At 42.4% G+C, this 57671-nt stretch carries 60 protein-coding genes and 1 pseudogene (2 of these 61 only partly in view); 12 read left to right on the top strand and 49 right to left on the bottom strand.

Going from position 1 to position 57671, the window contains the following annotated elements; translation table 11 throughout:
- The 9 genes from spoIIAA to spoIIM all read right to left on the bottom strand — a co-directional run.
- Positions 1-75 carry the beginning of an anti-sigma F factor antagonist gene (gene spoIIAA, locus ACIQ0C_RS02715; protein ID WP_034308142.1) on the bottom strand. It extends 276 nt beyond the left edge of the window, so the window shows 75 of its 351 coding nt (coding positions 1-75); its start codon is at positions 73-75; its stop codon lies off the left edge, out of view.
- A 131-nt stretch (positions 76-206) separates the two neighbouring features.
- Positions 207-1373, bottom strand: a complete 1167-nt coding sequence (locus tag ACIQ0C_RS02710; protein ID WP_402839814.1) for a D-alanyl-D-alanine carboxypeptidase family protein — start codon at positions 1371-1373, stop codon at positions 207-209.
- 206 nt (positions 1374-1579) lie between these two features.
- Complete coding sequence (locus ACIQ0C_RS02705) at positions 1580-2884, bottom strand: pyrimidine-nucleoside phosphorylase (RefSeq protein WP_403056633.1); 1305 nt, start codon at positions 2882-2884, stop codon at positions 1580-1582.
- 66 nt (positions 2885-2950) lie between these two features.
- A complete protein-coding gene (locus ACIQ0C_RS02700) occupies positions 2951-3763 on the bottom strand; it encodes a purine-nucleoside phosphorylase (RefSeq protein WP_402839808.1) in 813 nt (270 codons plus the stop codon).
- A complete protein-coding gene (deoB, locus tag ACIQ0C_RS02695; protein WP_402839805.1) occupies positions 3764-4966 on the bottom strand; it encodes a phosphopentomutase in 1203 nt (400 codons plus the stop codon).
- 298 nt (positions 4967-5264) lie between these two features.
- Complete coding sequence (gene xerD, locus ACIQ0C_RS02690; RefSeq protein WP_403056630.1) at positions 5265-6158, bottom strand: site-specific tyrosine recombinase XerD; 894 nt, start codon at positions 6156-6158, stop codon at positions 5265-5267.
- Positions 6159-6163: 5 nt separating this feature from the next.
- The gene (locus ACIQ0C_RS02685; RefSeq protein ID WP_402839799.1) at positions 6164-6391 is read right to left on the bottom strand and encodes a YqzK family protein; all 228 of its coding nucleotides are present in this window, start codon (positions 6389-6391) and stop codon (positions 6164-6166) included.
- A gap of 166 nt (positions 6392-6557) precedes the next feature.
- Complete coding sequence (gene fur / locus ACIQ0C_RS02680; RefSeq protein WP_034311309.1) at positions 6558-7007, bottom strand: ferric iron uptake transcriptional regulator; 450 nt, start codon at positions 7005-7007, stop codon at positions 6558-6560.
- A gap of 120 nt (positions 7008-7127) precedes the next feature.
- Positions 7128-7775 carry a stage II sporulation protein M gene (spoIIM, locus tag ACIQ0C_RS02675; protein WP_403056627.1) on the bottom strand — a complete coding sequence of 216 codons (648 nt, stop codon included), beginning with the start codon at positions 7773-7775 and terminating at the stop codon, positions 7128-7130.
- 139 nt (positions 7776-7914) lie between these two features.
- On the opposite strand from spoIIM, the gene ACIQ0C_RS02670 reads away from it, so the two are divergent.
- The gene (locus tag ACIQ0C_RS02670; RefSeq protein WP_403056625.1) at positions 7915-8478 is read left to right on the top strand and encodes a GNAT family N-acetyltransferase; all 564 of its coding nucleotides are present in this window, start codon (positions 7915-7917) and stop codon (positions 8476-8478) included.
- Between the two features lie 18 nt (positions 8479-8496).
- On the opposite strand, the gene ACIQ0C_RS02665 is transcribed toward ACIQ0C_RS02670, so the two are convergent.
- Positions 8497-9696 (bottom strand): endonuclease Q family protein, encoded by a 1200-nt coding sequence (locus ACIQ0C_RS02665; protein ID WP_403056619.1) that lies wholly within the window; start codon positions 9694-9696, stop codon positions 8497-8499.
- A complete protein-coding gene (locus ACIQ0C_RS02660; RefSeq protein ID WP_402839788.1) occupies positions 9697-10248 on the bottom strand; it encodes an NUDIX hydrolase in 552 nt (183 codons plus the stop codon).
- A gap of 75 nt (positions 10249-10323) precedes the next feature.
- On the opposite strand from ACIQ0C_RS02660, the gene mciZ reads away from it, so the two are divergent.
- From mciZ to ACIQ0C_RS02645, 3 genes are all read left to right on the top strand, one after another.
- A complete protein-coding gene (gene mciZ, locus ACIQ0C_RS02655) occupies positions 10324-10485 on the top strand; it encodes a Z-ring formation inhibitor MciZ (RefSeq protein WP_403056616.1) in 162 nt (53 codons plus the stop codon).
- Between the two features lie 56 nt (positions 10486-10541).
- Complete coding sequence (locus ACIQ0C_RS02650) at positions 10542-11450, top strand: aldo/keto reductase (RefSeq protein ID WP_402839784.1); 909 nt, start codon at positions 10542-10544, stop codon at positions 11448-11450.
- Positions 11451-11692: 242 nt separating this feature from the next.
- Positions 11693-12118 (top strand): Ohr family peroxiredoxin, encoded by a 426-nt coding sequence (locus ACIQ0C_RS02645; protein ID WP_053535641.1) that lies wholly within the window; start codon positions 11693-11695, stop codon positions 12116-12118.
- Positions 12119-12161: 43 nt separating this feature from the next.
- Here the strand turns inward: ACIQ0C_RS02645 and ACIQ0C_RS02640 are convergent, their stop codons facing one another.
- Positions 12162-12599: a MarR family winged helix-turn-helix transcriptional regulator gene (locus tag ACIQ0C_RS02640; protein WP_402835473.1), complete on the bottom strand. Its 438-nt coding sequence runs from the start codon at positions 12597-12599 to the stop codon at positions 12162-12164.
- A 164-nt stretch (positions 12600-12763) separates the two neighbouring features.
- A complete protein-coding gene (locus ACIQ0C_RS02635) occupies positions 12764-13024 on the bottom strand; it encodes a YqkE family protein (RefSeq protein ID WP_402834955.1) in 261 nt (86 codons plus the stop codon).
- Between the two features lie 130 nt (positions 13025-13154).
- Here ACIQ0C_RS02635 and ACIQ0C_RS02630 point away from each other — a divergent pair, with 130 nt between their 5' ends.
- Positions 13155-14054 (top strand): alpha/beta hydrolase, encoded by a 900-nt coding sequence (locus tag ACIQ0C_RS02630; RefSeq protein WP_403056613.1) that lies wholly within the window; start codon positions 13155-13157, stop codon positions 14052-14054.
- A 43-nt stretch (positions 14055-14097) separates the two neighbouring features.
- Here ACIQ0C_RS02630 and ACIQ0C_RS02625 read toward each other — a convergent pair whose 3' ends face one another.
- From ACIQ0C_RS02625 to ACIQ0C_RS02615, 3 genes are all read right to left on the bottom strand, one after another.
- Positions 14098-14421: an iron-sulfur cluster biosynthesis family protein gene (locus ACIQ0C_RS02625; protein WP_402834957.1), complete on the bottom strand. Its 324-nt coding sequence runs from the start codon at positions 14419-14421 to the stop codon at positions 14098-14100.
- Between the two features lie 224 nt (positions 14422-14645).
- Positions 14646-14978: a YolD-like family protein gene (locus tag ACIQ0C_RS02620; RefSeq protein ID WP_054400243.1), complete on the bottom strand. Its 333-nt coding sequence runs from the start codon at positions 14976-14978 to the stop codon at positions 14646-14648.
- Between the two features lie 26 nt (positions 14979-15004).
- Positions 15005-16264 (bottom strand): Y-family DNA polymerase, encoded by a 1260-nt coding sequence (locus tag ACIQ0C_RS02615; RefSeq protein ID WP_403056609.1) that lies wholly within the window; start codon positions 16262-16264, stop codon positions 15005-15007.
- 414 nt (positions 16265-16678) lie between these two features.
- Here ACIQ0C_RS02615 and ACIQ0C_RS02610 point away from each other — a divergent pair, with 414 nt between their 5' ends.
- Positions 16679-17338 carry a C40 family peptidase gene (locus ACIQ0C_RS02610; protein ID WP_034308187.1) on the top strand — a complete coding sequence of 220 codons (660 nt, stop codon included), beginning with the start codon at positions 16679-16681 and terminating at the stop codon, positions 17336-17338.
- A 60-nt stretch (positions 17339-17398) separates the two neighbouring features.
- Here the strand turns inward: ACIQ0C_RS02610 and ACIQ0C_RS02605 are convergent, their stop codons facing one another.
- The 3 genes from ACIQ0C_RS02605 to ACIQ0C_RS02595 all read right to left on the bottom strand — a co-directional run bounded on the left by ACIQ0C_RS02605 (position 17399) and on the right by ACIQ0C_RS02595 (position 19865).
- On the bottom strand, positions 17399-17926 hold the full coding sequence (locus ACIQ0C_RS02605; RefSeq protein WP_403056606.1) for a hypothetical protein: 528 nt from the start codon (positions 17924-17926) through the stop codon (positions 17399-17401).
- A 155-nt stretch (positions 17927-18081) separates the two neighbouring features.
- Positions 18082-18873 (bottom strand): SDR family NAD(P)-dependent oxidoreductase, encoded by a 792-nt coding sequence (locus ACIQ0C_RS02600; protein WP_403056603.1) that lies wholly within the window; start codon positions 18871-18873, stop codon positions 18082-18084.
- A gap of 23 nt (positions 18874-18896) precedes the next feature.
- The gene (locus ACIQ0C_RS02595; protein WP_403056600.1) at positions 18897-19865 is read right to left on the bottom strand and encodes an MBL fold metallo-hydrolase; all 969 of its coding nucleotides are present in this window, start codon (positions 19863-19865) and stop codon (positions 18897-18899) included.
- A gap of 513 nt (positions 19866-20378) precedes the next feature.
- Between ACIQ0C_RS02595 and proC the strand changes: the two genes are divergently transcribed.
- Positions 20379-21224 (top strand): pyrroline-5-carboxylate reductase, encoded by an 846-nt coding sequence (gene proC / locus ACIQ0C_RS02590; RefSeq protein WP_402834963.1) that lies wholly within the window; start codon positions 20379-20381, stop codon positions 21222-21224.
- Between the two features lie 108 nt (positions 21225-21332).
- Here proC and ACIQ0C_RS02585 read toward each other — a convergent pair.
- A pseudogene (locus ACIQ0C_RS02585) lies at positions 21333-21765 on the bottom strand (VOC family protein).
- 265 nt (positions 21766-22030) lie between these two features.
- On the opposite strand from ACIQ0C_RS02585, the gene ACIQ0C_RS02580 reads away from it, so the two are divergent.
- Entirely contained in the window at positions 22031-22582 is a 552-nt protein-coding gene (locus tag ACIQ0C_RS02580; RefSeq protein WP_402834965.1) for a MerR family transcriptional regulator, read from the top strand.
- A gap of 152 nt (positions 22583-22734) precedes the next feature.
- On the opposite strand, the gene ACIQ0C_RS02575 is transcribed toward ACIQ0C_RS02580, so the two are convergent.
- From ACIQ0C_RS02575 to rnz, 5 genes are all read right to left on the bottom strand, one after another.
- Entirely contained in the window at positions 22735-23529 is a 795-nt protein-coding gene (locus tag ACIQ0C_RS02575) for an ABC transporter ATP-binding protein (protein WP_403056597.1), read from the bottom strand.
- Positions 23504-24535 (bottom strand): ABC transporter permease, encoded by a 1032-nt coding sequence (locus ACIQ0C_RS02570; RefSeq protein WP_054400237.1) that lies wholly within the window; start codon positions 24533-24535, stop codon positions 23504-23506. The genes ACIQ0C_RS02575 and ACIQ0C_RS02570 overlap by 26 nt, the downstream gene beginning before the upstream one ends.
- 32 nt (positions 24536-24567) lie before the next feature.
- Entirely contained in the window at positions 24568-25563 is a 996-nt protein-coding gene (locus ACIQ0C_RS02565; protein ID WP_403056593.1) for an ABC transporter substrate-binding protein, read from the bottom strand.
- Positions 25564-25770: 207 nt separating this feature from the next.
- Entirely contained in the window at positions 25771-26589 is an 819-nt protein-coding gene (locus ACIQ0C_RS02560) for a squalene/phytoene synthase family protein (protein WP_403056590.1), read from the bottom strand.
- Positions 26590-26652: 63 nt separating this feature from the next.
- Entirely contained in the window at positions 26653-27594 is a 942-nt protein-coding gene (gene rnz, locus ACIQ0C_RS02555) for a ribonuclease Z (RefSeq protein WP_403056587.1), read from the bottom strand.
- Positions 27595-27822: 228 nt separating this feature from the next.
- On the opposite strand from rnz, the gene zwf reads away from it, so the two are divergent.
- Positions 27823-29319 (top strand): glucose-6-phosphate dehydrogenase, encoded by a 1497-nt coding sequence (zwf, locus tag ACIQ0C_RS02550; RefSeq protein WP_403056584.1) that lies wholly within the window; start codon positions 27823-27825, stop codon positions 29317-29319.
- Positions 29320-29362: 43 nt separating this feature from the next.
- Here zwf and ACIQ0C_RS02545 read toward each other — a convergent pair whose 3' ends face one another.
- Positions 29363-29524, bottom strand: coding sequence for a hypothetical protein (locus tag ACIQ0C_RS02545; protein WP_403056581.1), 162 nt, complete (start codon positions 29522-29524; stop codon positions 29363-29365).
- 292 nt (positions 29525-29816) lie between these two features.
- On the opposite strand from ACIQ0C_RS02545, the gene ACIQ0C_RS02540 reads away from it, so the two are divergent.
- Positions 29817-29990, top strand: a complete 174-nt coding sequence (locus ACIQ0C_RS02540; protein ID WP_403056578.1) for an asparagine synthase — start codon at positions 29817-29819, stop codon at positions 29988-29990.
- Positions 29991-30037: 47 nt separating this feature from the next.
- On the opposite strand, the gene gndA is transcribed toward ACIQ0C_RS02540, so the two are convergent.
- From gndA to mce, 5 genes are all read right to left on the bottom strand, one after another.
- Entirely contained in the window at positions 30038-31450 is a 1413-nt protein-coding gene (gndA, locus tag ACIQ0C_RS02535) for an NADP-dependent phosphogluconate dehydrogenase (protein ID WP_403056575.1), read from the bottom strand.
- A gap of 42 nt (positions 31451-31492) precedes the next feature.
- A complete protein-coding gene (locus ACIQ0C_RS02530; RefSeq protein WP_403056572.1) occupies positions 31493-32767 on the bottom strand; it encodes a DNA polymerase IV in 1275 nt (424 codons plus the stop codon).
- 205 nt (positions 32768-32972) lie between these two features.
- Positions 32973-34094 carry a tripeptidase T gene (locus ACIQ0C_RS02525; protein ID WP_387597827.1) on the bottom strand — a complete coding sequence of 374 codons (1122 nt, stop codon included), beginning with the start codon at positions 34092-34094 and terminating at the stop codon, positions 32973-32975.
- Positions 34095-34294: 200 nt separating this feature from the next.
- Complete coding sequence (locus ACIQ0C_RS02520) at positions 34295-35845, bottom strand: acyl-CoA carboxylase subunit beta (protein ID WP_402834976.1); 1551 nt, start codon at positions 35843-35845, stop codon at positions 34295-34297.
- A complete protein-coding gene (gene mce / locus ACIQ0C_RS02515; RefSeq protein ID WP_403056569.1) occupies positions 35842-36267 on the bottom strand; it encodes a methylmalonyl-CoA epimerase in 426 nt (141 codons plus the stop codon). Before mce ends, ACIQ0C_RS02520 begins: the two co-directional genes overlap by 4 nt.
- A gap of 167 nt (positions 36268-36434) precedes the next feature.
- Between mce and prli42 the strand changes: the two genes are divergently transcribed.
- Positions 36435-36530 (top strand): stressosome-associated protein Prli42, encoded by a 96-nt coding sequence (prli42, locus tag ACIQ0C_RS02510; RefSeq protein ID WP_155726463.1) that lies wholly within the window; start codon positions 36435-36437, stop codon positions 36528-36530.
- A 42-nt stretch (positions 36531-36572) separates the two neighbouring features.
- Here prli42 and ACIQ0C_RS02505 read toward each other — a convergent pair whose 3' ends face one another.
- The 15 genes from ACIQ0C_RS02505 to ACIQ0C_RS02435 all read right to left on the bottom strand — a co-directional run bounded on the left by ACIQ0C_RS02505 (position 36573) and on the right by ACIQ0C_RS02435 (position 55814).
- Entirely contained in the window at positions 36573-37088 is a 516-nt protein-coding gene (locus tag ACIQ0C_RS02505; protein WP_403056566.1) for a L,D-transpeptidase, read from the bottom strand.
- A 30-nt stretch (positions 37089-37118) separates the two neighbouring features.
- Positions 37119-38108, bottom strand: coding sequence for an aromatic acid exporter family protein (locus ACIQ0C_RS02500; protein WP_402834978.1), 990 nt, complete (start codon positions 38106-38108; stop codon positions 37119-37121).
- A gap of 191 nt (positions 38109-38299) precedes the next feature.
- Positions 38300-39022 (bottom strand): amino acid ABC transporter ATP-binding protein, encoded by a 723-nt coding sequence (locus ACIQ0C_RS02495; RefSeq protein ID WP_402834979.1) that lies wholly within the window; start codon positions 39020-39022, stop codon positions 38300-38302.
- Positions 39015-39674, bottom strand: a complete 660-nt coding sequence (locus tag ACIQ0C_RS02490) for an amino acid ABC transporter permease (RefSeq protein ID WP_402834980.1) — start codon at positions 39672-39674, stop codon at positions 39015-39017. Before ACIQ0C_RS02490 ends, ACIQ0C_RS02495 begins: the two co-directional genes overlap by 8 nt.
- A gap of 133 nt (positions 39675-39807) precedes the next feature.
- Entirely contained in the window at positions 39808-40611 is an 804-nt protein-coding gene (locus ACIQ0C_RS02485) for a transporter substrate-binding domain-containing protein (protein ID WP_483878358.1), read from the bottom strand.
- Between the two features lie 606 nt (positions 40612-41217).
- Positions 41218-41655, bottom strand: coding sequence for a BrxA/BrxB family bacilliredoxin (locus tag ACIQ0C_RS02480; RefSeq protein ID WP_034308239.1), 438 nt, complete (start codon positions 41653-41655; stop codon positions 41218-41220).
- 210 nt (positions 41656-41865) lie between these two features.
- Positions 41866-42993, bottom strand: coding sequence for a methylmalonyl Co-A mutase-associated GTPase MeaB (gene meaB / locus ACIQ0C_RS02475; protein WP_403056563.1), 1128 nt, complete (start codon positions 42991-42993; stop codon positions 41866-41868).
- Complete coding sequence (scpA, locus tag ACIQ0C_RS02470) at positions 42993-45140, bottom strand: methylmalonyl-CoA mutase (protein WP_403057103.1); 2148 nt, start codon at positions 45138-45140, stop codon at positions 42993-42995. Before scpA ends, meaB begins: the two co-directional genes overlap by 1 nt.
- A 46-nt stretch (positions 45141-45186) precedes the next feature.
- Positions 45187-47097, bottom strand: a complete 1911-nt coding sequence (locus ACIQ0C_RS02465; RefSeq protein WP_403056560.1) for a methylmalonyl-CoA mutase family protein — start codon at positions 47095-47097, stop codon at positions 45187-45189.
- 321 nt (positions 47098-47418) lie between these two features.
- Entirely contained in the window at positions 47419-48693 is a 1275-nt protein-coding gene (locus tag ACIQ0C_RS02460) for a dihydrolipoamide acetyltransferase family protein (RefSeq protein ID WP_403056557.1), read from the bottom strand.
- A 26-nt stretch (positions 48694-48719) separates the two neighbouring features.
- Positions 48720-49703, bottom strand: a complete 984-nt coding sequence (locus tag ACIQ0C_RS02455) for an alpha-ketoacid dehydrogenase subunit beta (RefSeq protein ID WP_403056554.1) — start codon at positions 49701-49703, stop codon at positions 48720-48722.
- Positions 49704-49715: 12 nt separating this feature from the next.
- Positions 49716-50711 carry a thiamine pyrophosphate-dependent dehydrogenase E1 component subunit alpha gene (locus tag ACIQ0C_RS02450; protein ID WP_403057100.1) on the bottom strand — a complete coding sequence of 332 codons (996 nt, stop codon included), beginning with the start codon at positions 50709-50711 and terminating at the stop codon, positions 49716-49718.
- A gap of 24 nt (positions 50712-50735) precedes the next feature.
- Entirely contained in the window at positions 50736-52157 is a 1422-nt protein-coding gene (gene lpdA / locus ACIQ0C_RS02445) for a dihydrolipoyl dehydrogenase (RefSeq protein ID WP_403056551.1), read from the bottom strand.
- A gap of 132 nt (positions 52158-52289) precedes the next feature.
- Positions 52290-53387: a branched-chain amino acid dehydrogenase gene (bcd, locus tag ACIQ0C_RS02440; protein ID WP_402834987.1), complete on the bottom strand. Its 1098-nt coding sequence runs from the start codon at positions 53385-53387 to the stop codon at positions 52290-52292.
- Positions 53388-53756: 369 nt separating this feature from the next.
- Positions 53757-55814 carry a sigma 54-interacting transcriptional regulator gene (locus ACIQ0C_RS02435; protein WP_403056548.1) on the bottom strand — a complete coding sequence of 686 codons (2058 nt, stop codon included), beginning with the start codon at positions 55812-55814 and terminating at the stop codon, positions 53757-53759.
- A 205-nt stretch (positions 55815-56019) separates the two neighbouring features.
- Between ACIQ0C_RS02435 and ACIQ0C_RS02430 the strand changes: the two genes are divergently transcribed.
- A complete protein-coding gene (locus ACIQ0C_RS02430; RefSeq protein ID WP_101222519.1) occupies positions 56020-56256 on the top strand; it encodes a DUF2627 domain-containing protein in 237 nt (78 codons plus the stop codon).
- Between the two features lie 43 nt (positions 56257-56299).
- On the opposite strand, the gene ACIQ0C_RS02425 is transcribed toward ACIQ0C_RS02430, so the two are convergent.
- The 3 genes from ACIQ0C_RS02425 to spo0A form a co-directional block, all read right to left on the bottom strand.
- Positions 56300-57034 carry a glycerophosphodiester phosphodiesterase gene (locus tag ACIQ0C_RS02425; RefSeq protein ID WP_402834989.1) on the bottom strand — a complete coding sequence of 245 codons (735 nt, stop codon included), beginning with the start codon at positions 57032-57034 and terminating at the stop codon, positions 56300-56302.
- 84 nt (positions 57035-57118) lie between these two features.
- Positions 57119-57310 (bottom strand): hypothetical protein, encoded by a 192-nt coding sequence (locus tag ACIQ0C_RS02420; RefSeq protein ID WP_403056545.1) that lies wholly within the window; start codon positions 57308-57310, stop codon positions 57119-57121.
- 122 nt (positions 57311-57432) lie between these two features.
- On the bottom strand, positions 57433-57671 hold the 3' portion of the coding sequence (gene spo0A, locus ACIQ0C_RS02415; RefSeq protein WP_034308269.1) for a sporulation transcription factor Spo0A. It continues 553 nt past the right edge of the window; the window shows 239 of its 792 coding nt (coding positions 554-792); the start codon falls outside the window, past its right edge; it ends in the stop codon at positions 57433-57435.

Here is a 57671-nt window from a genome sequence, read left to right as displayed (position 1 = left end):
ATGATGATCTAAATCACCTTTGAGACGAATGCACAATACGCGGTTTTTCGCCTCCATATTAATCGTAAGACTCATTATATACAGCCTCCTTCACTGTCTTATAAAGAGTCAAGTTCTCTTTTTCACCTGCCGATTCCTCCTTACTAGCAAAACTAGTGGAGTTTCGCCTAAATTAGTACGATTAACAGGCAATGCGACAATTTATTCTATTTCGCCTGGGTAAACATGCCGAAAGCCCGTTTATACAATTGCCACCAGCTGGCATTATCAACAGTTTCCTTCGCAACAATCGGAGATTCGACATACACCTTACCGTTTTTCTTCAATTCAAGCGTACCAATCTCATCACCTTTTTTAATCGGGGCATCCAAATCTTTATCAAGCGTGATTTTTTTTGTAAAATCCTTTGCCGTTCCGTTTTTGGCTGTCAAAACTGAAATAGGTTCACTTGTGACGCCCACCACGGATTTCTTTTGTCCTTTACTTACCTTGGCTTCACCTAACACCTCACCGCGTTTATAAATAGGGTATGTGATGTATTGTGAAAATGCATAATCTAACATCTTGGTGACCTGAGCGTTTCGTTCCTTTGGAGAAACGGCTCCGAAAACGACGGCAATGACACGCATATTCCCTTTTTTAGCAGTCGCTGTCAAACAATATTTCGCTTCATTTGTGAATCCTGTCTTCAGTCCATCGACCCCAGGATAAAATTTCACTAATCTATTTGTGTTGACTAGCCAGAATTTCTTTTCGGTATTTTCACGGAGATAATCTTCATATGTACCCGTGAACCTTGTAATCGTATCGTATTTCAATAATTCCTTCGCCATGATCGACATATCATGTGCCGAACTGTAATGATCTTTAACAGGAAGTCCCGTTGCGTTTTGGAACTTTGTATTTTTCAACCCGAGGTCTTTCGCCTTTTTGTTCATTTTCCTGACAAACTCTTCTTCCGATCCAGCTAAACGTTCAGCCATCGCCACCGATGCATCATTCGCCGAACCAATCGAGATGCCCTTAAGCATTTGTTCTGTGGTCATTTCTTCACCTGGCTCGAGGAAGATCTGGGAACCGCCCATCGACGCTGCATACTCACTAGTCCTGATTTTCTCCTTCATGCTAAGTTCGCCTTTATCGATCGCTTCCATTATCAGCAGCATCGTCATGATTTTCGTCATGCTTGCCGGTGAAAGACGATCGTCTGCATTTTTATCATAGAGAACAGTACCTGTATCCCGTTCAATCAAAATAGCGGATTTAGCATTTGCCGCCAATTCGACTCCTTTTTCTTCAGCTGCTTTTGTATGCGGGATGTTAAAACCCAATGCTACCAAAACGGTTAAAAATACAGAAAGAATCCGCTTCATCTCCATACCCTCCAATCTTTATATTTTTTATTTTTTCCATTAAACCCATTTTTATACAAATAAAGATGAATTTTGAACATATACTGGATATAGGGTAACAAAGTGAACCAAATTAAAAGGGGATGCGCATGGGCATCCCCTTTTAAAAATCCAATGGGATAAACGTAAAAAGGCCGCTCAAAAGTGCGGCCTTTTTTGGATAATGTTTATTCCATGATCTCTTTATAGATCAATGTAGGTTTTTCTACTTTCTCTTTTGAAATCGTAATGCTTTCATACAATTTTTCTTTTACCTTTGAAACATCTTCGAAATTGCTGTAAATCGTCACAAGTGATTCACCTTTTGCCACGGTTTCCCCGATTTTTTTACGAAGTACCAGTCCGACTGCCAAATCAATCTCTGATTCTTTTGTCGCCCGCCCGGCTCCTAAAAGCATGGCTGCCGTTCCTACTTCATCAGCGATGATTTCCGATACATATCCGTCCTCTTTCGCTTCCAGCTCGAATGTATGAGCAGCCTGCGGTAGTTTTTCCGGCTGATCTACAACCGAACCATCGCCTCCTTGCGCTTCCAGGAAAATCTTGAATGAGTTAAGTGCAGAACCATCCTTGATCGCATTTTCCAGCAAGGTTCTTGCTTCTTCCAGCGAGTTTGCCTTTTTGGCAAGGTATACCATATGGCTTCCTAGTGTTAAAGAAAGTTCTGTTAAATCTTCCGGTCCCTCTCCTTTAAGCGTATCGATGGCTTCCTTCACTTCTAAAGCATTTCCGATTGCGTAACCCAACGGTTGGCTCATATCGGAAATGACAGCCATCGTGTTTCGTCCCACATTGTTACCAATGCTAACCATTGCATGCGCCAACTCTTCGGAATCTTCGAGAGTTTTCATGAAAGCGCCCGCTCCCGTTTTAACATCAAGTACGATTGCATCAGCACCCGCGGCGATTTTCTTACTCATGATCGAGCCAGCAATCAAACCGATACTGTTAACGGTACCCGTAACATCGCGCAATGCATATAACTTTTTGTCGGCCGGAGTCAGGTTACCACTTTGCCCAATGACAGCTATCTTATTTTTATTTACAAGTCGGATGAACTCGTCATTTTCTATTTCGACATGAAATCCTTTTACAGACTCCAACTTATCGATCGTTCCGCCTGTATGGCCAAGACCGCGTCCTGACATCTTTGCCACTGGAACACCTACAGCAGCAACCAATGGCCCAAGCACTAGAGTTGTGGTATCACCAACACCGCCTGTTGAATGTTTATCGACCTTGATTCCTTCAACCATCGATAAATCAATTTGATCTCCTGATTCGACCATTGCCATGGTTAGATCAGCACGTTCCTGCTCATTCATGCCTTTGAAATAAACAGCCATTGACCAAGCGCTCATTTGGTAATCCGGAATGGATCCATCGGTAAACCCTTTGATGATGAACTGTATTTCTTCTGTAGTAAGAGCCTTTCCATCACGCTTTTTCTCGATTAAATCTACCATTCTCATATTAGAATCCCCGCTTTTTGAAGACACCGCTTCTCTTTAGGTGTACTTGTATTTTTTTGGTTCGTTTTATATGTCTTTAACGATTTGCTTAACAAATTCAAGAAAACTGCTTTTCACTTTTTCAGTCGTTTCAATTACCTCTTCATGTGACAAAGGCTGATCAAGAATGCCTGCGGCCATATTGGTAAGGCATGAGATTCCGAGCACCTTCATTCCGCTATGCCTTGCTACGATCACTTCCGGAACTGTCGACATACCAACTGCATCCCCGCCAAGGATCCTTGCCATTTTCACTTCTGCCGGTGTCTCATAGGTCGGTCCTGTATTTCCGATATAGACACCTTCTTTAATATCCAATCCTAGTGAAGCCGCTATTTTTTTGGCTTGCGTCCTAAGGTCTTTATTATAAGCTTCCGACATATCAGGGAATCTAGGGCCAAAACGCTCTTCATTAGGACCAATCAATGGGTTTGCCCCCATTAAATTAATATGATCCGTAATGAGCATCAAGTCACCTGGTTCATAGCTTTCATTAACGCTTCCGGCAGCATTCGTTACGATTAACGTCTCAACACCAAGAAGTTTCATTACACGGACAGGAAAAGTGACCTTCTCCATGGAATAACCCTCATAAAAATGGAAACGTCCTTGCATCGCTACAACTTTTTTGCCACTTAAATGTCCAATGACAAGCTGTCCAGCGTGTCCTTCAACAGTCGATACCGGGAATTCCGGGATTTCGTGGTAAGGAATCGTTATCGGATTTTCAATTTCATCCGCCAATACTCCAAGTCCGGAACCAAGAATCAGTCCTATCTCCGGAGAGCCTTCCATTTTACTTTTTATGAATGACGCAGCAGTCTCTATTTTATTAAACATTTATTTATTCTCCCCTAAATTTAGATCGCCCAATATATTTTTTCCGAAGGCAGGCATTTTCACATCAAAATTAGCAGCGACCGTCGCCCCAATATCAGCAAAAGTATCTCTTATCGGGAGTTCGGCACCTTCTGTAAATCGTTTGGAATAGACTAATAATGGTACATATTCACGTGTGTGATCGGTTCCTTCATGGACCGGATCATTCCCGTGGTCTGCGGTGATGATCAATAAATCATCCTCTTTCAGTTTTTCAAGGACTTCCGGCATCCGAGCATCGAATTCTTCCAATGCCTTTCCGTATCCCTCTGGATCGCGGCGGTGACCGTATAAAGCATCAAAGTCGACTAGATTAAGGAAACTTAACCCTTTGAAATCCTGTTCTACCGTTTGGATTAATTTATCCATTCCATCCATATTGGATACGGTCCTTAATGATTCAGTCACACCTTCCCCATCAAAGATATCCGAGATCTTCCCGATTGCAAGCACATCATAACCAGAATCTTTCAATTCATCCATTACTGTCCGGTCAAACGGCTTTAATGCATAATCATGACGGTTAGGCGTTCTTTTGAAGTTGCCCGGTTCACCTGTGAACGGTCTGGCAATGACGCGTCCAACCTTGAACTCATCAGCCATTGTCACTTCACGGGCAATTTCACAAATCTTGTATAATTCGTCTATCGGGACGATATCTTCATGTGCAGCAATCTGTAATACGGAATCCGCCGATGTATATACAATCAGCGCACCCGTTTTCATATGTTCCTCGCCAAGCCTCTCAATGATTTCCGTGCCGCTTGCCGGGACGTTCCCAATAATTCCCCGACCCATCTTCGCCTCGAGTTCATTGACTAATAATTCCGGGAAACCATCTGGAAATACACGGAATGGAGTCGATATATTCAAACCCATGATTTCCCAATGTCCAGTCATCGTATCTTTTCCTGTAGAGGCTTCCTTCATTTTCGTATAGTATGCGAGAGGTTGCTGAGCTTTATCAATTCCCTTGATTTCACGAATATTGCCTAAACCCAATTTTGCGAGGGTCGGCATGTTCAATCCATTCATTTTTTCTGCGATATGGCCGAGTGTATCCGCACCTTTATCGCCGAATAAATCTGCATCAGGTGCTTCGCCAATCCCAACTGAATCCATAACTATTACAAATATTCGTTTAAATGCTGAATTCCCTTTCATGAGTCATTCCTCCTAAAATAGTAAATCACTTTTTATACTTTCTATAATACCCTTATTCTGCTCAGTTACTCTTCTTTTAAATGAAATCGCAAGAACGTCAGAAGTCTGACCTCTCTACATTGTAAACGATTACCATGATAGAGACAAATAATATATTTCGGAATGAAACAAAGTGCCAAAAGATGTGCGTTAGAATCATCAGCAGCACTTATATCAGTCTAATCGACAAAGAAAAAAGGCTGCTCCTTCAACTGCCTCGCAGTTAAATTCACAACCTTTCTACCATTCTACTATTCCTTTAAGCTCGCGGATGGAATTTTGAATAGACATCCTTGATCCGTACGTTCGTAATATGTGTATAAATTTGAGTTGTCGATATATCCGCATGACCGAGCATTTCTTGGACGGCACGTAAATCAGCCCCATTCATCAATAGATGTGTCGCGAAAGAATGTCTGAGTGTATGCGGTGTAATTTCTTTTTCAATTTGTGCCGATTTTACAAGTTTTTTTAAAATCTTCCAAAAGCCCTGCCTTGTCAGCCTGTTTCCATGATGATTCAAAAAAAGCGAATCTGTCCTGTTCTTGGGACTGGCCATTTTCCCCCTGGAACTTTCCATATAATGTTCAATCGCACCCAATGCAGTTTGTCCAATCGGAATGATCCTCTCTTTATTTCCTTTCCCTACACAACGGACAAAACCCATCGATGCATGGACATCACTCACATCCATGGATATCAACTCACTGACACGCATACCCGTCGCATACATCAGTTCCAGCATTGCCTTATCGCGTAATCCGTATTCATCCATTTTCTTCGGGGCTTCCAATAGTGCTTCAACCTCTTCCATGCTTAATACCTTTGGAAGGCTTCGTTCCGGTTTTGGCGTTTCTATATGTATGGACGGATCTTGATCGGTTACTTTTTCCCTTAGAAGAAATTGATGAAAAGACCGAATGGAAGCTATATGACGCGCTACCGTCTTCGATGATTTCCCTTGATCCTTCAAATGCACGAGAAAATGCAGGATGTTCACCCGCCGTGAATCATTCCAATCCCCAATGGTTTCAACATTTTTCAGATAGCTCCAATATGATCTTAAGTCACGCTCATACGAGACGAGCGTATTATTGGCAAGTCCTTTTTCAATGGTTAAAAAATGAATGAAATCCCTAATTTGATTCTCCATATTCATTACTCCCCGTTTAAATAAAACAACATTAGGCGTTCAAGCCATGCATCATCACCCGTATCAACAGCCTTCGATACTTTTACAGCCATGCCTTTCGGTTCATCATAACGATGATAATTTTGATATTCCTGATTCAACCATACCATTCCTATATAAAAAAGAACAGTGAAGCTAACAAAGAGAATCATCACTTTAGCCGTGTGCAAAATAAGCGATAATGATGTTTTCATCCTTTCCCCTCCCATTCGACCCTTTGTATCAATCTATGCCCAACAGGACAAGATTTATACGTGTTTCGGAAAGGAGAAAGCAAAAACAGCTCTTACTTGAGAAAACAGGCTTTTAAAATGCAGAAAACCTTCTCCATTAAATGGAAAAGGCCCGACTTCATTCACCCTAATTTTCTTCTTTGTCATGACATCGATGACAAATGCCATGAAAGGTTAATCTATGGTCTTTTATCTTGAAGTTCCAGTCGCGTTCCACAATGTCTTCTACGTCTTCAAGTAAGTCTTCCTGGATCTCATCTACCGCACCACATTCCACACAAACAAGATGATGATGGAAATGCGCAGCTCCTTCTTGTCTTAAATCATAACGGGAAACCCCGTCTCCAAAGTTAATTTTATCTACTATCTTCAATTCAGTCAGCAACTCTAGCGTACGGTAAACTGTTGCCAATCCAATTTCCGGCGACTTTTCTTTGACAAGGAGGTAAACGTCTTCTGCGCTTAAATGATCCTCTTCATGCTCAAGTAAAACGCGGACGGTCGCTTCTCGCTGAGGCGTTAATTTGTAGCTGGACGAGTGTAACTGCTTTTTTATCCTATCAATTCTGTTTTCTATTTCCATACCTAATATTCCCTCCCGCGCCGCTATCTTATCCATTATATCAAAAGAGGGAAAACTGTCAAAATAGATTTCTTGTTAAAGATAAAAAAAATTTGCGGGAACGGTATATTTCCATCAATGACCCAATAAACTTACGACTTTTTTCATTAAAGAAGGGGATAGGTACGCTTCAAATGCAGCAGCCGTAATCAAAAATACCCCCGACAAAACCAATGAGAAAATATACCGTGAAATTATCGGCTTCAGCGGTTCACGAACCTGCTTAAGGAAAATCCGGCTGATCATTTTCATTGATAACGAGACTGCAAGGACGGTTATTACGATGAATATCGGGACGATGAAAATATTTTGGGGCAGAATAGCGACAAACGATAATAAGAACCCGCTCCATCCCATTTGATTGACTAAAAAGCCTACCGTGAATCCAACAACCATCCCTTTTATAAATAACAAAACCAGGATGACAGGCAAACCGATGACCGATATTCCGAGAATCCAGATGACCCCTATATATTTTATATTATGCATAATACTTTGGCTGAACATATCATGCGAAGATGCAAATTCACCTTTGGATACTTGTCCGAAAAATTGCGATAAATAATAGAACAAGTCTTCCTTTTGGGTAAAGCTCAAGCTATTCACCAATATTGCCCCAAAAATGACACCCATCAAAAAAAGCACAGTGATAAAGACATATAATGAGGAATGTTCGTTAATATGTTTCATTACGGCATTTTGTACGACAGATTTTTTTTTCATCTTTCATCCTCCCAACTCCGCTTACTAGAATCTATGTTTTCACTCTTTCATTTATGCTAAGAAAACTTTCCCCATCAGCCGAACACCTTGAACCCAATTCATGTTATAATTTTCCATACCAATGAGATGGAGGCAGGATATGAAACCTAAATTAATGGATTTTCCCGAAAAAATTGAAACCCCACGATTATATCTAAGACCTTGTCAGCCTGGCGATGGCCTGGATCTTTACGAAGCCATTGTCCATTCTAAACCTGAATTGCAACAGTGGCTGCCGTTTGCCCATCAAGATGTTTCTTTGGAAACCTCTGAACAGAACGTTCTTAAGGCCTTTGCGGACTTCATTTTAAAAGAGGATATCAGACTCCATATTTATAGGAAAGAAGACGATCAATTCATCGGCTCCACTGGTCTGCACCGAATTAACTGGGATATACCTAAATTTGAAATTGGCTATTGGATTGATACGAGATTCAGTAAACTAGGCTACATAACGGAGACCGTGGAAAAGTTAACCAAATTCGCCTTTTACCATTACGGCGCAAAACGGGTCGAAATTCGCTGTGATCCTAATAATATTGCCAGCAAACGGATTCCCGAGAAGCTGGGATTTACCCTTGAAGGAATTTTGCGTAATGACTGCCTCAGTGCAGACGGAAAGAAAGTGCGGGACACCTCCATTTATGCAAAAACTACAAATTAAAAAAAGTCCCGACAGATCTTATCTGTCAGGACTTTTTTCAGTTAATTCCTTTTTGATCTTTCCGTACTTTCCTCCGCCCCCCACTTCAAAAGAAAGCGTCCCTTTTCTGGCAGAATCGATGTAGACCGCCAATTTTTCAGGAACGATTTCCATTAGCTGTTCAAGCGTAACTTCATGAAGGATATTCATCTCTGTTCCAAATGCCACCAGCAGTTTTTCCATGGATTTAGGTCCGAGTCCCGGTATGAAATCTAGTGGTACTTGATGGATATACGGCGGCCTTTCCTTTCCGTTTCTTCCGTCCATCTCGGAAATGGAGAGTTCTTCAATCCTGGACGATACTCCTTTAATAATGGATTTATTACCACACTCAGGACATTGTTCACTATCCCTCAATACCTGATGTAAACACCCTGAACATACGGTTTGATGATACTTTCCCAATAAGGGGTTCAATCCATAATTAACGGTCACCTTGCGATTCCCTGTTTCTTTAAGGGCTTTTGCCAACTCATTGAAACTTGGTTCTTCAAGCAGGACTTTTTGATATTCACGAGCGATTTTCCCAAGCGAATGCGCATCGGAATTTGTTACGAATACATAGGAGTCCAACTCCTCGATATCCTTGACCATTTCTGTATCTGAACTTAAACCAAGTTCGATGGCATCAATTAGCTTCGGATCGAATACTTCTGTCAGACTGGATCGCACCCCTTTTCCATATAAGCTTTTAAATGGGGTGAAAACATGTGCCGGGATAAACAGGCCGCCCAGGGACTTCACGATTTTTTGCAGCGTTCTTCCATCGTAATAAATCCTTTGGGAGCTCAAGGTGATATTTTTAACATGTCCGCTCATCCATGAGGAGAATTCCTTCATCGCTTTTAAAGTGGGAAAATAGGCGAGGGCATGGATCGGTCCATTACAATTCTGATCATAAATTTCAATCTCCGAGCCCGGAATGATGGTTGTATTCTTGTATTGAAGTCCGCCTTCAATCTTTTCCGTGATTTCGCCATCCAGAATCCCCGCTTCGATCTCTTCGATAATTTCAGGAGAATGGCAATCGATTATCCCGATTAGATCAAGGCCCTTCCTTTCACTTGCCACTTGCAGCACATTGCTGAAGGTTAACGTTTTAGCACCTGTTATTTTCACGGCCCTTCCGCTTCTCGTTCTGCCTATATGGATATGCAGGTCAGCGTAATACTCTTTCATTTATGATGTCATCGCCTTTTTCAACTGCAGATACTGAACTGCATATGCCGTTTTGGCATCCTGGATCTTCCCTTCATCCATATAAGTTTGGGCTTCCTCCAACGTGAGTTCAAGCATCTCGACAAATTCATCTTCATCCAGTGGTGCCGCATTTTCTTTCTTTTTCAAATTGTGGGCCACATACATGTGGACCAATTCATCGGCGAAACCTGGGGATGTATAGAAGGATATGATGTGCTCCATTTTTTCACAATCATAACCTGTCTCCTCTTCCAGTTCCCGTTTAGCCGACAGAACCGGTTCTTCGCCTTTTTCCAGCTTCCCTGCAGGAATTTCCACCAAGCTTCTCTCCAGCGCTTTACGGTACTGTTCAACCATGATGATCTTATTTTCTGACGTGAGAGCTATGATGGCAACCGCTCCCGGATGCTTGATTATTTCACGTTTACCCGTTTTCCCATCAGGAAGCTCTACATCATCCACTTGCAGGCTGATTACTTTTCCTGTGAAGATTTTTTCCGAAGACAGCGTTTTTTCTTCAAATTTTTTCATCCTGACCACTCCTCTGTTCTAATTGCAGCATGTTTCCTCATACATTTTACCATAATAAAGATGGAGGGCGATTTAATGAAAGTTTACGTATTGGAAAAAAGCGTTACTTTATCCGGAAAGAGCTGGGAAATCCTTCAAAAACTAAAACAATTACAAAATCAATATGTTTATGTCAATGATTGGATTGCCGACATACACGATCAGGTGCCGACCACTCCTTTAAAACGGATCAAGTGAATTCTTTGAGTGAAATGGATTTCTCCTTTACAATGAATGTAAAGGGAGTGGATAACATGAAAAAACGCAGACTAGGAAATTCTGACTTGCTAGTTTCTGAAATCGGGCTTGGATGCATGTCATTGGGGACTATTGAAAATCAGGCATCCGAAATCATACAGGCCGCTTTAGATGAAGGAATCAATTATTTTGATACTGCCGATTTATATGATTTCGGTATGAATGAAGAAATCGTCGGAAAGAATTTAAAATCGGTCCGCGATAAGGTATACATAGCCACCAAGGTTGGAAACCGCTGGAATGAAAATAAAGATTCCTGGAGCTGGGATCCATCTGGCGCTCATATTAAAACGGCAGTAAAAGATAGCTTAAAGCGATTGGGGACTGATTATATTGATCTTTATCAGTTACATGGCGGCACCACTTCAGACAATATCGAAGAAACGGTAGAAGCATTTGAAGATTTGAAAAAAGAAGGCTATATCCGATATTATGGAATTTCCTCGATTCGTCCGAATGTCATCAAGGAATTCACTGAAAAGTCTGAGCTTGATTCCGTGATGATGCAATTTAATCTACTTGACCGCCGCCCAGAAGAGTGGCTGTCCCTTTTGGCCAGCAAACAGATCAGCATGATCGCCCGTGGCCCCCTTGCCAAAGGGCTGCTCAGTGAAAAAATGCTTGAAAAAGCAAATGAGGATGGATACCTTGACTATAGCTATCACGAACTTAAAGATTTGCTTCCGCAAATAAAGGACAAACTTTCCGATAGGAAGTTGAATGAAACGGCAATTCAATATGTATTGTCCCATCAAAGCGTCGCTACCGTTGTTCCAGGAGCAAGCTCGGTACAGCAGCTCCGTGATAACTGCCAGGCGGCTAACAGCCCTTCACTGTCCAAAACCGAGTTGGATATCCTGAAGCGGTTGACCAAAGTGAATAAATATGAAAGTCACCGTAATTAATAAATATGTCAGGACGAACCTTTAGGCTGCACTGTCTCCGTTTAACCAACGGGATAGTCAGCCTTTTTCCGTTCCACCTTTTTTTCACCATACTTCTTCTTTACCGATTTCAAGTTCCGATCATTCTAATTCCTTTCAAAACCAATTTAACGGTTTTAAACATTTCATTGGACATCCTAAAATTAATATTGTACAATTAAATTGTGCACAATTAAAAATAAAAAGATAAGGGAGAAAAAATGATGACAAAAACATTATTTACAACGTCTGTAACAGTTGATGGCGGCAGAGAAGGAACGGCAATTTCTGCTGACGGCAACTTCACGGTTGATATTGCGATGCCTGGAACGCCTAGGGCTAAACAGATGCCTGAAGCATCTAATCCGGAACAGCTTTTTGCAGCTGGTTATGCTGCATGTTTTGATAGTGCTTTGCAATCAGTTGGTAAAATTGAACGCGTTTCTTTCGATTCCAAAGTCACCGCAAGCGTCAGTCTATTGATGGGTGAGATGCATCAGTATAGCTTGGCTGTAACTTTGGCTGTGAAGGGCTCCGGGGTCGACAAGGAGACATTCGAAACCCTTGTTCATAAAGCGCATCAAATGTGTCCTTATTCAAAAGCAATCAATGGCAATGTGGATGTCGCCTTTGAAATAGATGTAGACTAATCCAACAAAAAGACGCTTGGGGTTCCCAAGCGTCTTTTCTTCACTAAAATTGCTGTAATGTTTTCAATAGTTGGAGCAGCGAAGCTTTTAAATCCTCAACCACCCTCTTATCCTCACCCGACATAGCCGAAATGCGATCGGGAATGAAACAGGCCTCTTCCTGTAAACCAAGTCCCTTTTCCGTCAACTTAATCATGACAGACCGTTCATCTTCAGTTGAACGTTCACGGACAATCAAGCCATTCTGCTCCATTCGTTTCAACATGGGGGTAAGCGTTCCTGAGTCGAGGGCAAGGAGCTCCCCAAGTTTTTTTACTGTAAGTGTATCCTGTTCCCATAATAGAAGCAAAACAAGATATTGAGGATATGTCACTTCAAGTTTATCAAGCAGCGGTTTATATTTCTTCGTCATTTCCCGCGAACTTGCATAAAGCAGGAAACATAATTGGTCTTCCAGTACTTTTTCTATTTTACTTTGCATCATATCACCAGCTAATAGTAGTCCATCCGATATGCAATCATATCGAACTTATCTTTAATATAATCGTTATACTTTATAAAATAAAGGAATATCAGCAAGGAATAAATCTTCCTGAACGGAAAAAGGGAGCCAGCCCTTTTAAAACTTTAACTGCTCCCTGTTCTTCATTTATAGTTCTTCCAGTTCAGATTGCTTTCACCCAATAGTTCTTCGAATGATTTATTCTTCTCCCGCCGCTTTCTTTCTTCACGTTTTTTTTCTTCTTCCGCTGCCCTTTTCTCTTGTTCAGCCTCATTAAGTTCTTTTTGCTTTTGACGAAGCTGGGACATGATATCTTGATTGATCATATCACCGAGTTTCAATGAAGATGAATCTTTATCTTGGTTTTTGCTTTGATTTTGTTTTCGCGGCTGTTTCTTTTTCATCCTTAAAACCTCCTGGCCATTTATGAAATTATTATATCATGACTGCCGTTTTCCTCATCATGGTTTTCAAACAGTGTTTTCCCTTTTCCCTCATGGTAAAATAAAGAAAATCAACCGAGGAGGACCTTTCATGAAGAAATGGTGGTTTACACTGGCTGGAATCCTATCGTATATCATCGGCGTCGGCATTTATTTTTCCAATCGGATCATGTACATGAAAAAGAAGGAAGATGATTTTATCCAGAATCGTGAAATCATGGCTAAACGCCTGATCACGGAGGATTTTGATAATCTGCCTAAATCGGAAATTTGGGTATCGTCACCATCAGGATATTCCTTGAAATGCTTGTTTATCGAACCGCATGACACCAAAAAGTGGGTGGTCATTTCTCATGGTGTGACGGAGAACAAAGTCAATTCGATCAAGTACATGAACATTTTTCTTAAGCGGGGCTTCAATGCGATCATTTATGACCACCGCCGGCATGGGGATTCCGGTGGCAAGACGAGCAGTTATGGACATTATGAAAAATTCGACCTGAAGGCCGTAATCGATGAATTGAAAAGACGTAAAGGTCCCGACCTTCATATTGGCATTCATGGAGAATCCATGGGGGCCGTAACCCTGCTTTTATATGCCGGAATGCTTGAAGATGGCGCTGATTTTTATATTGCCGACTGTCCATTTTCAAACTTCGAGGATCAGATCAAACACCAGCTCAAGCATGAAGTCCCATTTCCTTCTTGGACCGTGTTTCCGCTTGGGCGTACGTTCATCAAACTCCGTGACGGATATTGGACCAATGAAGTGTCCCCAATCGATTATATGAAAAATATCCGAAAACCCGTGCTTTTCATCCATAGTGAAAATGACAGTTTCATTCCCGCTTCCATGACAGCGGAATTATATGCAGCAAAAGAGGGCCCAAAGCAGCTGTACATCGCTAAAAAAGGGGCCCACGCTCAAGCTTATAATGAAAATCCAAAAGAATATGAAGATCAAATCGATCAGTTTCTAAAACTTGTCTGAGAAGAAAAGAGAGGGTATCCAAGATCCCCTCTTTTGCTTTTAGTTAGATTTTATTAAAAAAGCTCATCCTCGGATTTAAGATTTGATTCGGACTTTTTAATTGAAAGCTGTTCGCTTCCGGAACAAAGTCTATTTTCATGACTTCATCAAGAAAAATCATTTTTGATTTCTCAACATATAGCGGGATTCCGTTCGTTTCCACTTTTTCAGTACCTTCTTCAGGTTCGTTGACCCACCATAGCGCCGTCACACCACTTACCACGCAGCCACAGCCATCAGTATCATATTTCAACTGTAAATATCCTTCTTGTCCCTGTACCTTACCGGCTACTTTCTCAGCCGCTGTTTCCGTCCATTCAATATACATGATTGCTGCCTCCCGGTGTCTTTGCATTCCTCCATTATAAACGATAAAAACGTTTCTGTTAACGAAACTGCCTGCTTCCTTTTGCAAGATCAGCCCTCACGAAAATCACTTTCCTCATGGACCGTTCTAACCAATGCCGATTCTCTTATGCCACGTCGTTCCTTTCATCACGATGCCGTTTTGAAAATGAAAGGCTGTCCCTTGGGGAACAGCCCTTCCGCTCATCATTCCATTATCCTTACATCCGCTATATCGGAAAGCCTGATATAGTGAGCCTGCTCAAACCGATCAACGATATGAAGCTTTTGGGTAAGCTCATTATAATAATGGATCCTGCCGATTAACAGCTGATACCGGTTTCCTTCATAATGAGCAATCGTGACATCCTTTCTTTCCTCCATGGCTTCCCCCATCACCGCATTCATTTCTTCCAGTTGCTGTTCATCCAGGATGCGCTTCGTTTCATAGCCATCCTCCACCACCCAATCCCGCAGCATCTTCACATGTTCCGGCAACATCATCGATGTCCATTTGATACGGCCGCGATCACGAATCATTCTTTTTCCTCCTTTCAAAGTCAACCTTACGCCTTATGCCCGCCAAGCAGCTTGCTTCGGTAAACGGCTGTACCTGCCTCTGTATACGAAACTGCACGCAATAACGATTTGGCTCCATATTTGTGGCGGATTCGATCAACCGTGTAACTCAATTCCCGCTTCTTCCAGCGCGAAGCATCAAATAAAGTCAGCTGCATTTCGTTATCATCTACAATATTCGAGAGTCTGACCTCTATGCTTCGAACCGTTTTTTGCTTATAGTTCTCATGAAAAAGCTCCAGGCAAACTTTATATAACTCCAGCGTAATGTTGATCGGCTCGTTAATCGAACGCGAACGATGGAAACCTCCGCCAAACTCATCCTTGCTGTAACCAATGCCTAGGCTCACCGTCCTTCCTGCCTTACGATGGGTGCGTGCCCTTCTTCCAACTTCTTCGCAAATTTCCAGCATGACCTGCTTTATCTCATGTTCCTCCTTATAATCCCGCAGCAGGATTTGACTTTTGCCGAAGCTGACCTGCCCTTCGATGATCGCTGCCCCCATATCGGATAAATCTATTCCCCAGGCATGGTGGTAAAGCTGATTGCCCATAATTCCAAACTTCGCTTCAAGTAATTCAAGATCATAATTGGCAAGCTGCCCAACCGTAAATATGCCCATTCCATGAAGGGTTTTTTCTACGCGCCTGCCGATCCCCCACATTTCACGCAGCGGGGAAATCGGCCAAAGTTTGCTTGGTACATCCTCATACTTCCATTCCGCAATCCCTTTATGTTTGGCTTCCAAATCAAGGCAAAGTTTTGCCATAAGCATGTTCGGTCCAATTCCAATGGCACAGGGGAGCTGTAATTCCCGTTCAATTTCATCTTTTATCTTTTCAGCTATCATGCGGGCATCTCCCCATAAAGAAGCGGCACCATCGACTTTCACAAAACTTTCGTCCACACTATATACGTGAATCGCTTCTTTGGGCACATAACGGTTGAACAATCGGGTGATTTCCGTCGAGACCCTTAAATAAGTCGCCATTTTAGGTTCAACGACGACAATCCTCGGATCATTCGGAATCTCGAACATCCGCGAACCTGTCTTGATGCCAAATTCCTTCTTCATCTTTGGAGAAGCCGCAAGCACAATGCTCCCTGTCCTCTTCAAATCACCAACCACCGCCAGATAACAATCAAGCGGGTCCAGCCCAAGCATGACCGCTGAACAGCTTGCATAAAAACTTTTCATATCGATACACATAATTGATTGTTTCGGCATCGTCCCATAATCCATCATTTCTTCACCCTAACAAGAATATACGTTCGCTTTATTATATTCATAACTCTAACCGAATATACGTTCTTATTCAATGGAAGTTTTCATACAAATTTCTACTTTTTATTGTAATTTCCTTGAAAAATATAATAGATACTAAAAATGGGTGAAATTCCAAATTTAAACTCAGTATCCAAATAGTTTTTTTGAAAAAGATCAATTGGTAGCTTGAATAATACCCAATAGGTCCATATACTCAGTTTTTTAAAATTCCCTCACCCTTTTCAACAGGCTTTCGTCTATTTAAAATCCAGTCTTAATGCTCATTTTTTGTAATGAAAATGTAACGAAAATTATGTCTAATTGTCATAATGGTATTGTAGGATAATATTGTTAAGAAATAATAGAAAGATAGATAGAGAGGAAATGAAAATTATGAAGAAATGGATCGCTTCAGCTGCTGTTGCATCTGCCATGATGCTAACCCCACTGCAAGCCTTTGCCAATATTGGAGACCAAACCCTCAGACCCGGAATGACACATAGTGATGTCAAACAACTACAACAACTATTAAAAACCAAAGGTTATTTCACATATTCAGGTTCACTGACTACATATTACGGCACCTATTCTGTATCCGCAGTGAAAAAATTCCAAAAAGCAAAAGGGTTGACTGCCGACGGAATTGCCGGCCGCAACACATTTAATGCGCTTGGTGTTTATAATGTCAATAATACTAGCTTGATCAGCTATGCAAAAACCTTAATAGGCAAACCCTACAAATGGGGCGGAACAACACCAACTGGATTTGACTGCTCAGGCTTCGTCTATTACGTATTCCAGAAATCACAAGGGATTACCTTACCGCGTACAACATCCTTGCTCTATTCCAATACGGGTTTAAAAGTATCTTCACCAGCTAAGGGTGATCTTGTATTCTTTGATACTTCTTCTGGAAGAACAGGAGTATCCCATGTTGGGATCTATATCGGAAATGGTCAATTCATCAGTGCTACGTCTTCTAAAGGAATAACCATCACGGATATGGATAATTCTTATTGGAAACCAAAATATTTAGGTGCAAAAACTTTATAAAATCCAGTGATATCCCATAAAACAACCGGACAGAATTCGAAGTGAATCAGTCCGGTTGTTTTATTTTATATATAAGATTTCATCCGTTAAATGCTCAACTGTCACAATGAATGAAGAATCCAAGTTGGAACGATTCATCATTTCGATATTATAAACATGCTCTGAGGGTAAATGGACGACTTCGAGAACCATGAATCGCTGGCTTTCCGCTTTGCTGACATGATCGAGAGCAGCAGTGACCGCCCTTTGTTCGGCTAAGCTGTTTTCATCTGTCAAAACAAGAATCATTTTTGCTTCCGCTTTCCCAGGAAATGATTTCTTCACCCCGCCCCGGTGCCATGGTTTCACTTTCATCCCGATTTCCAGGTCGGAATAATCGAGGTCATTACCATGTTGATCTTGAATATATGTATCATTGGTCACCTTATAGTACGTCCCTTTAATCAAAACCCTTTTATCGTCAAGATCCGTAATGAAACCTTGTTCCCCTTTATCAATGGGTTCATCCATGTTCCAATCGGGGGATTGACAGCTACCCAGAATAAAGGCGACGAATATATATATATAAAGGTTTACAATCATCTTCATGAAAATCCCTCCTAATAGAAATAGACGGATTCCCCATGAAATAGTTACCAATTCAAATGAAAACTTCGGTTATTTCAAGAAAGGGGAATGTCATCGACATTCCCCTTTACCTAATATTAGACCATCTTTGACCTGTCCGGTATCGAAAGTCTAGCCTACTTTTTAAAAAATGCTTTTTTTCCTAATGTTTCGGTGATCTTCGGAAACATGTTATACCATTTCCCAGCTAAATTCATCCAGCCAGGGAGATTGATTTCCCTCTTATTGGTCAGCATCGCCGCTACGATTTTAGCAGCGACATCTCCAGGCTTAAGCATGAATTTTTCAACGTTCTTTAAGTATGCACCTGATTCATCCGCAATGTTAAAGAAATTCGTTTCTATAGGGCCAGGATTGACGGTGGTCACAAAAACATGATCTTCCATCAGCTCGAGCCGAAGTGCGTTTGAATAGCCAAGAACTGCGAACTTGGTAGAAGAGTACAATGTTGATTTAGGAGTGGCGATTTTACCGGCCTGTGAAGCGATATTGATGATATGCCCCGATTTTCTCTGCTTCATATACGGTAAAACCAGCTTTGTGCAGGCCATTAGCCCAATGACGTTGACAGCAAACATTGCTTTCGTTTCATTTAATTCCGTATCCTGCGCTTCTTTAAACGTGCCGAAACCCGCATTGTTGACCAACACATCCACTTCACCTATTTGCTCATGGATGTCATTAAAAACATTTGTCACCTGATCAGTGTCTGCAACGTCAAGCTTATAGACATATGCATCAATCCCATATTGGGTGATCAGTTCATTCTTTAACAGAAGTAATTTATCCATGCTTCTGGCCAAGAGGACGAGACGTCCTCCCTGTTTTGCACTTTGAATGGCAACTTCCTTGCCAATCCCTCCGGAAGCACCGGTAATAACAATAACTTTACCTTGCAACTTATTCAAAAAAAGCGGCCTCCTTACGAACATTAAGCGATTGAATACAGAATGACCCCTGATTGGATTTCTGTTTGAACTTCACCCAAGTCTTCTAAATAGTCCAGCTGACCGACCGTTTCCGAAAGTGTCAGTCCCACTTCCTGAAGGTATACTTTCGGAAACAGCTGCTGACACACTTCAAAGGCAGATAAAGGCTTATCTTGAAGCATGCCTTTCACCTGCATGGCACGGTTATGCTGCCGCTCGAATCTATATTGAATCAAGTCGGCAACCGCATCTCCTTCCACTTCAGATCCATGTCCGGAGTAAACTGTGGATATGGGAAAATCCAATAATTTCTGAAGTGATGCATTATATTGCAGTAACGGACGAGGCCTCATGCCTCCGGGAAGTAAAGGTGGTTCCATTAATGGGTTAGGTGAAATCTTGGCAAGCAAGTGATCGCCAGCGATCATGATCCCGTCACTTTCCCGGTAAAAGGATAAATGGCTTTGCGCATGACCCGGAGTCTCGATCACTTTCCAGCCTGGAAGACCAGGAAGCTCATCTCCCTCAGCCAAATATCCATGCAGCTTCCGTTCACTAAGGAAACCGATTTCGTCTCGGTTATGGATCAGTTTATTTTTCAGCTCTTCTGCCACTCCGAACTTTTTGGCATAATCAAGGAAAAAACGATTATGGGTTTCAAGAAAATCATCACTGATAGTAAGCCAGCGCTGATTGTTTTTGTGTCCATAAACCGGGATTTCCTTTTCAAAGAAATCGAGTGCACCAGCATGGTCGGGATGATGATGTGTTAAAATGATTTGTTCGATATCAGTCAGTTTCAGACCTAAATCCCCAAGCCCGTTAGTCAAGACTTCCTTTGATCGTTTTGTTTTCACTCCAGTATCGATTAACGTTAAAGCATCCCCTTTAACTACATAAACATTCACATCACCCACTGCAAACGGCGTGGGCAAAGCAATTTTTGCAATATCTCCATTCCAATTCGCCATAATCTTTTCCACCTTAGAATAATTATATTTATATAAATCTTTTTATACGCTAACCAGGATTCTAAGTATAGTTATCATGTATAATTACCATTTTACATGTATTTTTAATTACTGTCATTATTTTCACATAATTCATGTCTATTTTTTATCGTCCATGCATATATTATCATTGACAGAGTACTGATATATCCTTCATAATCACAAGTAATTAAAGACGGCATGGCTTTGATTAAGGCCAAGTAAATTATTGATGGCGTAAAGAGAGTGAAGCTCGGAAAGTGCTGAAAGGCTTCATCGCCCCCTCATTATTGAACCTACCTTATGAGCCTTCAGGAAAACCTGACGTAATTCCCGCGTTAGAGGATTCAAGTGCAGCTTTTCTGTTTATTTATTACGGAAAGGTTGAACAAAGGTGGTACCACGGAAGCTAGACCTTTCGTCCTTTATTGGATGAGGGGTCTTTTTGTTTTTCAAAAAAAGGCCGAAAATTTAAAAGAAAAAGGAGCGGGAAATATGAAAAAAATCGCGTTTATCGGAGCTGGATCGATGGCAGAGGCAATCATTTCGGGGCTGGTGACCCAACAGGTAATTGAACCAGAAAATATTTTTGTAACCAATAAATCAAATGATGATCGGTTCGTTTATTTAAAGGACCAATATGGTGTTACTGCAACAAGATCGCTGCAGCTATTAGTACAGGATGCAGACCTTGTCGTACTGGCGGTGAAACCGAAAGATATTTTAGAAACGATGCAATCAATAAAAGAATACATCCGTGAAGAAATGCAGTTCATTTCCGTTGTTGCCGGTGTTCATACAACTAGCTTGGAAGGAATCGCCAACAAGCGGTTTTCGATCGTCCGTGCCATGCCTAATACATCAGCAGCTGTAGGAAAATCAGCAACGGCCCTTGCGGCTAACTGTCATACGAAAGACTCGCAATTACAAACGGCGATTACCCTTTTTGAAACGGTAGGTACGGTGGCAGTGGTCGATGAAACCCAGCTAGATGCGGTAACAGGCTTATCAGGCAGCGGTCCTGCTTATATTTATTACTTGGTCGAGGCATTGGAAAAATCGGCAGAAAAAATAGGTCTCGATTCCGAAACCGCTAAGCAATTGATTCTTCAGACACTTATGGGCGCAGCCGACATGTTACAGAAATCACCTAAAACGCCTGCCGTACTAAGAAAGGAAGTAACTTCACCAGGCGGAACGACTGAAGCAGGTCTGAAAGCACTACAAGCACATCAAGTGGAAGATGCATTCATTGCCTGTGTACAAGAAGCGACAGAGCAATCGAAGCGAATGGGCAATCAAATAAGTAAAGAACTAGCCAAATATGTAGTTTCGCAGTAGCCGTAAGATGATGACCGGCTGTTGCCTGGCACTGCTACGGCATGGCCAGGCAACAGCCCTTTTTATGTTCCAGACATCTTATAAAGGGTAAACCTTCTGAAGTGAGCGTTACTTTATAATCAGCATATCATTTTCATCGAAACTCCAATCCTTCGAATACGCAACCTCCCAATAGTAACCATCAGGGTCTGAAAAATATCCGCTGTATCCTCCCCAAAAAACATCCTGAGGTGATTTCTCGATTATTCCCCCAGACTTTTCAGCCTTGTTGATCACTTCATCCACTTCTTCAATCGATTTAGCATTATAAGCGAGCGTAAGACCCGGGAAACCATTTTTCTTAGGCGGTTCTATCTCATTAATGTCTTTTGCCAGTTCCTCTAAAGGATACAAAGCAAGCTTCGTTCCGGCTTTATTTAAAAAAAACGATTGCGGGATCGTCCTCTTTAATCAATGTACGGAATCCCAACCCGTCCCGGTAAAACCTTAATGATTCAGTAATATCCCTGACACCTAAAGTTATAATGTTGATCCTGTTCATGCTAGCCCTCCTTCTTCCATGTTTTAAGGGTAAATTCGACATCTGGATCACTTTTCCCTTTTTAGCTTGATTGAGCATCATCCACACCATAACAAATGCTTCTAAAAGAATTTGCAAAAAGCTTCACAGGGGATTCCACCTTGGATTGCTCCTCATGCAAATTACGTAGGAATTCCACTTTCTTTGCCGAATGAATACATGTTTTGTCATCTGTAAAGGAATTCCCCCATACTTATCGAATTCAAAACCAAAAGGGGGAATCTCGATGAATACAAGTGCAGTTGCCCGGTTACTGAATGTTTCCCATAGTACGATTCAACGCTGGGTCACCCAATTGAACATGGAAGTAGAACGGAATCAGCTTGGCCACTACCAGTTTTCGGATGAAGACATTGCATTATTGAGAAAAGTTCAAGATCAGCTGAACGAGGGCATCATTCTCCAAAAAGTCAGCATCTCAGAGAATAAGATTAGAAAAGCAACCATCCAGAAACACTCCGAACCGAATAAAGAACATGATCAACTGCTTGAACGGGTCATCAGGCTTGAAAATGGCCTGAAAACAAAAGCGGACGATGTTGTATCCTATCAGCTTTTACAGCACAGAAGTGAAATGGAAGAAATGCACAAACTCGTTAAGAAACTCGAAGCCCGTATCGAAGCGTTAGAAACACCAACGGGTCAGCACTTTGATTATTACCTCGCGGCTGAAGAAGCTGCTGCCACTAAAAAGACGAAAAAAAGGCCATTCATAAAAATGATTTTTGGAAACAGAAAGAACGATAGTTCATCATGGAGCACAGCCGACAGCGATTGACATCTTTTATCAAGATCGTTCATGAGCACCCCGCGATAACCATTTTAGTTATGCAAAGCATTTCTTCAGTAATAGGACCTGATATTTATTAATTACCCCAAAACAAAAGGCCCTGACCCAAATCTCACCTGGGTCGGGCCTTTTTCATCATCTTAAATCAACACTGCACGGTCATTGATCATTTTTTCGCCTTTGATGCGTTGGAATTCGTTAAGCAGTTTTTCGACAGTTAACTTCTGCTTTTCAGCGCCTCTGGCTTCAAAAATGATCTGACCCTTATCCATCATGATCAGGGAATTTCCAAGATCGATTGCCTGCTGCATATTATGAGTCACCATCAACGTCGTTAATTGGTTCTTTTCGACGATTTCCTTCGTCAGGTTTGTAACAAGCTCTGCCCGCGAAGGATCAAGCGCTGCAGTATGTTCATCAAGAAGCAGGATTTTAGGATCGGTGAAGGTCGCCATCAGCAATGATAGTGCCTGACGCTCCCCCCCTGACAATAATCCCACTTTTGCAGTCATCCGGTTTTCCAAGCCTAAATGAAGGGTGCCCAAACAATCTTTAAAAAGTTCTTTCCGTTTCTTTGTCACCCCAAAGCCTAAACCTCTTCTATTGGTTCTGCCATAGGCAATTGCCATATTTTCTTCAATCGTCATATGCGGTGCCGTACCCAGCATGGGATCCTGAAAAACGCGTCCAATCATTTTTGCACGGGCATGTTCTTCAATGGCCGATACGTTTTCACCATCGATGATGACTTCACCGGCATCAGGGAGAATCTTACCGGAAATCATATTCATCAAAGTCGATTTACCTGCTCCATTACTTCCGATGACTGTTACAAATTCGCCTTTTGTCATCTGTAATTCCAGATTTCCAAGAGCTAGCTTTTCATCTGGTGTTCCCTCATTGAACACTTTATAAATCTGATTTAACCGAAGCATATTCTTCCCTCCCTTTCGGTAAAGTGCCATCATGACGCATCTGTATTTCTTTAAGCCGCCTTTTCTTCCGGTTTTTTTCCTTTTGTTTATCGGAAATTTTTGGAATGACAAGTGCCCCGACCACAATAAGTGCCGTAATTAATTTAACATCCCCTGTTTCAAGGAATTCAACGCGAAGTGCCAAGGTTACGACGATTCGGTAAATGATCGCCCCTCCAATGACCGCAAGCGTCGCACGTGCAATCGTTTTTGCACCAAATAGAGCCTCACCGATTATGACGGATGCCAATCCGATGACAATGATTCCAATCCCCATGCCTATATCGCTAAAACCGTTATATTGGGCAACCAAGGATCCCGAAAAAGCAACAAGTGCATTTCCGATTGCTAGTCCGAGAATCTTCATGTTGCCGGTATGGGCGGAAAAACTCTTGACCATGGCTTCATTATCACCAGTCGCCCGTAAGGCTAGACCAATTTCCGTTTTTAAAAAAGCTGACATTCCTGCTTGGATGACTACAGCCACAATAAGCATAACGATTAATATGGCCCATGTTTTTGGCAGGCTGTCACCGAGACCCACGAATGATAAAAGACCATTCAACAAATTGTCCAGCCCGGTGCCAGCCCAGGCATCCTGGATATTCGTGATAATGGTTGTTTGGGAAAGCAACGGAATGTTTGATGCACCCATGATCCTCAAATTTATCGAGTAAAGCGCAATCATCATTAAGATACCTGCCAAGAGAGGATTGATCTTCCCTTTCGTATGCAGGAACCCCGTTATCGTCCCAGCGATGAACCCTGCCACCATGGCACTCAACGTGGCAACGATCGGCGAGTAACCGTTAACGATCATAATCGCGGCAACAGAGGCCCCTGTCACAAAACTGCCTTCCACTGTCATATCCGGGAAGTCGAGAATCCTGAATGTTAAATAGACACCAAGTGCCATGATCGCATAAATCATTCCCGACTCAAAAGAGTTGAATAAGGCTGAGAACATTTTTTTCTTCCTTCCCCGAACAAAAGCAGAGTTTATTTTACAAACTCAGCATCTGCTTTCCATTCTTCTTTTATTTCAACACCCATATCTTTTGCTGCTTTTTCATTGATGACCAATTTCAGTTTTTGTGGATATTGAACCGGGATATCTCCAGGTTTTTTACCATCCTTCAGGATTTCAACCGCTTTTTGCCCCGCTTCATAACCAATATCATAGTAACTGAAGCCATATGCTGCAAAACCGCCCGCATTCACGGAATCAAGCTCGCCGACAAACAATGGGATATCTTGATCTTTCGCCACGGAAATGACCGATTCCAGTGCCGAGACAACCGTATTATCAGTAATGATATAGAAAGCATCCGCTTTTCCGATTAATGATTCCGTTGCTTGCTTAACATCCGCTGAAGTCGAGACGGATGCTTCCACGACTTTCAATCCAGCTTTTTTCGCTTCCGCTTTCACATTTTTTATTTGGACGACTGAATTTTGCTCCCCTGTGTTATAAACCGTTCCAATCGTCTTGGCGCCAAGCTCTTCCGCTAGGAATTTCATTGACTTTGCAATGGCTTCAGGATGGGAATCCGTCGTACCCGTCACATTTCCGCCTGGTTTTTCCAATGAAGTGACAAGCTCCCCCGCTACAGGATCGGTAACCGATGTAAAGACGATCGGAATATCCTTGGTCGCATTTAAAGCACTTAGGGCACTAGGAGTCGAATTCGCAAATATCAGATCCACTTTATCCCCAACGAAGTTATTGGCAATCGTTTGACTGTTGTTTTGGTCACCCTGTGCAATTTGAAGATCATATTTCGCATTGATGTCATTATCCTTCAACGCCGCCTGGAAGCCTTCGTATGCTTGATCCAGGGAATCATGCTGAACGATTTGTGTTACCCCAATGTTTAATGTATCCTTTCCGCTTTCATCCTTTGCCGCATCTTTTTCCTTTTCATTTCCACACCCAGCCAATAATAAACCTGCGACCAATGTCATAGCTGCAGTTGAATATAATTTCTTTTTCATATTTTCCCCCCGCTTTTTCCTTATTTAAAATAATGTTTTACTAACGGTGCCAGCTTTTTTCGCTTTTATGTCCTAAATTATAATCGTTTAGTCCCAATTATTCCAATATATTTTTTAACTTTTTAGAATTTTTTGAGTTCTAAATGTAAAACATGAAAAAAGCTGCTGTGAAAGGTATGGTATCTTTCACAGCAGCTTTTTGAAAAATCAATGTTCGACAACCTGGCTGACAATTTCGGTAACTGTAGCACGATCAATTTTTTCTTTGCCTTCTTTTAAGGCTTTCAATGTGGCTTTTGCCAATTCCAAGGGTATTTTACAGAATTGGGTGATCTCTTTCGTTTCAATCTCTCCAATGTACGCATCGGCTAATGCAAGATTACGCTCCGTATGGGCAAGCATCTCGTCGAAACCCCAGCCATCCGGATAAAAATTCACACCACGTTCTGCATCTTCCTCACGGTTACGCAGGATATTGACCGTTTGGAGTCCGCGACCAAATGCGATGGCAAGTTCACGGTCCGTTTCGGTTCCATCGTACCAGTTCCACATATCGGAGAGCATGACCCCCACTAAACCTGCAACATAATAAGTGTAATCATCGAGTTCCTCTTCATTATGGATTTGCCAGTCCTTAGTAACCCATTTTGCCATGCCTTCGGCCATTTCCTTTGTTGACTCCAAGACTTTGTCTTTTGCACCAGGGGGACAAAATTCAACCCAGTCCGAAAGAAAAAGGGTCACCTCGGGCAGATCATCCTTATATGGTTCAAATAACTTTTGAAGATCTTCTTCCTTGAAATTCGCATCCGGCAGCTCACTAAGGACCTGTAACAGGGAAACCTTAATATCTGCAGGAAGACCTGGGTGGTCCTCGATCTCATCGATGGCGCGCATGCAAAGGTATGCAGCTCCAACAGCCTCTTGCAATCCCTTTGGAAGATAGCTGATTGGAATGAAAAAAGTCCGGCTTGTTTTCAGGAGAAAATCCATTGCTTTAGTATGTAGGTCACTTTTGTCAGTCATATTTACACTCCTTTAAATATCCAATGAACAATTGATTAATTATATCAAACATTGGCTTTGATTTCAGCTGCCCGATTCCTCTGAATACAAAGGAACTTTAATTGCCATCAGATCTTCACCCATGATCGTATTTGCAAAGATCGCTTTGCTTTCCTCTTTTAGCCTCACAGCATCCTCTGGAGTATACCGTGAGCTGATATGCGTAAGGATTAGATGCTTAGCTCCCGCTTTCAAAGCCGTTTCTGCTGCCTGAATGGTGGTCGAATGATAATAAGCTGATGCCATTTCAGATTCTTCCGCTGAAAATGTAGCTTCATGAACAAGGTAATCCGCCGATTCAGCAAGAATGAGCGCATTGCTGCACATTCTTGTATCACCAAGAATCGTGATGATCCGGCCTTTTTGTGGAGCACTGATATAGTCCTTCCCATTTAATACACGGCCATCATCGAGACAGACCGTTTGTCCATTTTTCAATGCTTTAAAAAGAGGCCCCGGCTTCACTCCTTCAGACCGCAGCCGGTCGATCAGTAAGCTACCCGGACGATCTTTTTCCACAATCCGATAACCGATGCTGTAAATGCCATGATCAAGCGTCATGGCAGTCACTGTGAATTGTTCGTCCTCAAACACTGTGCCTTCTTCTATTTCGATTATTTCCAAGGGATATTTTAAATGAGTTCCACTCACCTGTAAGCTCGTCTTAATAAATGAATCTATGCCATGTGGACCATATACGGTCAATTTATCGACTCCGCCCTGAAAAGATCTGCTGCTTAAAAAACCAGGCAGTCCGAAGATGTGGTCACCATGTAAATGGGTGATGAAGATCTTTTCAACCTTTCGCGGTTTGACCGCCGTTTTTAATATTTGATGCTGTGTCGCTTCCCCACAATCGAATAACCAAACCGTCCCTCGTTCTTCCAATAATTGAAGGGCGATTGATGTCACATTACGCGCTTTGGCCGGAACGCCAGCGCCTGTACCCAATAAAACGAAATCCACGATACTACCTCCGTTGCAAATACTTTATGACTTAACTATAGCATAACCAAGGTGCTCTTTCATTTATGACCCATTAAAACCGAAAGCAAATTAAACTTTTAATGAAATATGAGAAAAAATGCGCAAATTGATTGCTTTGAGGGAAAGCTAAACGTAAAATTAGAAATTGGTACACATACGGGAATTCCAACTTTATAGACAGATTTAACGGAAAGTTGAGGTTTTAACATGACAGAAAACAATAAACCCACAGCATTGATCATGATTTTTGGTGCTACCGGAGATTTAGCGAAAAGGAAATTGTTTCCTTCCATATATCGACTATTTCAAAAAGAGAAAATCAATAAGTTCGCGGTCGTCGGAGTGGCAAGGAGGCCATTGACGAACGAGGAGTTCCAAACAAGTGTCAAGGACTCGATTCTCACGTTCGGACATGCGGAAGAAAAGGTCGACGAATTCATTTCCCATTTCCATTATCACTCCCATGACGTCTCAAGTTCAGAATCGTACTTGCAATTAAAAGACATTGCCGAACAATTAGACGGTCAATATCAATTAGATGGAAACAGGATCTTCTATTTGGCGATGGCACCCGAGTTTTTCGGAACGATTGCCGAACAGATTAAAGCTCAAGGCCTGAGTGACACGGATGGATATAAGCGCCTGGTCATCGAGAAGCCATTTGGACACAGTTTCGAAACAGCACAAAAATTGAATGAGCAGATTCGGACTGCATTCGCTGAAGATGAAATCTACCGCATCGATCATTATTTAGGTAAAGAAATGGTCCAAAATATCGAGGTCATCCGTTTTTCCAATGCCCTATTCGAGCCGCTTTGGAATAACAGATATATATCCAACATCCAGGTTACTTCAAGCGAAACACTTGGCGTTGAAGAACGCGGACGTTATTATGAAACCAGCGGTGCCCTAAGGGATATGGTCCAAAACCATCTTCTGCAAATGGTGGCCTTGCTTGCCATGGAACCCCCGATCGCTTTGACGACAGAAGAGATTCGAAGCGAAAAAGTGCGGGCATTGCGTTCACTTCGACCAATGAAAGTAGACGAAGTCAATCAATACTTCGTCCGTGGCCAATATGGTGAAGGAACGATAGATGGACAAACACTTCCGGCCTACCGCAATGAACATAACGTAAATCCCGAATCCAACACTGAGACGTATGTTGCGGGTAAATTGATGATTGATAACTTCCGTTGGGCCGGTGTTCCTTTTTATATCCGTACCGGTAAGAGAATGGATGTCAAATCAACGAATATCGTTGTTCAATTCAAAGATATCCCCATGAATCTGTATTATAAAACGGAAGAAACGCTGAACCCGAATCTTCTCGTCATCAATATCCAGCCTGACGAAGGTATCACATTGTACTTAAATGTTAAGAAATCAGGGACGACATCCAATACAAAGCCAATGAAGCTGACCGTCTCGAACAAAGGGATCGAACACATCAATTCTCCCGAGGCATATGAAAAATTATTGTTTGACAGCATGCGCGGGGATGCTACAAACTTTACGCACTGGGACGAGGTTGCCCTCTCATGGAAGTTCGTCGATACGATTTCCAATGCATGGGAAAATACTAAAGACGAGTCTTTCCCTAACTATGAGGCGGGATCCACAGGTCCACTTGCATCCGATGAACTCCTTGCCGAAGATGGACATATTTGGTGGCAAGTCAAGAAAAACGAAAATAATGAATGAAATGAAAAAGGGATGCAGATTTGAATCTGCATCCCTCCTTCATTCATGAAACACTCTTCCTTAGCAATTTATTCCGGATAATATGAAACATTTCCTTGGACTTGGATATCCCTTCCTCTTTTTCCGAATTGATCCAAAATGAAACACCGGATTCTAAGGCAATGAAAAATAAAAAAATGGCTACAGCCCACCAGATGATGAACATAAAGTCCTCCGCTCCTTTTCTCTCTTTCTGCCTACTGTATCCTACGGTCCGTCCATCTCTTTCAATGTTTATATTCCTTTTTCCACAGGTGCTTAAACCTAAAAAAGCAAGGATGAATGCCATACATCATACTACATTTCCCCTAAAAAAGGTAAATTAATTGGAACTATTTACAACTAGTTCATTCTCACCATTTTTCCCCTTATCTAAAAAGAATGGTAAGCCCTTGAGGTTACACTAAAAAAGGCCCTTAGTGACAGTATCGCTAACTTCGATGTGGAGGGATTAAACGATGGACATTCGTGAAGGATTAATTCCAACAGCCTTGGGCACAGCCGTGACAGCTGCGGGTTATGCAATGAAGCAGACCCGGGGCTCATACAAAATGGTAGCTAATACGGTTTTTGGTTTCGGTTTGGCACATGTTGCATTAGGGGGCATTGACCTTGTAGAGCATCGGAGATAGAAAAAAGCCGGTTTAAAAGGGAACCCCTTTTAAGCCGGCTTGAACTTTTATTTTTCCATCCATTCAGTATGGAACGTTCCTTCTTTATCAATGCGTTGGTAAGTATGGGCTCCAAAATAGTCACGCTGAGCTTGAATCAGGTTAGCTGGCAGCGTTTCTGTACGATAGCTGTCGAAATAGGCAAGTGCCGATGACAAGCAAGGAACCGGGATTCCGTTCATCACAGCCGTTGACACTACCTCACGCAAAGCTCCTTGATAGCTTTCGACGATCCCTTGGAAGTAAGGATCTAGTAGAAGGTTGTTCAAGTTCGCTTCACGATCGTACGCTTCCTTGATTTTTTGGAGGAATTGTGCACGAATGATACATCCACCACGGAAAATCATCGCGATTTCCCCATATTGCAAGTTCCAGTCATTTTCTTCTGATGCTGCTTTCATTTGTGCAAATCCTTGTGCATATGAACAGATTTTGCTCATATAAAGTGCTTTTCGGATACTTTCAATCAAAGCCTTTTTGTCGCCTGTAAATGATTCAGCTTTTGGACCACGGAGGATTTTACTCGCTTCGACACGCTCGTCCTTGATTGCTGAAATAAACCGGGCAAACACGGATTCCGTAATGATTGGAAGCGGAACACCAAGATCAAGCGCACTTTGACTTGTCCATTTCCCTGTACCTTTTTGGCCAGCTTTATCTAAAATGACATCGACCATCGGCTTGCCGGTTTCTTCATCATATTTTTTGAAAATATCAGCAGTAATTTCAATCAAATAACTATCAAGTTCCCCTTCATTCCATTCAGAGAAGACTTCATGGAATTCTTCAGCAGATAGTCCAAGGAGATTTTTCAGAAGGAAATAAGATTCGGAAATCAATTGCATGTCCCCGTATTCAATACCATTATGTACCATTTTCACATAATGACCTGCCCCATCCGGTCCGATATACGTGCAGCAAGCATCACCATCGACCTTAGCTGAAATGTCCTTCAAGATCGGTGCAACAAGTTCATATGCTTCTTTTTGACCTCCAGGCATGATGGAAGGACCTGTTAGAGCTCCTTCTTCGCCCCCTGACACGCCTGTACCGATGAAATGGATGCCAAGCTTGCTTAGTTCCTCATTTCGGCGCTGAGTGTCCTTGAAGAAGGTATTCCCTCCATCAATAACGATATCACCTTTATCAAGCAACGGTTTTAATTGCTCGATTGTTGCATCCGTTGCCGCTCCGGCTTTAACCATCAATAAAATTTTGCGTGGTGTTTCCAAGGAATTGACGAATTCTTCAAGCGTATAAGCGGCTGTTACGTTTTTGCCTTCCGCTTCCTTCATCATTTCGTCCGTTTTTGATCCTGAGCGATTATATACGGAAATTGAATATCCCCTGCTTTCAATATTAAACGCAAGGTTCTTGCCCATTACGGCTAATCCGATAACGCCAATCTGCTGTTTTGTCATGATTCATCTTTCCCTTCTCTATATCTTTACACAGCTTGTACGCTATTCTTTGTCAAAAGAAGGATCATTCCTCCTGGATTGCTCAAAGAAATCTTTGCTGAAGCTAGTGTCTGTTCCAATTGAACGGTTTTTCAAGGGTAATCCCTTTTTAATAATATTTTCTCCGTACTTATTTTGCAAGTGTTCCATCGCTTCATACAGGGGTTCTTTTTCTGCATCCTCTTGAAAGGAGAAAATATCCAGTTGCTTGAAGGCCGATTCTTTTTCGATGACATCATAGGCAGTGACACCAAGAAGCCTGATTCCTTCCCCATTCCAATTTTTCATGAAGAGATCGATAGCTCCATCCAAAATATCCTTTTTTTCAATAACCGGATTTGGGACCGTTCTGCTTCTCGTTATTGTGCGACGGTCTTTGTAACGAATCGTCACACCTATTTTTTGACCAAGTAGCCGTTTATTTCTCAAGCGGACGGCAACTTTCCCTGAAAGCTTTTCCAATACACCGAGCAGTTCTTTTTGATTGGTGGAGTCATGCGGAAGAGTTGTCGAGTTTCCAATGCTCTTATGCTCAAAAATCGCTTCGGGATCCACTACCCTTGGGTCGATTCCATTAGCCCTATCTTTCAAACGGATGCCATTGATCCCAAGAAGCTGTTTAAGTTGACTATCATTTGCGTGTGCAAGGTCCCTGATCGTCATTATCCCGATAGTTTGAAGCTTTTCCGATGTCTTATCCCCGATGCCATGCATTTCGCCCACTTGTAAAGGCCAGAGCTTTTCCGAAATGTCCCGTTTCCTTAACACGGTGATACCCATTGGTTTCTTCATATCGGAAGCAGTTTTGGCCAAAAATTTATTAGGGGCAATCCCGATGCTGCAAGGAAGATCCATCGTATTAAAAATTCTTTCCTGAATGCTATTGGCAATATCTAAAGGCGAACCCAATCCGGCGCATTCACTGATATCCAGATACCCCTCATCAATCGAAACCGGTTCAACCATCTCTGTATATTGCCTCAAAACATCGAAAATAGCCAGTGATGCCTTTCGATAGCGCTCGAAATTCGGTTTCTGAATGACTAATTGAGGACATAGTTTTTTCGCCTGCCAAATCGGCATGGTCGTTTTAACCCCGAACTTCCTCGCCTCATAGCTGCAGGTGACGATTATGCCCCTTCTCTCTTCAACATTGCCTGCAATGGCAAGCGGTTTGCCTTTCAATGAAACATCATATGACATTTCCACTGAAGCATAGAAACTATTCATGTCTACATGGAGAATGACCCTGCCATTTTTGGGATACATGTCCTTCATGCTTGACCGTCACATCCTTGTAAAAATAAAAAACACCGAAAAATAGGGGCAATAAAAAAACACATTTCTATTAAGGTACCCCTATTTATCTTTGGTAACCGCGGTGAAAGATGCATCCACTCCAAGAAAAACAGCCATCATGTCATTGATGACTGCACATATATTCCTTCAATACTTTGTTGAACACCTTGCCTATTATGGGGGGTTATTCCCCTGATACTTCTTTGATGATAGTGACGACCATTTCAGCTAGCTTCGTTAATTCCTCAACTGGAATTCTTTCATTCGTAGTATGGATATCTTCATAGCCCACTGCGAGGTTGACAGTAGGGATGCCAAAGCCTGCAATGACATTTGCATCGCTTCCTCCGCCGCTTTTTACCAGCTCGCATGGACGGCCGATTTTCTCTGCTGCCTTTCTTGCGATTTCGACTACATGATCACCAGCACCATATTTAAAACCAGGATACATGACGTTAACTTCAACTTCAGCTCGTCCGCCCATTTCAATGGCTGCAGTCTCGAAAGCCTCTTTCATTTTCGCTACCTGTATTTCCATTTTTTCAGGAATCAAGGATCTTGCTTCTGCAAGGATTTCAACATGGTCACAAACAATATTGGTTTGCTGCCCCCCCTGGAAACGTCCGATATTGGCTGTCGTTTCCTCATCGATTCTGCCTAATGGCATTCTAGAGATTGCTTTGGCAGCGATCGTAATGGCCGAAACGCCTTTCTCAGGAGCGACACCAGCGTGAGCAGTCTTGCCTAAAATGGTTGCTGACACTTTCGCCTGAGTAGGTGCAGCAACAACCACATTGCCCACTTTTCCATCACTATCAAGTGCAAAACCGAATTTAGCCGTTACAAGTGAGCGATCCAATGCCTTTGCCCCTACCAAGCCAGATTCTTCACCGACAGTTATGATGAATTCGATTGTTCCATGTTCGATATTCTGTTCTTTCAATACTTTAAGCGTTTCTAACATTACCGCTAATCCAGCTTTGTCATCCGCCCCTAAAATGGTCGTTCCGTCTGACACTATGTATCCATCTTTGATGGAAGGCTTGATTCCATTACCTGGTACAACCGTATCCATATGGGAGGTGAAATAAATGGTATCTACGCCTTCTTTCATTCCTTTTAAAGTACATACTAAATTCCCTGCACCATGACCGGTGACTGCTGTTGTATCATCTTCAAAAACTTCTACACCCAGTGCCCCGAATTTTTCTTTCAGCACTTTGGCGATGGCTGCTTCATTTTTCGTTTCGGAATCAATCTGCACCAATTCCATAAATTCATTAACTAAACGTTCTTCATTAATCATAAAATAAAACCTCCAAAAAAGTTTTCCTCTTTAATTATACTTCTAAAAGCGGCGCCCCGGCAAATAATGTGGCATGCTGATCCTAAAGGCGGTATTAAAAAGTGAATGATGACTTGTAAATGTTTTCTTTCAAAATGATATCTTCCCCCAGTATGGAAAAGAGCCCAAAACAGATCGTTTGGGCTCCTTGCAATGTTTGATCACAACGGGATATTTCCGTGCTTTTTCCATGGTCGAGTTTCTTTTTTGTTGCGTAGCATATCAAGAGATTGAATGATCTTAATCCTGGTTTCACGGGGATCAATAACATCATCCACCATTCCAAGACTTGCGGCAACATATGGATTGGCGAACTTCTCACGGTATTCTTCAATTTTAGCTGCCCGTGTCGCTTCCGGATCTTGGCTATTTTGAATTTCACGGGCAAAAATGATATTTGCCGCTCCAGCAGAACCCATTACAGCAATTTCAGCATTCGGCCATGCAAACGTAAGATCCGCACCAATGGATTTACTATTAAGAGCCACGTAAGCTCCTCCGTATGCTTTACGCAATATGATCGTCAATTTTGGTACTGTTGCTTCCGAATAAGCATATAGCAGCTTTGCACCGTGGCGAATGATCCCGCCATGTTCTTGTTTAACGCCCGGGAAAAAACCTGAAACATCTTCAAACGTAATAAGCGGAATGTTAAACGAGTCACAAAAACGAATAAAACGGGCAGCCTTATCTGATGAATCAATATCAAGTCCCCCTGCCAACACCTTTGGCTGGTTACAGACAAGCCCCACTGATTTCCCTTTGATCCGCGCCAAGCCGACCACTATGTTTTTCGCAAAGCCCTCTTGGACTTCCATAAAGGAATCCTCATCGACAACTTGCTCCAATACTTTCCGAACATCATATGGACGGATCCCTTCATAAGGGACTACATCCGTTAAGTCCGGCCGGTAGTCATCTCCATCATCCGCTTCCAAAACCGGCGGCTTCTCTTCATTATTTTGTGGAAGATAGCTCAGGAGACGTCTAACGTCCGCCAATACTTGCTCCTCTGATGCTCCTTTGAAATGAGCATTACCGCTAATGGTATTATGTACAGTAGCTCCGCCCAATCCTTCGGAAGAAATCTTCTCACCTGTAACCGTTTCAATGACTTTAGGACCTGTTATGAACATTTGGCTCGTTTTTTCAACCATGAAGACAAAGTCGGTTATTGCCGGGGAATATACAGCTCCGCCTGCGCAAGGTCCCATAATAACCGAAATCTGTGGAATGACCCCTGAATAAATGGAATTCCGGTAAAATATTTGGCCATATCCGTCAAGCGAAACTACGCCTTCTTGAATACGCGCCCCACCAGAATCGTTCAAACCTATGAAAGGGGCTCCATTTTCCGCTGCCAAATCCATAACATTGGCAATTTTCAGAGCATGCATTTCACCGAGAGCACCGCCAAAAACAGTAAAATCCTGTGAAAACAGATAAATGTCGCGGCCGTTGACCTTTCCGTAACCGGTGACAACCCCTTCTCCCGGCCCTTCTTCCTTTTCCATGCCAAAATTGGTATTACGGTGTTTGATAAAAGGATTAAGCTCGATGAAAGTACCTGGATCAACTAAAAGTTCAATTCTTTCCCTTGCAGTGAGTTTGCCCTTTTCATGCTGCTTATCGATTCTTTCTTCACCGCCGCCCATTTCCACTTTGCGGCGTCTGTCATATAGGTCATTGATCGTATCATATATGTCTGTCATTTCTGTTCCTCCTTTGATAATGCTTGTTCACATAGCTCATATAATACTCCCGCGGTAGACTTCGGATGAACGAAAGCAACATCCGCATTGTGCGCTCCCTTTCTTGATGAATCATCAATCATGCGCAATCCAGCTTCTTTGATTTCTTTTATTCTATCTTCGATGTCATCGACGCCAAGTGCCACATGATGAATCCCTTCACCGCGTTTTTCGATGAATTTGGCGATTGGGCTTGCAGGTGACAACGCTTCCAACAACTCCAAACGGGTATTGCCTGCCAGGATGAAGGCCACTTTCACTCCTTGGCTCTCCACTGTCTCGATTCCTTCAAGTTTCAATTTCAACGTTTCCGTATAAAGCGGCAAGGCTTCATCCAGTGACCTGACGGCAATACCGATATGATCGATATTTTTAATCATCATAAAAACCCCCATGCTATGTATTATTGGAAGACTCCATTAAAATACTACTAATCTTGCATTAAAGCCTTTTAAGATTCGGAATAATATGAACATTATACTTTTACTTGTTTCTACTAAATGTTCAAGTTAAAATAAAATCAATTAAACTGTATTAAGGGAGAGAGCATATGGGAAACAAGAAAATCAGAAAGATCGTCGTGTATTTAATGCTTATCTCAATGTTATTAACGAGCTTATTATCAGGTATCGCATTTCTTTTGTAATAGACACCGTATTGGGGAGGGGAGCAAAAAGCTTCCCTCTCTTTATTTTATCGCTCCGTTTTTCTTTGCCAACGTTTTGAAATCCTCGTTCGATATGGTGAACAACACCTTAGTGCCGATGGGGACTTTTTCGTACAAACGCTCCACATCGGATTTATGCATCCGTACACAGCCATTTGAAATATATTTCCCAATCGATGATGGCTGATTCGTACCATGTATGCCGTAAATCCTCCCATCGGTATTTCGTGCATCGAATCCAATCCACCGCGACCCCAAAGGGTTCCTTGGATCGCCGCCAGGAATATTCTTTTTCCGGTAATATGGATTGACCGCTTTTACTTTGACCGTGAAAATCCCTTCTGGTGTCAGTTCCTGACTCTTTCCGGTACCGACCGGCAGAATCTCCTTGACCTCGTTATCATCAATGAACGCCATTTTATTGTTGGCTTTATTGATGATGATAAACGGATCGCCAGGCATAACCGATTGAGGCTGGGCCTGTACCTGTAAAGGCCACAAAGATAGCATAAGCAACAAAGAAAGGATCCATTTCATTTGTATCAATTCCTTTACTTTTTGCTTAGTTTAAGCCAAGTGCCTCTTTTTCATTCGGTTGCCGGTCAGCTTGGGTAATCCCTTGAAGGAATGCTTCAACAATAAATAGCGCTCCATTTCCTTCATGAGCTGCAGTAATGCGGCCCTGGATTCGAACTCTTCCCGTGTCTGCGGCAGTGCCATTCCCCTAAAATGAATCTCCATTTCTTCAAGCTTCTTCAGATAAAGGATCGCCGTATTTTGTGGGTGGACGTTTTCTGCCAAATCTTCTATAAACTCAGCCACTATCCCGCTTTGCTTGACGACCAACGGAATATTCGTGACAAGGGGAAGAATTCGTTCAATTATTTCAAATTGCTTTTCACGCATTTTGAAATAATGGTAATACAGGTCTTCTTCCCTTAAAAAATGATTTTCCACGTCCCTGAAGGCAAGGCTTTTGGCTTGGTTAAGAAGATTGGCTGTTTCGGTGATTTCCTTACCATCCCATGTGTGATCATTATCCCTCAAATAGCGGACAATTCCCATCAAGATCGCACTGAAGTTCGTTTCGATGCTTTCCTGATAGGCCAGCAGTTTGTCATCGACACTGGGCATGTACAGATTCATGACAAGCGCCACTCCAACCCCAACTGCAATTAATATCGTTTCATTGATCAGCAGGGAAAAAGTGATGTCACCCGCCCCGTATAGGTGCATGATGATGACGCTGCTCGTCACGATCCCCTCATTAATCTTCAAGGCAACTGTCGTTGGAATGAAAATCAAGAGAATCAAACCTATTATCAGCGGATGAAATGCGATGAACTGAAATAATAGGGATGCATAGGCCATTGCGATCAAACAAGCTAAAAACCGGTGCCAGGAGGCATACACCGACTTCTTTTTTGTAACTTGGATGCATAAGATCGCAATGATTCCCGCAGCAGAGAAATATTCGAGATTAAGCATTTGTGCAATAATAATTGCCAGGGTGGCCCCCAAAGCAGTTTTAATCGTCCTGTATCCGATTTTAAACATTGTTATGTATCACCTGGCTCTTTCTCTATCTATTATAATACTATCAGGAATTCAGATATTTTTACAGTCCTTTACGAGTTAAATTTCCAATTTTTCTAAATACATGTACGCAAAAATACATTATAGGAAAAAAATAAAAAAGGTAACTAAACGTTACCTTTTTTTCACAATTATATACTATTTGCTTTAGCTTATAAAACTTTTTCCAAGAAGTCTTTTGCACGCTGGCTTTTCGGATTGGAAAAGAACTCTTCCGGAGCACTTTCCTCAACGAGCAGACCACCGTCCAGGAATAGTACTCGATCAGCCACTTCTTTGGCAAATCCCATTTCATGCGTTACGATCAGCATGGTCATCCCCGTATGTGCCAGTGATTTCATGACCTCGAGCACTTCTTTTACCATCTCGGGATCAAGCGCCGAAGTCGGCTCATCGAAAAGCATTACTTCCGGGTTCATTGCCAATGCCCGTGCAATCGCAACCCTTTGTTTTTGTCCGCCAGACAGACGATTCGGATAAGTCGACTCTTTATCGGCCAAACCGACTTTAGTCAAGAGCTCACGAGCTTGTTTTACAGCCTCGGCCTTTGATAATTTTTTCACCTTCATAGGTGCATATATCAGATTCTCCAGTACGGTTTTATGTGGAAATAAATGGAAATGTTGAAATACCATTCCGACATTTTCACGCACTTTCATGATATTGGTCTTTTTTTCAGTGATGATTTGATCTTTAAACCTGATTTGACCATCAGTTGGAGTTTCAAGCATATTGATGCAGCGCAAGAAAGTTGATTTTCCCGAACCGGATGGACCGATGATCGCTACCACTTCACCCTGTCCGATCTCGGTGCTGATTCCTTTTAAAACCTCGAGCTTACCATAATTTTTTTTGAGTCCATCAATTTTAATCACTGCGTCTCATTCTCCTTTCAATCACTTTGCCTAAGATGGTGAGAATCATGACCATCACATAATAAATGAGACCGGCAAATAAAATCGGCTCGAAGAATTTATATGTCTCACCGCCGACAATATAAGAACGGCGCATGATATCCCCTAATCCAATAATTGTGACAACGGCCGATTCCTTCGTTAAGGAAATCAATTCGTTAACAAGGGATGGCAAGATATTCTTGATGGCCTGCGGAAGGATAATATTAAGCATCATCCCTGAATAGGGAACCCCAAGTGCAAGTGCAGCCTCTCGTTGGCCTTTATCGACCGCTAAAATGCCTCCCCTGATAATTTCAGAGATGTATGCCGCTGAATTTAGCCCGAATGCTAAAAACGCTGCTTGGAACGCTTCGATTTGAATCCCTAATATTTGTGGTGAACCAAAATAAATCAGCATTAATTGCAGTACCAAAGGGGTACCGCGAAAAATGGATGTATAAAAGTCAGCAATCCAATTCAATGGCTTGATTCTGCTGATTTTAAGTATAGATAATAATATTCCCAAAACAAATCCGATTACTGCCGCTACCGCTACAACCTTTAATGTAGTCGGTATTCCCTCCAGGATATATGGAAGGGAAGGCATAATCCTTTCAAATTCCAGATTCACTCCATTCATCCTCTCTTATGAAGGCCGTTATCTTAAGGCCTTCCTCCTGCTTCATTTCATTAACAATAAAGCGCGGAAAAACGTTCAGAAGGCATATACCAAATCTCTTCTGAACGCTTTTCGTCTCTCTGCATTATTCAGTTTCACTGCCACCGAACCATTTTAATATTAATTTTTCCATTTCACCATTCTCTAACATTTTTTTCAACTCGGCATTGAATTCTTCAGTTAACTTGCTTCCTTTTTGGAAAGCGATTGCCGAACCGGCATCTTGTTCACCTGACTCGATCAAATGCCCCACCAATTCTTTATTATCTTTCAAGTAGCCTTTTGCCACAGTATCTTCCATGATCACGGCGTCAAAACGTCCTGTTGACATTTCTTGAACAACCTCAGGAATACGATTCCTTTTTTCAACTTTCATCCCGATATCTTGGGATTTATTCAAGTCATTTGCCAATGTCTCCTGAATGGATGCAAGCTGTACGCCAACCGTTTTCCCTTTTAAATCTTCAACAGTTTTGATTTTACTGTCTTTTGTCGTGATGATCATGTTTTTAGCTGTATAGTAAATATCACTGAAATCGACTGATTGCTCACGTTTTTCTGTTGGAGTCATTCCGGAGATAACGAAATCGACCGATTTATTTTCCAGAGCAGGCACAAGACTATTAAAGTCAATATCCTTCACTTGGACCTCATAACCTAATTTTTTTCCGATTGCTTTAGCGATATCAATGTCAAATCCTATGATTTCATCACTTTTAGATGTTTCAACATATTCAAATGGCGGATAATCCGCAGATGTTCCCATTACCAGGACCTTTTTGTCTTCTTTGTCAGCTGTGTTCTTATCTTCTTTCTCTGATGTTCCGCATGCCGCTAAAATACCTACTAATAAAACAGAAGTAAGCAACAATGCTAACTGCTTTTTCAACTTCATTATTATTCCTCCAAAATGATATTTTCAATTCTCTTGTTATTAAATTAGGTTAGTTAAATTTCGAATAACTAATATTCATACACTAATGTGTATTTTAACACACTCTAATAATTATTCAATAAAGTAAATAATAGATTAATTTTTCAGAATATTATTATAATTTTACATCTGGCTTCACTCTTTTCTCCAAAGGGAATATATCGGCTTCCCTATCTATCTTCTTTCCCAAAAGTTCCTGACTTATGCAATTTCATGAATAAAAAAACGCCGATTTGGCGGGTTCAGTCTGTATACAAATTCAAAGACAAGCCAGTTTTCATATGTGTTACTATTGATTCCAGAAATCCGCTCCCTTTCCGCCGACTGTCTGCCAAGCCTCCTCAGCGCAAGAGCCTGTGGGGTCTCGGCTAGCCAGTTACTCGGCAGGAGTGTCGCAAATTTCTTCCTTTCATTAAGCCATTAGGGATTACTGAAAAAACATGAAGGATCACCTAGTCTTGTTTTAAAATCATGTTCGGGATGAGACCATTCCGAACCTCTTTTTGCCGACAACCTAAAAAAACCCGCCGGTTGGGCGGGTTTTTAGGTTGTCACTATGGCTTAAACTTCTTCGCAATATTGATCGAAGTAGTCTTGTAATTTTTCTACTACAGACATCGGGTGGTGCCCTTCAATTTCATGGCGCTCTATCATGGTGATGATTTTTCCATCCTTCAGCAATGCAAATGATGGGGATGACGGCGGATATCCTTCGAAATAATCACGGGCTTTCTCCGTCGCCTCTTTATCCTGCCCAGCAAAAACGGTTACAAGCTGATCTGGGCGTTTATCATTATGGATTGCATGAGCAGCTGCAGGTCTAGCTATTCCCCCAGCGCAGCCACAAACGGAGTTTACCATAACAAGTGTCGTTCCTTTTTGTGCAAATACTTCCTCTACTTCTTCGGGAGTGGTCAATTCTGTATATCCAGCAGTCTTTATCTCATCGCGAGCCTGTTTGACTACGTCGTTCATTAAAAAATTAAAATCCATATTCATGGCATTTGCTCCTTCCAAGTTTTCTCTTCAATCCTATCATAACAATTGCCTCTTCGTGATTCAATAAATTTACCTGTTAAAACCACATAATCCGTTCCGTACAGGTTTAAAACGAAAAGGGAGCGGGAATTATATGTGTAACAACAAGACTTACAAAAGGATGGGGCAGGCGTGGGAGAGAATCCATGCCTGCCCCATCTCATTTCTTTTTTAATTTGACTTAAATGTTTCGGTAAAAGATTGAAAGGCCTGCTTAACGGCAGCAGTGACCGTTTTATTCCCTGACATCACTTGATTCTCTAGTATAGGGAGGAGACTCTTGACGGTTTCATTTTTATAAAACATTGTTTTAAGCTGGTGATCGATCAATGAATAAAGCCATTCCCTAGATTGCATTCTTCTCCGTTCTTGAAAAACACCCGATTCCTTGGTCATATGGGAAAATTCATTCAATACATCCCAAAGCTCAGGAATTCCTTTACCGGTTATAGCGGAACAAGTATATGCCTTTCCTGCCCACCCCTTTGTTGCTGGCTGAAGGAAGTGCAAGATTCTGCTATATTCGGATTTTGTCCTAATCGCCAGCGGGATGTTCTCGCCGTCGGCCTTATTGACAACAATTCCGTCCACAAGTTCCAGAATCCCTTTTTTCATCCCTTGCAATTCATCTCCGGCACCCGTTAGGACAAGAAGCATGAAGAAGTCGACCATACTTCGGACTATAGCTTCACTCTGACCGACCCCGACAGTTTCTATTAGGATCACATCAAATCCTGCCGCTTCACAAAGCAACATCGTTTCCCTCGTTTTGCGGTGAACTCCGCCTAGAGTGCCTTCGGATGGTGAGGGTCTTATGAAGGCATCGGGGTTTCTAGCCAGTTCCTCCATCCTTGTCTTATCGCCCAGTATACTCCCGCCATTGATCGAAGAACTTGGATCGACGGCTAGAACAGCAACCTTATGGCCCCTGTCACATAAGTAGGTACCGAACGTCTCGATGAAGGTACTTTTCCCGGCACCGGGCACTCCGGAAATCCCGATGCGCAAGGAGTTCCCTGTATGAGGAAGGATGGCATGCAATAATTCCTGTGCATGATCTAAGTGGTGGGATGCATTGCTTTCAATCAATGTAATCCCTTTAGCTAGCTTGGCCCTGTCCCCTTTTATGATTCCCTCTTTAAGTTCATGTACCGGTATGTTTACATTATGTTTTTTGACGAATTTGCTTTTTGTTGGTTTGTTTTGGCTGGCTGCTAATTCCACACCTGGCTTTAATGAAGAAGCAAAACCTTCCTGATTGTTAAGATCGACCCATTCCGGCTTCTTGTCTTCACTCATTATTGGGCCACTTCCTCATATCCGAGGCGATTGTATATTTCCTGAAGCACTTTCTTTGCTGCCTGCGGTATGACCGTACCAGGTCCAAAAATGGCTGTAGCGCCATTTTCCATTAGGTAATCATAATCCTGTGCAGGGATGACGCCTCCTACGATCACTATGATGTCCTCACGGCCCAAGTTCTTCAGTTCCGTCATAAGCTGCGGCAACAATGTTTTATGGCCGGCAGCAAGCGAACTCATTCCGACTACATGCACATCATTTTCCACGGCCTGGATGGCGGTTTCTTTCGGTGTTTGGAATAATGGACCGATATCGACATCATAGCCTAAATCCGCAAACCCCGTTCCGACTACTTTAGCTCCACGATCATGACCGTCCTGACCCATTTTAGCCATTAACAAACGCGGTCTTCTTCCTTCATTTTCAAGGAACTCTTCCGTCATGCGGACAACTTCCTCAATTTCCGCTTCTTTTGAGTATGCCGAGCTATATACGCCGCTGATAGAACGGATCGTTGCTTTGTGACGTCCAGCCACCTCTTCGATCGCATCGGAGATTTCACCTAATGAAGCCCGAACTCTTGCAGCTTGCACAGCCAGTTCAAGAAGGTTACCTTCGCCAGTTCTGGCAGCCATTGAAAGTGCTTGAAGAGCTTCATCCACCTTTGCCTGATCACGTTTCGCTTTTAATTCGCTCAAACGCTTAAGCTGACTTTTGCGAACTGCTGTATTATCAATCTCCAGTATTTCAATCGGATCTTCTTTTTTCAAACGATACTTATTGACGCCTACGATCGTTTCATCTTGAGAATCGATTTTAGCCTGACGCTTTGCAGCGGCTTCCTCGATCCTCATTTTTGGAAGGCCTGTTTCAATCGCCTTCGCCATTCCTCCCAGGCCTTCGATTTCTTCTATGTGAGCCCAAGCCCGTTCGATTAATTCATTAGTGAGCGATTCTACATAGTATGAACCCGCCCATGGATCGATTACTTTTGTGATCCCGGTTTCCTCCTGCAAATATAGCTGGGTATTACGTGCTATGCGCGCCGAGAAATCCGTTGGCAGGGCAATGGCCTCATCCAATGCGTTCGTATGCAGGGACTGTGTATGTCCAAGTGCAGCCGCATGCGCTTCAATAAGGGTCCTTGCTACATTGTTAAACGGATCCTGCTCGGAGAGACTCCAGCCGGAGGTTTGGGAATGAGTCCTCAATGCCATCGCTTTATTATTTTTCGGTTCGAATTGTTTCATCAGTTTTGACCAAATGAAACGAGCCGCCCGCATTTTCGCCACTTCCATGAAATAGTTCATTCCTACTGCCCAGAAGAATGATAAGCGTGGTGCAAATTTATCGATATCCATACCTGCTTTCATTCCGGTACGTGCATACTCAAGCCCATCCGCCAACGTATAGGCAAGTTCAATATCAGCCGGCGCCCCCGCTTCTTGCAGATGATAACCGGAGATGGAAATGGAATTGAACTTGGGCATATATTTGGATGTATACTCAAATATATCAGCTATGATTTTCATGGACATTTCAGGCGGGTAAATATACGTATTCCGAACCATGTATTCTTTTAGGATGTCATTTTGAATCGTGCCTGAAAGCTTATCCTGTGTTACACCTTGTTCTTCAGCTGTCACGATATAAAATGCAAGGATGGGTAATACAGCGCCGTTCATCGTCATTGACACGGACATCTGATCAAGCGGAATGCCTTCGAACAGGATTTTCATGTCGAGAATGGAATCAATGGCAACTCCCGCCTTACCCACATCACCGATAACGCGTGGATGATCGGAGTCATAACCGCGGTGTGTAGCTAAATCAAAAGCAACTGAGAGCCCTTTTTGCCCCATCGCCAGATTACGTCTGTAAAACGCATTGGATTCCTCGGCAGTCGAAAAACCTGCATACTGACGTATCGTCCAAGGACGATTGACATACATCGAAGGATAAGGCCCCCTTGTAAAAGGAGCGATGCCTGGCACACTTTCCATATGCTCCAGGTCGCGAATATCTTCCTCAACATAAAGCGGTTTGATTTTTATTTGTTCATTGGTTTCAAACAGAAGATCCTCAATGTTTTTCCCAACTGCTTTTTCGGCTTCCTTTTTCCATGCTTCCACTGTACCTTCCATCTTAGACTTAGCAGGATTTATAGCAGAAAAATCCGGTTTTTTCATTTCAGTTCACCCCTAGCTTCGACAATAATTCCAGTAAAATGGATATTGTATTCGTTTTAACATGGATAAAATCTTTGACCCCGACTTCTCTTAGTGTAATTTCCAATTCTTCTTGCTGCTTACCGGCACTATAAATAGTGATGTCAGGGAGTTGCTTTTTAATTTCTTTAATGATGATTGGCGCTAATTCCGAATAGTCACCATCACTGCCGCAAACACAATAGATTGGGAGCTTGGTCGCAGCTACATAATCGATTGCTTCCTCAACGGTTTGACATCCCTTACTGCCGATTGTTTCAATACCGCCTGCTGCCACAAGACTTTTAATGAAATCTGCACGAGGTTTATAGGATTTGAGATTTTTCAAATTAATTAAACCGATAGCTAGAGCCGTTCCACTTAGTTCTTTAAACTTTTCACTGCGCAGCCTTATCTGTTCGAACTGAATCGATACCCGATCCAAGTCAAGTGGGGTAATGCCGACCGGCTTCTCAACTTTCATATATGACACATGGTTATCCTTTGTCGTGGTTTTAATCTTATCAGCGGGATTCGGATATACATTCGTTCCGATGATGCTTTCTTTTCTGAAAGCCGCATTTTGAACTCTTCCTTGGTGAACTTCAGCTATTTCTTTCTGAAGGGTGCCTTGTTTAATTAGCTCTAGAATCCCTCCAGCTGCTTCGATTTCAAGGAATTTTGCCCAAGCCTTTTCAGCCAATTCATCCGTTAGTTGCTCAACATACCATGAACCGCCAGCAGGATCGACCACTGTTGTGATATTTGTTTCTTCTTTTAAAATCAAGTGAGTATTACGGGCAATTCTTTCTGAAAACTCATCGGTTTCACCAGTTGCGTGTGTGAATGGATGGATTTGAAGATATTGAATGCCTCCAATAGCTGCAGCGAATGCTTGGTTCGTGGTCCGAAGAATATTGACGTGCTGATCATATAGCGTTTCTGTCAACTCGGAAGTAACGGCATGTATCGCCATTTTAAAATGGTCCGATGCTGTATCGAAAGCTTCTGCAAGACCTGCCCAAAGCCTTCTGGCAGCCCGCAGTTTAGCGATGGACATGAAGTAATTCGAATCCACAGCAAAAGAGAATACTATTTTTTCGGAAACCGAAGCAATAGAAAGCCCTTTCTTTTGCCCTTCCAATAGATATTGGACGGCTGCCGATAATCCGTAGGCTATTTCCTGTACGGCATTGGCTCCTCCATTATGGTAGACTGCCGTATTAACCAAAACTGTTTTTAAATCACTGCCTACCTTCTGATAATCCTGGATCGTCTTCAGCCAGTCTGCAAAATAGTCATCCGTATCTTCTGGCAGCTGACCGCAAATGAGCCATTCTGCAATGGGATCTTCAGCAATAACGCCTGTCAATTGGGTATTTTGTGCTTCGGCAACAGCTTTGAATTGAGGGAATAATCCTTTTTGTTTCCCCTTAAGGTCAATGAAAACCGGTATTTCTTTTAATGGTATATCCTTAAACAATTTTTCAGCCCTTGCTCCATCGGAAAGCAATCGTGCAGGGTATGCCACAACATTTTGACCGCGCTTGAATGAAGCCTTCATCTTTTCATTTGCTTCTTCAGCCGTGATACCGCTTACAGGTTGAACGACAAGCCAAGGTTTTTCATGATATCCCGTTGGGGACGTTCCTCGGGTGAAGGGGAAGAATCCTGGTAATTCAGCTACTTTTTCCCTTGATTCCGCCTTTTCTGTATAGAGTGGATTTAAAGTGATGCCCTCATATGTATTCGATTTTAGCTTTTCTACACTTTTCCCTTTTAAACTTGTTTCCGCAGCTTCTTTCCACTCTTCAAAAGAAGGCTTAGGAAAGGTTATGTTTTTTACATCTTTCAGTTCCATCTGTAATCGCTTTCTTATCTTCTGCCGCCTCATACGCCCTGTTCCTTCATTGGGAGAACGAACGCTCAGTCAGTTTTGGATAAGAAAACCACCCTCCCGTCAATTTGATCTGGATTATACTAACATTCTACCATAATTTTCTTGAATTTTAAGACAATAGAAATTAGCAAATCTGTTATTAGGGAAACCACTAGCCTATTTTACTCTTTATAAATCAAGTACAGCCCCAGTTCTGTATTAGAACAGCTCTTAATAAAATAATAGCAAAAATAAAATTTTTGTCGATGTTTTTCTACGGAAAAGTGAAGTACAAAAAAGAAAAGGAAGGACCTTCCGGCCTTCCTTTTCTTCATTTTAGTATATGGGAGTGTTATCTTTGGAAATCTTTTCGATGATTTCTTTAACCCTCGCGAGGAATCGACCGCATACGAGTCCGTCCAAAACACGATGATCAAGTGATAAACAGAGATTCACCATATCCCGTACTGCAATCATGTCATTTATGACCACTGGGCGTTTTACAATCGTTTCAACTTGTAAAATGGCCGCCTGTGGATGATTGATGATTCCCATGGACTGGACAGATCCGAATGAGCCAGTGTTATTAACAGTGAACGTACCACCTTGCATATCCTCTGCTTTTAACTTACCTGACTTCACTTTTGATGCAAGTTCCTGTATTTCCCTTGCTATACCTTTTATTGATTTTTCATCTGCATTTTTAATGACCGGTACAAATAAGGCATCCTCAGTCGCAACGGCTATCGATATATTGATTTCTTTCTTTTGTATGATTTTTTCGCCGGCCCACATCGAATTCAGCTCTGGGAATTCCGTAAGGGCTTGAGCAACCGCTTTAACGAAAAAGGCAAAGTACGTTAAATTATAGCCTTCTTTTTGTTTAAAATCGGTTTTTAGATTATCACGCAACTTCACCATATTGCTTGCGTCAACTTCCACCATCGTCCAAGCATGGGGAATTTCGTGCTTACTTTTCAACATATTGGATGCAATTGCCTTACGGATGCCTGTAACCGGTATTTCCTTGTCACCAGCCGCAGTCGGCACGTTAGTTACTGGACTAGTTTGACGATTGACTTGAGGGGCGACCACTTCAGGGGCCGAATCGGATATTGTGGAAGGCTCATCCGCCTTAGGAAGATTCCCTGATTCAACAAGTTTCAGTAAATCTTTACGGGTGATCCGTCCCTCATTCCCCGTTCCTTTAACTTTTGAAAGATCGATTCCATGCTCCTGGGAAAGTTTTAACACAGCTGGCGAATAGCGAGCTTTCCTTGATGTTTCGGCCGCTTGCTGCGTAACAGGTGCAGCAACATTTTCCTCACTATGAGAAACTTGCCCAGCATTTTCGTTATCCGTCTTTGCCGTTTCAACTTCAATCGAGCAGATGACTTCCCCGACTGCCAATGTTTGATTCTCATCCGCTTTCAATTCCTTGATGATGCCGGTGAAGGAAGAAGGAACCTCAGCATTTACTTTATCCGTCATCACTTCAGCTAGCGGATCATATTTCGTGACATGATCCCCAGGCTTCACAAGCCATTTACTGATGGTTCCCTCTGTGACACTTTCGCCTAGTTGAGGCATCTTCATTAATTCCATAGCCATAATTCGTTCCTCCTTCTTAACAGTCATTAATACTCGGCCAATTCCCTCATTGCTTTTTCCACTTTATCAGGATTCACCATAAATTGTTTTTCCATCGTAGGCGCATAAGGCATGGCAGGTACATCAGGCCCGGCCAATCGTTTTACAGGGGCATCCAAATCAAAAAGGCAATGCTCGGCAATTATGGCTGCGACCTCACTCATGATGCTTCCTTCTTTATTATCTTCCGTAACGAGTAATACTTTCCCCGTTTTAGAAGCTGCTTCTATGATGGCATCCTTATCCAAAGGGTACACGGTACGCAAGTCAAGAACATGTGCAGAAATTCCATCTGCAGCTAATTTTTCAGCTGCCTGAAGGGCAAAATGCACACAAAGGCCATAGGAGATGACAGTAATGTCTTCCCCGTCCCTTTTCACATCTGCCTTGCCGATTGGAAGTACATAATCTTCAGTGGGTACCTCACCCTTGATCAAGCGGTATGCGCGTTTATGTTCAAAGAAAAGCACTGGGTCTTCATCGCGAATGGCAGCTTTAAGCAAACCCTTTACATCATACGGAGTGGAAGGCATCACGATTTTCAAGCCCGGCTGATTGGCAAAGATCGCTTCAACCGATTGCGAATGATAAAGAGCTCCATGAATCCCTCCTCCATATGGAGCACGGATTACCATAGGACAGCTCCAGTCATTATTGGAACGGTATCTGATTTTGGCTGCCTCTGAAACGATTTGGTTAATGGCAGGCATGATGAAATCAGCAAATTGCATCTCAGCTATCGGCCGAAGCCCATACATGGCGGCTCCAATTCCAACTCCTGCAATTGCAGATTCTGCAAGCGGGGTATCGATGACCCTGTCTTCACCGAATTGGTCGTATAAACCATTAGTGGCTTTAAAGACCCCACCTTTTTTTCCTACATCCTCTCCCAATACGAATACACGGGAATCTCGTTCCATCTCTTCCCTCATTGCCATTGTCACGGCATCTATATAAGAAATCACTGGCATTCTATTACCCCCTTACTTTTGTGCATACACATGATTCATAGCACTTTCAGCCTTTGGATATGGAGCATTTTCAGCATAATCGGTTGCTTCGTTGACTATCTTCATTACTTCATCATTCATTTGTTTCTCAAGGTCGTCATCCATGATTCCCACTTCTTTTAAATAGGCTCCAAATGTCTTTATGGAATCCTTCGTTTTGGCTTCGGCCACTTCGTCTGCCGTTCGGTAGCTTCGGTCATCATCATCACTTGAATGAGGTGTGAGCCTGTATGAAACGGTTTCTACCAGTGTAGGGCCTTCTCCCCTTCGTGCACGGTCAGCCGCTTCTTTCACCGCTGCATACACTGCCAATGGATCATTGCCATCCACCGTTATGCCAGGCATCCCATAGCCAATCGCCCTGTCGGAAACATTTTCACACGCTAGCTGTTTCGAAATAGGAACGGAAATCGCATATTTATTATTTTCACACATGAAAATGACCGGTAGCTTATGCACACCTGCAAAGTTGGCCCCTTCATGAAAATCGCCCTGATTGGATGAACCTTCCCCAAACGTTACGAATGTCACCAAATCCTTACCTTCCATCTTCCCTGCAAGGGCAATTCCAACTGCATGCGGGACCTGTGTCGTTACAGGCGATGAACCAGTGACGATCCTATTTTTCTTTTGACCAAAATGACCAGGCATTTGGCGCCCGCCGGAATTGGGATCTTCCTCTTTCGCGAAACCAGAAAGCATCAAGTCTTTTGCGGTCATTCCGAAGGTAAGCACCACACCGACATCCCGATAATAAGGCAGTACATAATCCTTTTCCCGATCAAGTGCAAAAGCAGCTCCAACCTGTGCAGCTTCTTGCCCCTGGCAGGAAATCACGAAGGGAATTTTCCCGGATCGGTTTAAAAGCCACATGCGCTCATCAATTCTGCGGGACAAAAGCATTGTCCGGTACATATCTAAAACCGTTTCCTCATTTAAGCCTAATTGTTCATGACGTTTTTCTACCATCATAAAACCTCCTGACCTTATTCTTTATGAATGAATGGCACGTCCATCGACAGCAAGGGCCGCCTCTCCGATTGCTTCGGATAGACTTGGGTGCGGATGAATTGTCTTGCCTATCTCCCAAGGTGTCGCATCAAGCACTTTTGCAAGTCCAGCTTCTGAAATCATATCCGTAACATGTGGTCCGATCATATGAACGCCCAGTATATCATCCGTTTTCTTATCGGCGATGATTTTGACAAAACCATCCGCTTCCCCGAAGACAAGGGCCTTACCAACTGCACGGAATGGGAATTTCCCAATTTTAAGGTCATAGCCTTCCTCGTTTGCCTGATCTTCCGTCAAACCGACACTTGCAGCTTCAGGGCTTGAATACACACACTTTGAAATGAGCGAATAATCCAGCGGTTCCGGCTTTTGGCCTGCGATATGTTCAACGGCCGTAATACCTTCATGGGAGGCAACATGAGCCAATTGCAGACCGCCGATACAGTCACCGATCGCATAGATATGTGATTCCTTCGTTTGGAAGAAGTCATTGGTTTCAATAAAACCTTTTTCTTTCACAATTTCCGTATTTTCAAGGCCGATCCCTTCAAGATTTGCTGATCTGCCTACGGAAACCAGCATTTTTTCAGCTGTGAATTCCTCTACCGAACCTTTGACTTCAGCAGAAATGGATACTGAAACATCCGTTTTCAGGGTTTCAGGCAATACCTTGGCACCCGTAACGAACTTGACGCCTTTTTTCGTTAGGAGACGAAGCATTTCACTGGAAATATCATGGTCCTCAGTCGGGATGATTCTATCTGCATATTCCAGAACTGTCACTTCCACACCAAAATCATTGAGCATCGATGCCCATTCAATGCCGATAACTCCACCGCCTACAATCATCATTGATTTTGGCAAGCTCTCAAGCTTTAGAGCTTCATCCGATGTAAGCACCAATTCCCCATCAATCGCCAAACCGGGCAGTGTCTTCGGACGTGAACCTGTAGCAATAATGACATTCTGGGGAATGAGCATTTCATTTTCACTGCCATTATTCATTTCCACGGAAATTGTCCCAGGCATCGGTGAAAATATAGAAGGACCAAGTATACGTCCTAACCCTTCATAAACCGTTATCTTTCCTTGTTTCATCAGGTGCTGAACACCTTTATAGAGTTGATCGACCACTTTATTCTTTCTTTCCTGCACTTTAAGGAAATCTACCTTTACATCCCCGGTAACAATACCGAATTCCTCACTTTTCACTGCAGTCTGATAAACTTCCGCACTCCTTAAAAGTGCTTTCGAAGGGATACAGCCTTTATGTAGACACGTTCCGCCGAGCTTGCCTTTCTCCACGACAGCCGTTTTCAATCCTAATTGAGCAGCCCTTATTGCCGCCACATACCCGCCTGTTCCTCCTCCGAGGATAACGAGGTCAAATTCTTCAGCCAAAACCACTCCTCCTCACAAATACATACTATTAGTCACCATTTTTACTTGTCCTATGTTTATTACGTTATCCATGTTTAAAATTCCTGTGTTTATTTAAAAAAACACAGGAATCTATATCTTGTAATACTACATTCATTTTCTTCCATTCAAGATATGTTTTTCATTTTGCAGGAATTGGCTCCTTGAATTCCTCATGCGGGCAATGCGCTCCTCTGCCATCCTATCCGCTGCTTTATAAGTAGGGATTTGATCACGTTTTGCAATCTCGATGACTCGTTCAATTGTATCATAAACAGTTTCCACTTTCTTAAGGGCTCTTTCCCGATTATACCCTAGAAGCTCATCGGCCACGTTTATGACTCCACCTGCATTAATTACATAATCAGGAGCATATATAATACCTTTTTCATGAATTTGATCGCCATGAACAGGTTCCTTTAATTGATTATTGGCAGCACCAGCAATGACCTTTGCCCTGATTTGATTGATTGTTTGATCATTTATGACAGCCCCTAATGCACAAGGTGCATAGATATCACAATCGACTCCATAAATTTCATCTGGATTCACTGCAGTCGCCCCAAAGGATTCAACCGCACGAGCCACACTCTCTTTATTGATATCCGTAACGATGAGCTTGGCGCCCTCCTCATGAAGATGACGGCATAAGTTATAAGAAACATTCCCGACACCTTGGACTGCAACCACCTTGCCTTCTAAAGAATCAGTTCCGAATGCCTCTTTTGCAGCAGCCTTCATACCCCGGTATACTCCATATGCCGTTACTGGGGAAGGGTTACCCGAAGAACCGAATGCAGGGGAAATCCCAGTGACAAAATCCGTCTCCTCATGAATGAGATCCATATCCTCAACCGTTGTACCTACATCTTCAGCTGTTATATAACGGCCATTCAGCCCTTGGATATACCTACCGAATGCACGGAACATTTCTTCATTTTTATCCTTACGCGGATCACCGATGATGACGGTTTTCCCCCCGCCTAAATTCAAGCCGGCAGCTGCGTTCTTATATGTCATTCCTCTCGAAAGCCTTAAGGCATCTTCAATGGCTTCTTCTTCGGATGCATACGTCCACATCCTTGTGCCTCCAAGCGCAGGACCTAATGTTGTATCATGAATGGCAATTATCGCTTTCAAACCCGATTGTTTATCCTGACAGAATAGCAGTTGCTCGTAATCATATTTCTCAAGATATTTAAAAATTTCCATAAAGGAATCCTCCCTAGATGTTTTAATGCATGTGGAGATATGAAGACACTAAATTTCTCCTCATTCTTACTTGTTCCTACGTTCATTTTAAATAAAATCCGCTACTCACATGATATTTTCCCCATGGGGAATGGTTCCCTTGAAAAACCCATGCACCTTTAAATATGCAAATAACATGCCAATAAAATACATAATGAGAGCCTTTTTATCCAAAAAAAGGACATGCTGGTTAATATGTTGGGCAACTATAGCCTATAACAAATTTAAAAAAATTTCATGTTAGAAGTGGAGTCTCGCTTAAATTAAAATAAATCAGAAAATTCTGTGCAGTTTTTTTCACAGCGCGCAAATAATTGCATGCAAAAATTTTCACAGTTTTAGTTTTTCCATTTTGTAATATAGATTTCTAACTGAAATCCCCAGCGCTTTTGCCGTAAGTGTTTTATTTCCCTTGTGGGTTTGGAACGCTTGCTGAATGATTTCGGCTTCATACTGATCTATTATCTCCGATAGCGGTTTCCCCGATACGTAGCCGGATGGCTTCATTAATAATTTCTCTTGATTTATTGGAATCTCTTCGATAAAATCCGGAATATGATGGATATCAATGATCGTCTCGTTCAATTTCATGAAAATGATTGCCCGTCCTAAGATATTTTCCAGTTCCCTCACATTGCCTGGCCAGTTGTAGATTTGCATCTTATGTATAGCTGCGGCGGTAATTCCCTCAATGCTCCGTCCATACTCCTGATTGATTTTATTAATCAAATGCTCCGCCAATTCTTTCAAATCTTCTTTTCTCTTTCTTAATGGAGCAATGAAAATAGGCATGCGGTTCAGCCTGAAATATAAGTCTTCCCTGAAGGATCCGTTTGCGATGGCCTGTTCAAGATTGATATTCGTAGCGGCTATGACCCGGACATTGATGGGAATCGGCTTCGTTCCCCCCACTCTGATGATTTCCTTTTCTTGCAAAACCCGAAGTAATTTAGCTTGGATGTTGGCTGGTAATTCACCAATTTCGTCCAAAAAGATACTCCCTTGATTTGCCTCTTCAAAAAAACCGACCTTTCCTCCCCTGCTTGCCCCTGTAAAGGCTCCCTCATCATAACCGAACAGTTCACTTTCAAGTAATGATTCCGAGATGGCCGCACAATTTACCCGAACGAATTTATTGAACTTCCTATCGCTCGCATTATGGATGGCATGTGCAAATAACTCTTTACCAGTCCCTGATTCCCCTCTTAATAAGACAGTAGCAGGTGTTCTTGCCGATAATTTCGCCTGTTCAATGGGAAGCTTCATCTCTTCGGAAGCCCCAATTATATCATCAAAGGAATATTTAGCCTGCAATGTACGGATGATCTGCCTTGCCCGATTAAGTTCGTGGGTCAAGGCTTGAATTTCCGATACATCATGAATGACGCCAACACTTCCTTTCAGGCACCCATCCACAATGATTGGAGCAACATTCACGATCACTTCCTTATGTTTCGGGCCGACACGCATATTGACACCACGAACAGGCTTTTTTGTCTGAAGCACTTTCATATGCATACTTTCACCTTCGTAAATATCGATGGAAGCCGGCTTACCGATCACTTGGGTCTTTGTTAAGCCAGTGATTCTTGTATATGCCGGATTGATCAAAAGACCCCTTCCTTGATCATCCACAACAGATATGGCTTCCTCACTTGATTGAATGATTGCCTGGAGCATGGTCTGTATCTCTTTTAAATCAGTGATCTGCTCCGCCAATTGTACAGCTTCCGTTTTATTCCTAAACACGGAAAAAGCCCCTATGATTTCCTTTTCGGCATTCACCAGAGGTATCCTTGTCGTTATGAGTTCCATCCCATTGCTAAGGGTGATTTCCTGATTCACTTCTTTTTGGTTCGTTTGCATCACTCTCAGCAATCCTGTTGAAGGGATGAATTCTTTGATATGTCTGCCCAACACATCCTCGCGCTTTGTGTCAGATGCACGTTCCGCACTATCATTGAACATGATGATGAATCCTTCATGGTCAATCACCACCATCCCTTCACTGGTCGTATTAAGGATCAAGTCCATTTTTGCCGAGGTATTCTCCAATTTACTTATTAAACGGTTTTTCTCTTCAAACAACTTAGTCATAATGAGGGCGACACTTCCAGGTATGAGAATCGTTTGTTCGCCCATGTCCCTTTTTATCTTTTTATAGACAGAAGGGTCACCGGTCGTATCAAAAATGATGTCCAAATCCCACTCCAATCCCATGCTCCAATTAGTCACAGTAGGAATCCTTCGTTCCTTCGCAGCAAGCATCCCTTCAGCGGATTCATTCGTATCAGCCATACAAACAATGGAGAATACTTCACTTTCGGATAGGAGTTTCAACACGGTTGTCCCTCCCACTCCTCCCCCTACTATCATGACCTTTTGCATCAGCCATCCCCCTTAAGATATAATTATCCCTTTTAATAGATCATTCCCTGCAATTTTTTTCATACTCCACACCATTTTACCATATCGGCCCCCTTTAAAAACAGCCATCACCTCCCAGTCATTATCTGGATTCCCGATACTTGACAAATAATTTATATCCTTTATCATTTTTTAAAGACGGAATTTTCGGAAGGGATTTGACCGCATGAAACGTTTAATCGCTTTTTTGATTCTTTTTATACCCGGTGCCTTTGCTGCCTATGGCATAAAAATAATGAGGGACATGGTGTTCGGTATTTTACAACCTCCCTATCCGGTCCTTTGGCTGCAATTTTTAATAGGATTGCTCATTACGATTGGCGGAATAGCCTTTATCGCCGGCTTCGTCCTTCATCGAGATCGAAAACAAAATAAGGTCCAAAGCAGGTTCAATAAATTTTAAACGTAAAAAGAAGGTGCCATGTATCGTTTGGCACCTTCTTTCTTTATCTTGATTTCAATCTTTCTCTGACCCGTACGGCTGCTTCGGGGAAATCGGTTATGATGCCGCTGCACCCCAATTTGAATAACCGCTTCATCTGGGCTTCTTCATTAATGGTATAGGGCCGTACAGGAACACCCATACTCACGGATGCTTGAATTAGTGCATCAGGGGCAGCCCGGATATTTGGGTGTATTGCACTTCCGCCTATTGCCTTGGCATATATCCACGGCATGTACAGGCCATCCCTATATAGCGGTGCCGTTTCCAATTCAGGTGCCAATTGATGGCAATTGACCAAACTGTAATGATTGAAAGAAGAAAGGATTATCCTTTCCTCCATTTCGTAAGTACGGATGAGCCGGATGACTTTCTCTTCTAAGCCTGGATACAGAAAAACCGTATTTTTCAATTCAATATTGCAAAAAAGCTGATTATCGTTAAGCCAAATAAATAGCTCTTCAAGCGTGGGAATCTTTTCTTTACCCAAATTACCCTTATGGGTTGCTGACGCATTAAGGGTTTTCAACTCCATCAAGGTCCGGTCTTTTACATACCCCGAGGCATTCGTGGTCCGATCGAGCTTTTCATCGTGGATGATGACCACTTCTCCATCTTTCGAGAGCTGGACATCCGTTTCAATTCCGTCCGCCCCGACACGGGCAGCTTCCTTGAACGCCGACATCGTATTTTCCGGATGTGTTCCTGCAGAGCCTCGATGTGCAAAGATTAAGGTCATGATGAAACGCCGCCTCTCCCAAAAATTGTTATACCTCAATTTTATGAACAGAAACAGCAAATTATTTTCATCTAGATCAATACTTTAATCAAAATGCAGGTGGTTATTTTCTGCGTAGTCACTTAATTTCTTTTCCAAGCTAATTTGTGCCGCTTTTTCAACCAAACAAAAACGCCTTTTATTTATGGGATTTGCTGCAAAATCCAATAAATAAAAGGCGTTTAATTTTTTTAACCGGCGTAAAAAGATTTGAAGTTGCCGATTAGAAAAAATCACGAAGCAACTTCTTCCTGTCCTTTACCTCCAGACGGAGAGTTCCTATTTATATTTAGCGGCTCTGGCCTTTATAAGGTCAATTGTACCCTGAGTCTTAACAACCGGTGTTTCCCCTACCCCTGTCAAGAAGCTTTATGTTCGAGGCGCAGCTTATCGGCAACCATGGCAATGAATTCGGAATTTGTAGGTTTTGCCTTTGTCATGCTTACGGTATATCCGAAAAGAGAGGATATGGATTCTATATTTCCACGGCTCCAGGCCACTTCAATCGCATGCCGGATAGCACGTTCAACACGGCTGGCCGTAGTATTGTATTTTTTTGCGATATCCGGATATAAAACTTTGGTGATCGAACCCAATA

Origin of the sequence: Peribacillus sp. NPDC096448, assembly GCF_044762675.1 — a bacterium.
Classification (GTDB): Bacteria; Bacillota; Bacilli; order Bacillales; family DSM-1321; genus Peribacillus; species Peribacillus frigoritolerans_B.
Note: the sequence above shows the minus strand (reverse complement) of the source record. Positions and strands in the feature narration are given on the sequence as shown.

Excerpts from the sequence above, each read along its gene's own strand:
- ACIQ0C_RS02710 (WP_402839814.1), bottom strand. The coding sequence starts at position 1,373 with ATGAAGCGGATTCTTTCTGTATTTTTAACCGTTTTGGTAGCATTGGGT.
- ACIQ0C_RS02705 (WP_403056633.1), bottom strand. The coding sequence starts at position 2,884 with ATGAGAATGGTAGATTTAATCGAGAAAAAGCGTGATGGAAAGGCTCTT.
- ACIQ0C_RS02700 (WP_402839808.1), bottom strand. The coding sequence starts at position 3,763 with ATGTTTAATAAAATAGAGACTGCTGCGTCATTCATAAAAAGTAAAATG.
- deoB (WP_402839805.1), bottom strand. The coding sequence starts at position 4,966 with ATGAAAGGGAATTCAGCATTTAAACGAATATTTGTAATAGTTATGGAT.
- xerD (WP_403056630.1), bottom strand. The coding sequence starts at position 6,158 with ATGGAGAATCAAATTAGGGATTTCATTCATTTTTTAACCATTGAAAAA.
- ACIQ0C_RS02685 (WP_402839799.1), bottom strand. The coding sequence starts at position 6,391 with ATGAAAACATCATTATCGCTTATTTTGCACACGGCTAAAGTGATGATT.
- spoIIM (WP_403056627.1), bottom strand. The coding sequence starts at position 7,775 with ATGAAAAAAAAATCTGTCGTACAAAATGCCGTAATGAAACATATTAAC.
- ACIQ0C_RS02670 (WP_403056625.1), top strand. The coding sequence starts at position 7,915 with ATGAAACCTAAATTAATGGATTTTCCCGAAAAAATTGAAACCCCACGA.
- ACIQ0C_RS02665 (WP_403056619.1), bottom strand. The coding sequence starts at position 9,696 with ATGAAAGAGTATTACGCTGACCTGCATATCCATATAGGCAGAACGAGA.
- ACIQ0C_RS02660 (WP_402839788.1), bottom strand. The coding sequence starts at position 10,248 with ATGAAAAAATTTGAAGAAAAAACGCTGTCTTCGGAAAAAATCTTCACA.
- mciZ (WP_403056616.1), top strand. The coding sequence starts at position 10,324 with ATGAAAGTTTACGTATTGGAAAAAAGCGTTACTTTATCCGGAAAGAGC.
- ACIQ0C_RS02650 (WP_402839784.1), top strand. The coding sequence starts at position 10,542 with ATGAAAAAACGCAGACTAGGAAATTCTGACTTGCTAGTTTCTGAAATC.
- ACIQ0C_RS02645 (WP_053535641.1), top strand. The coding sequence starts at position 11,693 with ATGACAAAAACATTATTTACAACGTCTGTAACAGTTGATGGCGGCAGA.
- ACIQ0C_RS02640 (WP_402835473.1), bottom strand. The coding sequence starts at position 12,599 with ATGCAAAGTAAAATAGAAAAAGTACTGGAAGACCAATTATGTTTCCTG.
- ACIQ0C_RS02635 (WP_402834955.1), bottom strand. The coding sequence starts at position 13,024 with ATGAAAAAGAAACAGCCGCGAAAACAAAATCAAAGCAAAAACCAAGAT.
- ACIQ0C_RS02630 (WP_403056613.1), top strand. The coding sequence starts at position 13,155 with ATGAAGAAATGGTGGTTTACACTGGCTGGAATCCTATCGTATATCATC.
- ACIQ0C_RS02625 (WP_402834957.1), bottom strand. The coding sequence starts at position 14,421 with ATGTATATTGAATGGACGGAAACAGCGGCTGAGAAAGTAGCCGGTAAG.
- ACIQ0C_RS02620 (WP_054400243.1), bottom strand. The coding sequence starts at position 14,978 with ATGATTCGTGATCGCGGCCGTATCAAATGGACATCGATGATGTTGCCG.
- ACIQ0C_RS02615 (WP_403056609.1), bottom strand. The coding sequence starts at position 16,264 with ATGATGGATTATGGGACGATGCCGAAACAATCAATTATGTGTATCGAT.
- ACIQ0C_RS02610 (WP_034308187.1), top strand. The coding sequence starts at position 16,679 with ATGAAGAAATGGATCGCTTCAGCTGCTGTTGCATCTGCCATGATGCTA.
- ACIQ0C_RS02605 (WP_403056606.1), bottom strand. The coding sequence starts at position 17,926 with ATGAAGATGATTGTAAACCTTTATATATATATATTCGTCGCCTTTATT.
- ACIQ0C_RS02595 (WP_403056600.1), bottom strand. The coding sequence starts at position 19,865 with ATGGCGAATTGGAATGGAGATATTGCAAAAATTGCTTTGCCCACGCCG.
- proC (WP_402834963.1), top strand. The coding sequence starts at position 20,379 with ATGAAAAAAATCGCGTTTATCGGAGCTGGATCGATGGCAGAGGCAATC.
- ACIQ0C_RS02580 (WP_402834965.1), top strand. The coding sequence starts at position 22,031 with ATGAATACAAGTGCAGTTGCCCGGTTACTGAATGTTTCCCATAGTACG.
- ACIQ0C_RS02575 (WP_403056597.1), bottom strand. The coding sequence starts at position 23,529 with ATGCTTCGGTTAAATCAGATTTATAAAGTGTTCAATGAGGGAACACCA.
- ACIQ0C_RS02570 (WP_054400237.1), bottom strand. The coding sequence starts at position 24,535 with ATGTTCTCAGCCTTATTCAACTCTTTTGAGTCGGGAATGATTTATGCG.
- ACIQ0C_RS02565 (WP_403056593.1), bottom strand. The coding sequence starts at position 25,563 with ATGAAAAAGAAATTATATTCAACTGCAGCTATGACATTGGTCGCAGGT.
- ACIQ0C_RS02560 (WP_403056590.1), bottom strand. The coding sequence starts at position 26,589 with ATGACTGACAAAAGTGACCTACATACTAAAGCAATGGATTTTCTCCTG.
- zwf (WP_403056584.1), top strand. The coding sequence starts at position 27,823 with ATGACAGAAAACAATAAACCCACAGCATTGATCATGATTTTTGGTGCT.
- ACIQ0C_RS02545 (WP_403056581.1), bottom strand. The coding sequence starts at position 29,524 with ATGTTCATCATCTGGTGGGCTGTAGCCATTTTTTTATTTTTCATTGCC.
- ACIQ0C_RS02540 (WP_403056578.1), top strand. The coding sequence starts at position 29,817 with ATGGACATTCGTGAAGGATTAATTCCAACAGCCTTGGGCACAGCCGTG.
- gndA (WP_403056575.1), bottom strand. The coding sequence starts at position 31,450 with ATGACAAAACAGCAGATTGGCGTTATCGGATTAGCCGTAATGGGCAAG.
- ACIQ0C_RS02530 (WP_403056572.1), bottom strand. The coding sequence starts at position 32,767 with ATGAAGGACATGTATCCCAAAAATGGCAGGGTCATTCTCCATGTAGAC.
- ACIQ0C_RS02525 (WP_387597827.1), bottom strand. The coding sequence starts at position 34,094 with ATGATTAATGAAGAACGTTTAGTTAATGAATTTATGGAATTGGTGCAG.
- ACIQ0C_RS02520 (WP_402834976.1), bottom strand. The coding sequence starts at position 35,845 with ATGACAGACATATATGATACGATCAATGACCTATATGACAGACGCCGC.
- mce (WP_403056569.1), bottom strand. The coding sequence starts at position 36,267 with ATGATGATTAAAAATATCGATCATATCGGTATTGCCGTCAGGTCACTG.
- prli42 (WP_155726463.1), top strand. The coding sequence starts at position 36,435 with ATGGGAAACAAGAAAATCAGAAAGATCGTCGTGTATTTAATGCTTATC.
- ACIQ0C_RS02505 (WP_403056566.1), bottom strand. The coding sequence starts at position 37,088 with ATGAAATGGATCCTTTCTTTGTTGCTTATGCTATCTTTGTGGCCTTTA.
- ACIQ0C_RS02500 (WP_402834978.1), bottom strand. The coding sequence starts at position 38,108 with ATGTTTAAAATCGGATACAGGACGATTAAAACTGCTTTGGGGGCCACC.
- ACIQ0C_RS02480 (WP_034308239.1), bottom strand. The coding sequence starts at position 41,655 with ATGAATATGGATTTTAATTTTTTAATGAACGACGTAGTCAAACAGGCT.
- meaB (WP_403056563.1), bottom strand. The coding sequence starts at position 42,993 with ATGAGTGAAGACAAGAAGCCGGAATGGGTCGATCTTAACAATCAGGAA.
- scpA (WP_403057103.1), bottom strand. The coding sequence starts at position 45,140 with ATGGAAGGTACAGTGGAAGCATGGAAAAAGGAAGCCGAAAAAGCAGTT.
- ACIQ0C_RS02465 (WP_403056560.1), bottom strand. The coding sequence starts at position 47,097 with ATGAGGCGGCAGAAGATAAGAAAGCGATTACAGATGGAACTGAAAGAT.
- ACIQ0C_RS02460 (WP_403056557.1), bottom strand. The coding sequence starts at position 48,693 with ATGGCTATGGAATTAATGAAGATGCCTCAACTAGGCGAAAGTGTCACA.
- ACIQ0C_RS02455 (WP_403056554.1), bottom strand. The coding sequence starts at position 49,703 with ATGCCAGTGATTTCTTATATAGATGCCGTGACAATGGCAATGAGGGAA.
- ACIQ0C_RS02450 (WP_403057100.1), bottom strand. The coding sequence starts at position 50,711 with ATGGTAGAAAAACGTCATGAACAATTAGGCTTAAATGAGGAAACGGTT.
- bcd (WP_402834987.1), bottom strand. The coding sequence starts at position 53,387 with ATGGAAATTTTTAAATATCTTGAGAAATATGATTACGAGCAACTGCTA.
- ACIQ0C_RS02435 (WP_403056548.1), bottom strand. The coding sequence starts at position 55,814 with ATGCAAAAGGTCATGATAGTAGGGGGAGGAGTGGGAGGGACAACCGTG.
- ACIQ0C_RS02430 (WP_101222519.1), top strand. The coding sequence starts at position 56,020 with ATGAAACGTTTAATCGCTTTTTTGATTCTTTTTATACCCGGTGCCTTT.
- ACIQ0C_RS02425 (WP_402834989.1), bottom strand. The coding sequence starts at position 57,034 with ATGACCTTAATCTTTGCACATCGAGGCTCTGCAGGAACACATCCGGAA.